This is a genomic window from Pseudomonas sp. P105 (genome assembly GCF_032614175.1).
GTDB classification, from domain to species: domain Bacteria; phylum Pseudomonadota; class Gammaproteobacteria; order Pseudomonadales; family Pseudomonadaceae; genus Aquipseudomonas; species Aquipseudomonas rhizophila.
In genome coordinates, this window is record NZ_CP126693.1 from 2940126 (window position 1) to 2997066 (window position 56941).

Annotated in this window: 50 protein-coding genes (2 of these 50 only partly in view); 26 read left to right on the forward strand and 24 right to left on the reverse strand. The window is 61.3% G+C overall.

Annotation, left to right across the window (positions count from 1 at the left end):
• Together zapE and QOM08_RS13300 are read left to right on the forward strand one after the other, a co-directional pair.
• A protein-coding gene (zapE, locus tag QOM08_RS13295; RefSeq protein WP_310662542.1) for a cell division protein ZapE crosses the window boundary here: on the forward strand, positions 1-1055 show its 3' portion. 67 nt of this gene lie to the left of the window's left edge; 1055 of the gene's 1122 nt are visible here — the last part of the coding sequence; its start codon lies beyond the left edge, outside the window; its stop codon occupies positions 1053-1055.
• Positions 1056-1112: 57 nt separating this feature from the next.
• Positions 1113-1607: a GNAT family N-acetyltransferase gene (locus QOM08_RS13300; protein WP_310662543.1), complete on the forward strand. Its 495-nt coding sequence runs from the start codon at positions 1113-1115 to the stop codon at positions 1605-1607.
• A 34-nt stretch (positions 1608-1641) separates the two neighbouring features.
• On the opposite strand, the gene QOM08_RS13305 is transcribed toward QOM08_RS13300, so the two are convergent.
• Both QOM08_RS13305 and QOM08_RS13310 read right to left on the reverse strand, forming a co-directional pair.
• Positions 1642-3381, reverse strand: coding sequence for a phosphoethanolamine transferase CptA (locus QOM08_RS13305; protein ID WP_310662544.1), 1740 nt, complete (start codon positions 3379-3381; stop codon positions 1642-1644).
• A 348-nt stretch (positions 3382-3729) separates the two neighbouring features.
• Positions 3730-3903, reverse strand: coding sequence for a DUF6026 family protein (locus tag QOM08_RS13310; RefSeq protein WP_171061379.1), 174 nt, complete (start codon positions 3901-3903; stop codon positions 3730-3732).
• A 250-nt stretch (positions 3904-4153) separates the two neighbouring features.
• Between QOM08_RS13310 and gnd the strand changes: the two genes are divergently transcribed.
• From gnd to QOM08_RS13325, 3 genes are read left to right on the forward strand one after another with little or no spacing between them, the layout of a single operon-like run.
• The gene (gene gnd / locus QOM08_RS13315; RefSeq protein ID WP_260990091.1) at positions 4154-5158 is read left to right on the forward strand and encodes a phosphogluconate dehydrogenase (NAD(+)-dependent, decarboxylating); all 1005 of its coding nucleotides are present in this window, start codon (positions 4154-4156) and stop codon (positions 5156-5158) included.
• Positions 5155-6678, forward strand: a complete 1524-nt coding sequence (zwf, locus tag QOM08_RS13320) for a glucose-6-phosphate dehydrogenase (RefSeq protein ID WP_107322511.1) — start codon at positions 5155-5157, stop codon at positions 6676-6678. Before gnd ends, zwf begins: the two co-directional genes overlap by 4 nt.
• Positions 6671-7492: an HAD family hydrolase gene (locus tag QOM08_RS13325; protein WP_274090401.1), complete on the forward strand. Its 822-nt coding sequence runs from the start codon at positions 6671-6673 to the stop codon at positions 7490-7492. The genes zwf and QOM08_RS13325 overlap by 8 nt, the downstream gene beginning before the upstream one ends.
• A gap of 13 nt (positions 7493-7505) precedes the next feature.
• On the opposite strand, the gene QOM08_RS13330 is transcribed toward QOM08_RS13325, so the two are convergent.
• Together QOM08_RS13330 and QOM08_RS13335 are read right to left on the reverse strand one after the other, a co-directional pair.
• Entirely contained in the window at positions 7506-8795 is a 1290-nt protein-coding gene (locus QOM08_RS13330; RefSeq protein WP_316913157.1) for a hypothetical protein, read from the reverse strand.
• A 187-nt stretch (positions 8796-8982) separates the two neighbouring features.
• Positions 8983-9249: a hypothetical protein gene (locus tag QOM08_RS13335; RefSeq protein WP_047226544.1), complete on the reverse strand. Its 267-nt coding sequence runs from the start codon at positions 9247-9249 to the stop codon at positions 8983-8985.
• Positions 9250-9589: 340 nt separating this feature from the next.
• Between QOM08_RS13335 and QOM08_RS13340 the strand changes: the two genes are divergently transcribed.
• A complete protein-coding gene (locus tag QOM08_RS13340; protein WP_047226543.1) occupies positions 9590-10915 on the forward strand; it encodes a sigma-54 dependent transcriptional regulator in 1326 nt (441 codons plus the stop codon).
• 119 nt (positions 10916-11034) lie between these two features.
• Here QOM08_RS13340 and QOM08_RS13345 read toward each other — a convergent pair whose 3' ends face one another.
• The 9 genes from QOM08_RS13345 to QOM08_RS13385 all read right to left on the reverse strand — a co-directional run bounded on the left by QOM08_RS13345 (position 11035) and on the right by QOM08_RS13385 (position 17925).
• Positions 11035-12312 carry a transporter gene (locus QOM08_RS13345; protein WP_316913158.1) on the reverse strand — a complete coding sequence of 426 codons (1278 nt, stop codon included), beginning with the start codon at positions 12310-12312 and terminating at the stop codon, positions 11035-11037.
• A gap of 46 nt (positions 12313-12358) precedes the next feature.
• Complete coding sequence (locus QOM08_RS13350; protein ID WP_188251692.1) at positions 12359-13105, reverse strand: hypothetical protein; 747 nt, start codon at positions 13103-13105, stop codon at positions 12359-12361.
• A 58-nt stretch (positions 13106-13163) separates the two neighbouring features.
• Complete coding sequence (locus QOM08_RS13355) at positions 13164-13844, reverse strand: C39 family peptidase (protein WP_139050353.1); 681 nt, start codon at positions 13842-13844, stop codon at positions 13164-13166.
• Between the two features lie 65 nt (positions 13845-13909).
• Positions 13910-14881: a hypothetical protein gene (locus QOM08_RS13360; RefSeq protein ID WP_047226539.1), complete on the reverse strand. Its 972-nt coding sequence runs from the start codon at positions 14879-14881 to the stop codon at positions 13910-13912.
• Positions 14882-14944: 63 nt separating this feature from the next.
• Positions 14945-15523 (reverse strand): adhesin, encoded by a 579-nt coding sequence (locus tag QOM08_RS13365; RefSeq protein ID WP_139050352.1) that lies wholly within the window; start codon positions 15521-15523, stop codon positions 14945-14947.
• 1 nt (position 15524) lies between these two features.
• Entirely contained in the window at positions 15525-15974 is a 450-nt protein-coding gene (locus tag QOM08_RS13370; RefSeq protein WP_047226537.1) for a hypothetical protein, read from the reverse strand.
• A 320-nt stretch (positions 15975-16294) separates the two neighbouring features.
• Positions 16295-16819: an AAA family ATPase gene (locus QOM08_RS13375; protein ID WP_047226536.1), complete on the reverse strand. Its 525-nt coding sequence runs from the start codon at positions 16817-16819 to the stop codon at positions 16295-16297.
• Entirely contained in the window at positions 16816-17379 is a 564-nt protein-coding gene (gene pnuC, locus QOM08_RS13380) for a nicotinamide riboside transporter PnuC (protein ID WP_047226535.1), read from the reverse strand. The genes QOM08_RS13375 and pnuC overlap by 4 nt, the downstream gene beginning before the upstream one ends.
• A gap of 57 nt (positions 17380-17436) precedes the next feature.
• Positions 17437-17925 carry a MarR family winged helix-turn-helix transcriptional regulator gene (locus tag QOM08_RS13385; protein ID WP_047226534.1) on the reverse strand — a complete coding sequence of 163 codons (489 nt, stop codon included), beginning with the start codon at positions 17923-17925 and terminating at the stop codon, positions 17437-17439.
• Between the two features lie 216 nt (positions 17926-18141).
• On the opposite strand from QOM08_RS13385, the gene QOM08_RS13390 reads away from it, so the two are divergent.
• The 4 genes from QOM08_RS13390 (at position 18142) to QOM08_RS13405 (ending at position 23512) form a co-directional block, all read left to right on the forward strand.
• On the forward strand, positions 18142-18972 hold the full coding sequence (locus QOM08_RS13390; protein ID WP_003202420.1) for a p-hydroxycinnamoyl CoA hydratase/lyase: 831 nt from the start codon (positions 18142-18144) through the stop codon (positions 18970-18972).
• Positions 18973-19081: 109 nt separating this feature from the next.
• Complete coding sequence (locus QOM08_RS13395; protein ID WP_316913159.1) at positions 19082-20530, forward strand: aldehyde dehydrogenase; 1449 nt, start codon at positions 19082-19084, stop codon at positions 20528-20530.
• Between the two features lie 143 nt (positions 20531-20673).
• A complete protein-coding gene (locus QOM08_RS13400; protein WP_047226637.1) occupies positions 20674-22542 on the forward strand; it encodes a feruloyl-CoA synthase in 1869 nt (622 codons plus the stop codon).
• A 256-nt stretch (positions 22543-22798) separates the two neighbouring features.
• Complete coding sequence (locus tag QOM08_RS13405) at positions 22799-23512, forward strand: GntR family transcriptional regulator (protein WP_316913160.1); 714 nt, start codon at positions 22799-22801, stop codon at positions 23510-23512.
• A gap of 129 nt (positions 23513-23641) precedes the next feature.
• On the opposite strand, the gene QOM08_RS13410 is transcribed toward QOM08_RS13405, so the two are convergent.
• Together QOM08_RS13410 and QOM08_RS13415 are read right to left on the reverse strand one after the other, a co-directional pair.
• The gene (locus QOM08_RS13410) at positions 23642-24592 is read right to left on the reverse strand and encodes a PDR/VanB family oxidoreductase (protein ID WP_316913161.1); all 951 of its coding nucleotides are present in this window, start codon (positions 24590-24592) and stop codon (positions 23642-23644) included.
• On the reverse strand, positions 24589-25665 hold the full coding sequence (locus QOM08_RS13415) for an aromatic ring-hydroxylating oxygenase subunit alpha (protein WP_047226530.1): 1077 nt from the start codon (positions 25663-25665) through the stop codon (positions 24589-24591). The genes QOM08_RS13410 and QOM08_RS13415 overlap by 4 nt, the downstream gene beginning before the upstream one ends.
• Before the next feature lie 216 nt (positions 25666-25881).
• Here QOM08_RS13415 and QOM08_RS13420 point away from each other — a divergent pair, with 216 nt between their 5' ends.
• The 3 genes from QOM08_RS13420 to QOM08_RS13430 all read left to right on the forward strand — a co-directional run bounded on the left by QOM08_RS13420 (position 25882) and on the right by QOM08_RS13430 (position 32657).
• Positions 25882-26718, forward strand: a complete 837-nt coding sequence (locus tag QOM08_RS13420; protein ID WP_316913162.1) for an AraC family transcriptional regulator — start codon at positions 25882-25884, stop codon at positions 26716-26718.
• A 53-nt stretch (positions 26719-26771) separates the two neighbouring features.
• Positions 26772-27374, forward strand: coding sequence for a LysE family translocator (locus QOM08_RS13425; RefSeq protein WP_316913163.1), 603 nt, complete (start codon positions 26772-26774; stop codon positions 27372-27374).
• 180 nt (positions 27375-27554) lie between these two features.
• A complete protein-coding gene (locus QOM08_RS13430; RefSeq protein ID WP_316913164.1) occupies positions 27555-32657 on the forward strand; it encodes a dermonecrotic toxin domain-containing protein in 5103 nt (1700 codons plus the stop codon).
• A gap of 88 nt (positions 32658-32745) precedes the next feature.
• Here QOM08_RS13430 and QOM08_RS13435 read toward each other — a convergent pair whose 3' ends face one another.
• Positions 32746-33699 carry a class I SAM-dependent methyltransferase gene (locus tag QOM08_RS13435; protein WP_139050345.1) on the reverse strand — a complete coding sequence of 318 codons (954 nt, stop codon included), beginning with the start codon at positions 33697-33699 and terminating at the stop codon, positions 32746-32748.
• Positions 33700-33911: 212 nt separating this feature from the next.
• Positions 33912-34574 carry a murein L,D-transpeptidase catalytic domain family protein gene (locus tag QOM08_RS13440; protein WP_047226636.1) on the reverse strand — a complete coding sequence of 221 codons (663 nt, stop codon included), beginning with the start codon at positions 34572-34574 and terminating at the stop codon, positions 33912-33914.
• A gap of 180 nt (positions 34575-34754) precedes the next feature.
• Between QOM08_RS13440 and QOM08_RS13445 the strand changes: the two genes are divergently transcribed.
• Entirely contained in the window at positions 34755-36317 is a 1563-nt protein-coding gene (locus QOM08_RS13445; protein WP_316913165.1) for a murein L,D-transpeptidase, read from the forward strand.
• A 6-nt stretch (positions 36318-36323) separates the two neighbouring features.
• Here QOM08_RS13445 and QOM08_RS13450 read toward each other — a convergent pair whose 3' ends face one another.
• Positions 36324-36956, reverse strand: a complete 633-nt coding sequence (locus tag QOM08_RS13450; protein WP_316913166.1) for an NAD(P)H-dependent oxidoreductase — start codon at positions 36954-36956, stop codon at positions 36324-36326.
• Between the two features lie 86 nt (positions 36957-37042).
• On the opposite strand from QOM08_RS13450, the gene QOM08_RS13455 reads away from it, so the two are divergent.
• The 4 genes from QOM08_RS13455 to QOM08_RS13470 all read left to right on the forward strand — a co-directional run bounded on the left by QOM08_RS13455 (position 37043) and on the right by QOM08_RS13470 (position 41637).
• A complete protein-coding gene (locus QOM08_RS13455) occupies positions 37043-37672 on the forward strand; it encodes a TetR/AcrR family transcriptional regulator (protein ID WP_316913167.1) in 630 nt (209 codons plus the stop codon).
• 495 nt (positions 37673-38167) lie between these two features.
• Positions 38168-40729 carry a nitrite reductase large subunit NirB gene (gene nirB / locus QOM08_RS13460; RefSeq protein ID WP_316913168.1) on the forward strand — a complete coding sequence of 854 codons (2562 nt, stop codon included), beginning with the start codon at positions 38168-38170 and terminating at the stop codon, positions 40727-40729.
• Entirely contained in the window at positions 40729-41115 is a 387-nt protein-coding gene (gene nirD, locus QOM08_RS13465; RefSeq protein ID WP_316913169.1) for a nitrite reductase small subunit NirD, read from the forward strand. Before nirB ends, nirD begins: the two co-directional genes overlap by 1 nt.
• Before the next feature lie 81 nt (positions 41116-41196).
• Entirely contained in the window at positions 41197-41637 is a 441-nt protein-coding gene (locus QOM08_RS13470; protein WP_274090412.1) for a CBS domain-containing protein, read from the forward strand.
• Positions 41638-41706: 69 nt separating this feature from the next.
• Here the strand turns inward: QOM08_RS13470 and QOM08_RS13475 are convergent, their stop codons facing one another.
• The gene (locus QOM08_RS13475; RefSeq protein ID WP_047226519.1) at positions 41707-42744 is read right to left on the reverse strand and encodes an AraC family transcriptional regulator; all 1038 of its coding nucleotides are present in this window, start codon (positions 42742-42744) and stop codon (positions 41707-41709) included.
• Positions 42745-42753: 9 nt separating this feature from the next.
• Positions 42754-43665: a GGDEF domain-containing protein gene (locus QOM08_RS13480; protein WP_160892667.1), complete on the reverse strand. Its 912-nt coding sequence runs from the start codon at positions 43663-43665 to the stop codon at positions 42754-42756.
• A gap of 476 nt (positions 43666-44141) precedes the next feature.
• Here QOM08_RS13480 and QOM08_RS13485 point away from each other — a divergent pair, with 476 nt between their 5' ends.
• The 5 genes from QOM08_RS13485 to QOM08_RS13505 all read left to right on the forward strand — a co-directional run bounded on the left by QOM08_RS13485 (position 44142) and on the right by QOM08_RS13505 (position 50746).
• The gene (locus QOM08_RS13485) at positions 44142-46664 is read left to right on the forward strand and encodes a TonB-dependent receptor (RefSeq protein WP_047226516.1); all 2523 of its coding nucleotides are present in this window, start codon (positions 44142-44144) and stop codon (positions 46662-46664) included.
• Positions 46665-46746: 82 nt separating this feature from the next.
• Complete coding sequence (locus tag QOM08_RS13490; RefSeq protein ID WP_316913170.1) at positions 46747-48684, forward strand: phytase; 1938 nt, start codon at positions 46747-46749, stop codon at positions 48682-48684.
• A gap of 64 nt (positions 48685-48748) precedes the next feature.
• Positions 48749-49456, forward strand: coding sequence for a protein TolQ (tolQ, locus tag QOM08_RS13495; protein WP_076384930.1), 708 nt, complete (start codon positions 48749-48751; stop codon positions 49454-49456).
• 13 nt (positions 49457-49469) lie between these two features.
• Positions 49470-49916, forward strand: coding sequence for a protein TolR (tolR, locus tag QOM08_RS13500; RefSeq protein WP_316913171.1), 447 nt, complete (start codon positions 49470-49472; stop codon positions 49914-49916).
• Entirely contained in the window at positions 49913-50746 is an 834-nt protein-coding gene (locus QOM08_RS13505; RefSeq protein WP_316913172.1) for a TonB family protein, read from the forward strand. Before tolR ends, QOM08_RS13505 begins: the two co-directional genes overlap by 4 nt.
• Positions 50747-50779: 33 nt before the next feature.
• On the opposite strand, the gene QOM08_RS13510 is transcribed toward QOM08_RS13505, so the two are convergent.
• The 4 genes from QOM08_RS13510 to QOM08_RS13525 are packed head-to-tail and all read right to left on the reverse strand — an operon-like array spanning position 50780 to position 55402.
• Positions 50780-51247, reverse strand: a complete 468-nt coding sequence (locus QOM08_RS13510) for a response regulator (RefSeq protein WP_047226511.1) — start codon at positions 51245-51247, stop codon at positions 50780-50782.
• Positions 51244-53556, reverse strand: a complete 2313-nt coding sequence (locus QOM08_RS13515; RefSeq protein ID WP_076384926.1) for an ATP-binding protein — start codon at positions 53554-53556, stop codon at positions 51244-51246. Before QOM08_RS13515 ends, QOM08_RS13510 begins: the two co-directional genes overlap by 4 nt.
• Positions 53553-54221, reverse strand: coding sequence for a response regulator (locus tag QOM08_RS13520; RefSeq protein WP_047226509.1), 669 nt, complete (start codon positions 54219-54221; stop codon positions 53553-53555). The genes QOM08_RS13515 and QOM08_RS13520 overlap by 4 nt, the downstream gene beginning before the upstream one ends.
• Positions 54218-55402 (reverse strand): sensor histidine kinase, encoded by a 1185-nt coding sequence (locus tag QOM08_RS13525; RefSeq protein ID WP_047226508.1) that lies wholly within the window; start codon positions 55400-55402, stop codon positions 54218-54220. Before QOM08_RS13525 ends, QOM08_RS13520 begins: the two co-directional genes overlap by 4 nt.
• Positions 55403-55569: 167 nt before the next feature.
• Between QOM08_RS13525 and QOM08_RS13530 the strand changes: the two genes are divergently transcribed.
• The 3 genes from QOM08_RS13530 to QOM08_RS13540 form a co-directional block, all read left to right on the forward strand.
• A complete protein-coding gene (locus QOM08_RS13530; protein ID WP_047226507.1) occupies positions 55570-56091 on the forward strand; it encodes an SgcJ/EcaC family oxidoreductase in 522 nt (173 codons plus the stop codon).
• Positions 56092-56276: 185 nt separating this feature from the next.
• A complete protein-coding gene (locus QOM08_RS13535) occupies positions 56277-56786 on the forward strand; it encodes a sigma-70 family RNA polymerase sigma factor (RefSeq protein WP_047226506.1) in 510 nt (169 codons plus the stop codon).
• Positions 56786-56941, forward strand: the beginning of a protein-coding gene (locus tag QOM08_RS13540; protein ID WP_316913173.1) for a FecR family protein. Its footprint extends 789 nt past the window's final position; only the first 156 of its 945 coding nucleotides appear in the window; it begins with the start codon at positions 56786-56788; its stop codon lies beyond the right edge, outside the window. Before QOM08_RS13535 ends, QOM08_RS13540 begins: the two co-directional genes overlap by 1 nt.

Here is a 56941-nt window from a genome sequence, read left to right on the forward strand (position 1 = left end):
AAGCCCAGGAACTGGCCATCATGGCTCTGCAAGAGTGCCACCAGGCACTGCACGAGGGGCGCAAGTCGATCCAGGGGGTTTATCTCTGGGGACCGGTCGGCCGCGGCAAGACCTGGCTGATGGACCGTTTCTACGAAAGCCTGAGGGTGCCGGCCCGTCGTCAGCATTTCCATCATTTCATGGCCTGGGTGCATCAGCGCTCGTTCCAGCTTACGGGCACGCCGGACCCTTTGCAGGCATTGGCTGCAGAACTGAGCCAAGAGGTCAGGGTGTTGTGTTTCGACGAGTTGTTCGTCACCGACATTGGCGATGCCATCATTCTGAGTCGTCTGTTTCAGGTCATGTTCGAGCGGGGCATGGTGGTGGTCAGCACCTCCAACCTGCCGCCCGAGGAGCTTTATGCCAACGGCCACAACCGCGAGCGATTCCTGCCCACCATCACGGCGATCAAGCAGCACATGCAGGTTGTGCCGGTGAACGGATGGCAAGATCATCGCCAGCATCCGGGAGCATTGCAGCAGCGCTACTGGCTACGCGACGACGGACAACCCGATCCGTTGGAGGCTGTTTTTGCCCAGTTGACCGCAGGACAGGCGTCCAACAGTTTGCCGATTGAAGTTGGCCATCGTCTGCTTCAGCCCGTGCGGGCCAGCGATACGGTGCTCTGGAGTCGTTACGCGGATATGTGCGAACAGCCGTTCTCAGCCATGGATTTCATGGCACTGTGCGACCGTTTCAAGGCCATCCTGATCAGCGACGTACCGAGTCTGAGCGCCGAGCAGCGCGAGGGACGCATTGCCCGTGGAACCGAAGACGGGGTTGAAAGGGTAGAGGCTGGTGATCGTGAGTTGCCGCAGTTGTCCATCCATGATGACGGTGTGCGGCGTTTCATCGCCCTGGTCGATGAATGCTACGACCGCAAGGTGCCGTTGTACCTTTCAGCACAGGTGCCGATGGACCGGTTGTACACCGAGGGCTATCTGCAATTCCCGTTTCGTCGTACGCTCAGTCGCCTGCAGGAAATGCAAATGCAGCGTTTTGGTCAGTCCGCCTGACCGTATCCCGCCGACGGCACCGGAGCCGCCGGTACTACCGAAGTGAGATGGAACGCCGTGGAAGAAACCAGGGACATTCTTGTATTGCAAGCCAGCTATACCAATGCAGTCCACGCCGAAGCAATCTGTTATGTGCTCAACGGCTATGCCGAAGATCCAATGGGCGGTGGCCAGTCGCTGCCGCCGGAAGTGCTGCTGCATCTACCCGAGGAACTGGCCAAGCGCCCCCATGCTTTCAGCGTACTGGCTTTCGTCAACGGCGAACCAGCGGGCCTGGTCAATTGCTTCGAAGGTTTTTCGACCTTCGCCTGCAGACCTCTGGTCAATGTCCACGATGTTGTGGTGATGAAGCCGTTCCGCGGGTTGGGGGTGAGCCAGAAGATGCTGCAGAAGGTCGAGGATATCGCCCGCCAGCGTGGTTGCTGCAAAATCACCCTGGAAGTGCTTGAAGGCAATGCCATCGCCCAGGCCAGCTATACCAGGTTTGGCTTTGCCCCAGGCATGTTCGACCCGGCCCATGGCCGTATGCTGTTCTGGACAAAGCCCCTGTAGAGGCCGCCCCTGTGGTAGCGGGCGAGGGCGGTGGTTATTTTTGCACGACCCGCACCGCAGGCGCCTTGGGCTGCATCAGGCTGAAGTCGATCAAGGCCTTGCGCTGGTGTTCATAAGGGTTGCCGATCAACAGCGGGCGGGCCTTGAAGTCATCGCTCACCAGGCTTTTGCTGCGGTCCAGCTCATCAAAACTCAAACCGGCCAGGTCTGCCCAGGTGTGGATCAAGTGAGCGCTGCTGTAGGGGCGTGACAGGTCACCGCTGAAGTTCCAGTCATGAGTTTCACGCCACTTGGGCGAGGCCCAGGCGATGAACGGAATGGTGTACATCGGCGCGGTCGGCTTGCCTTCGTTGCGGCCAAGCGTGCTATGGCCCGGCGAATCGAACACGTCTTCACCATGGTCCGACAGGTACAGCAAAAAGCCGTTGGGGTCGGTTTTGGCGTAGTCCTTGATCAGGCTGGACACTACGAAGTCGTTGTACAGCACCGCGTTGTCGTAACTGTTGTAGGTCGGGACCTGGTCGTCACGCACCCCCGCCGGTACGCCCTGGCGGTCGGTAAACTTCTTGAAGGTGGGCGGATACCGGTACTGATAGCTCATGTGGGTGCCGAGCAGGTGCACCACGATCAGTTTGCGCGCAGCGCTGTCTGCCAGGGCCTGGTTGAACGGGGCGATCACATCGCCGTCGTATTGCGCCGCGTTCTGGTTGCGGTTGTTGTTCAGGTATACCTGCGCATCGGCCTGTTGAGAGAAGGTCGTGAGCATGGTGTTGCGCTTGGTCATGGTCTGCTGGTTAGTGATCCAGAAGGTCTTGTAACCGGCCTGCTTCATCATGCTCACCAGGGACGGTGTGCTCAGGTAAAGGTCTGGGTTCTGTTCATCGGCGAACGTCAGCACCTGCTGCAGCGCTTCGATGGTGTAGGGGCGCGGGGTGATGACATTGTCGAAAACCGAGAGCTGGTCCTTGAGCTTGTCCAGTTCCGGGGTGGTTTTCCTTGGGTAACCGTACAGGCTCATGCGCTGGCGGTTGGTGGACTCGCCGATGACCAGCACCAGAGTAGCGGGCTGGTCGGCCATGGCGTCCTTCAGGTGGCCCAGGGGGGCGATCTTGCTGGCGCTGTGAAGCATGCCCTGCATGTTTTCCAGTTGTTCGCCATAGCGCCGGTAAGCAACCAGCATCTGCCACGGCACGGCCGGCTCGATGCGACTTTCGAATTTCTCCAGGCCACCGGCAAGCGTGCCGGCACGCAGGGTGTGCTTGACTAGCGGATAGCCGACCACCGCCACCACAATCGCAGTCGCCGCGACCATGGCTTGGCCGCGGGGCAGGTACACCGGGCGCAGACGTGTCCAGAGCCAATATCCGAAGGCGGTATGGGCCAGGAAGGCCGCCAGCATCCACCAGGCAAAATACTGCGTCATGTACTCGCCGGCTTCGGACACGTTCGATTCGAACATGATGAAGATGACGCTCTGGGAAAACTCCTGCTGATAGATGAAGAAATAGCCCAGGCTGGCCATGGAGCAAGCCCACAGGACCACGCCGATCAGCGCAGCAAGTAAACGGGTCCGGGCAGGAAAGAGCAGCATGGGCGCAAGCCACAGCGCGCTCATCACGAATGCCTGGCGAAACCCGGTGAACCCAGAGGTGTCGGTCACCAGTATGAGCAGTTGGGTAATGCCCGAGAAATACCAGAAAAACAGAAATAACCAGCCAAACCCGGCCCAGTCGAAACTTTTCGCAGTCGTTGTGCTGCGTTTGAACAAACTCATCAAGCGCTCCAGCCTTCCTGTCGACGAAGCCGCTGGCACCCATTGGATGCCCATAGGCATGCGCCGAACTATCCTAAAAGGCCGGGAGTATCGCGATGGAGGTGTGAAAAATTTGTGAGATATTTGGTTACAAGACGAATGTCGGGGGCTGTGGCGAAGGCGTTTCTTGTGGCGAGGAAATTTATTTCGGTGGTCGCGTTGCCACCTCACGCACTGAAACCCGCGCACTCAGGGGCGGGACCGCTACGCGCTGCGGCAGGGACACATGCCCTTGGCACGGATGGGTATGCATGGAAATGACACCGGTTTGTCCAGTGCCACTTCCGGCGCCGCGCCTCTGCTCGGGGGTTACCGAGCCAGGGCCTGGCTCTGATGGGACAGCTGGGAGTGTTGCAACTGCATGCGCAATTGCGTCACCTCATCAAGCAGCAGATCACGCTCTTCTTTGAGCAGGCGTAATTCGTCGCGACGAATGGTCACGTAAAGGGTTTGGGGAGGACGTGCGGTAACTACGGAGTCCATTGCTCACCTCGCAAATGGCGTACATCAACTATAGAGATGTCGCCAGTATTTGGTCGACACCTCTACTATCGGCGCCGATTCTGATTTCTTTTGCTTGTGATTGGAACTTTTTTATTTTTCATGGTCGCTGTGTCTTTGGCCGGATCTGGAGCGTTATCCCTTGTGATCGCTCGAATTACCCGGAAACTATGCAGCAATGCTCTGGACTAACCTCCACTCGTCGATTGAGCTAAACCTTTGACACACCTTTATTTGTAGTAGGGAGCATCAGCACATGCAACTCGGGATCATTGGACTGGGCCGCATGGGCGGCAATATTGCGCGGCGCCTGATGCTCAATGGGCATACCACCGTCGTCTACGATCGCAATGCCGCCTTTGTTGAAAACCTGAGCCAGGAGGGCGCAACGGGCGTCGCGGATCTGCCGCAACTGGTGGCCGGTCTGGAAAAACCACGGGCTGTCTGGGTCATGTTGCCTGCCGGCGCACCCACCGAAGACACGATTAACGCTCTCAGCGAGTTGCTGGAGCCGGGCGACGTCATCATTGATGGCGGTAACACGTACTACAAGGATGACATCCGTCGCGCGCAGGCGTTGTCGGTCAAGGGCCTGAATTATATCGACGTCGGCACTTCCGGCGGCGTCTGGGGCCTGGAACGCGGTTATTGCATGATGATTGGGGGTGACGCCGAAGTGGTGAAGCGCCTGGACCCCTTGTTTGACAGCCTGGCACCAGGGATGGGCGATATCCCGCGCACCCGGGACCGCAAGTCCGACGATGATCGCGCTGAACGCGGCTACATCCACGCGGGCCCGGCCGGTTCGGGGCATTTCGTGAAGATGATCCACAACGGCATTGAATACGGAATGATGCAGGCCTTCGCCGAGGGCTTTGACATCCTCAAGACCAAATCCAGCGAAAGCCTGCCACCTGAGCAGCGATTTGACTTGAACGTGGCCGATATCGCCGAAGTCTGGCGTCGCGGCAGTGTGGTGTCGTCCTGGCTGCTGGATTTGACCGCCGACGCCTTGGCCAGCGATCCGAAGCTGGACGGCTTCTCCGGTGAGGTTGCCGACAGTGGTGAAGGGCGCTGGACCATCGAAGCGGCCATTGAGCAAGCGGTGCCGGTGCCGGTGCTCTCCAGTTCATTGTTCGCCCGTTTCCGCTCGCGCCAGCAGAGCACCTACGGTGACAAGATGCTCTCGGCCATGCGCTTTGGCTTCGGTGGTCACGTGGAGACGCCGAAAAAATGACCTCGATCGGCAGGAAATCCAAGGCAGAACCCGCGCCGCCGACCACGCTGTTTCTGTTCGGCGCCCATGGTGATCTGGTCAAGCGTCTGCTGATGCCGGCGCTGTACCACCTCAGTCGCGACGGGCTGCTGGGGGATGGCCTGCAGATCATTGGCGTTGACCATAATGCTATCAGTGATGTGGACTTCGCCCGGAAACTCGAGGATTTCATCCGTCACCAGGCGGCGAGCAAGGGCGGTGATGCCGACCGGGCGCTCGACCCGGTGCTGTGGGCCAGCCTGGCTCGGGGCATCAGTTATGTTCAGGGTGACTTCCTCGACGACAGCACCTACCAAGCACTGACGGCGAAAATCGCCGCCAGTGGCACCGGCAACGCGGTTTTCTATCTGGCGACCGCGCCGCGCTTTTTCAGTGAAGTGGTCCGCCGCCTTGGCGCGGCTGGGCTGCTTCAGGAACAGGATGATGCCTTCCGGCGTGTGGTGATCGAGAAACCGTTCGGTTCCGACCTGCAAACCGCCGAAGCGCTCAATGCCTGCCTGCTCAAAGTCATGAGCGAAAAACAGATCTACCGGATCGACCATTACCTAGGCAAGGAAACGGTGCAGAACATTCTGGTCAGCCGTTTTTCCAACAGCCTGTTCGAGGCCTTCTGGAACAATCACTACATCGACCACGTACAAATCACCGCCGCAGAAACCGTTGGCGTGGAAACCCGTGGCAGTTTCTATGAACACACCGGCGCCCTGCGGGACATGGTGCCCAACCACTTGTTCCAGTTGCTGGCGATGGTGGCCATGGAACCGCCGGCCGCCTTTGGCGCCGATGCGGTGCGTGGTGAGAAGGCCAAGGTGGTCGGGGCCATTCGCCCCTGGTCGGTGGAGCAGGCCCGCGCCAACTCGGTGCGTGGCCAGTACACCGCAGGCCACGTCGGCGACAGACCGGTCAATGGTTACCGCGAGGAAGCCAATGTCGCGCCCGACAGCAATACCGAAACCTACGTCGCCCTCAAGGTGATGATCGATAACTGGCGTTGGGTCGGGGTGCCGTTTTACCTGCGCACAGGCAAACGCATGAGTGTGCGGGACACGGAAATTGTCATCTGCTTCAAACCGGCGCCTTACGCGCAGTTTCGCGATACCGAAGTCGATGAACTGCAACCTACGTACTTGAGAATCCAGATCCAGCCCAATGAAGGCATGTGGTTCGACCTGCTGGCCAAGCGGCCGGGGCCAACCCTCGACATGGCGAATATTGAGCTGGGATTTGCCTACAAGGACTTCTTCGAAATGCAACCGTCCACGGGCTACGAAACCTTGATCTATGACTGCCTGACCGGCGATCAGACCTTGTTCCAGCGTGCCGACAACATTGAAAACGGCTGGCGTGTGGTCCAGCCGTTCCTCGATGCCTGGCAACAGGACGCGACGGTCCAGTTCTACAAGGCCGGTGAAGATGGTCCGTCGGCCGCAGATGACCTGCTGACACGCGATGGCCGCGTTTGGCATGCGCTCGATGAGTGATCAGGTGAAACACCCCATCCGCTTTTTACTCAGTGACATGGACGGCACGCTGCTGCTGCCCGACCACAGTCTCAACCAGCGCACCATCGAGGCCGTTCGCTCGCTGCGCGAGGCGGGCGTGATGTTCAGCCTCGCCACCGGGCGGCCGCCCCGGGCGATGTTGCAGCAGATCGAAGCCTTGGGCGTGGACCTGCCTACCGCCGCGTTCAATGGCGGTACGCTGGTCCACCCGGACGGCAGTTTCCTCGCCGTGCACTACCTGCCACCTGAGGCGGCTTTGGCGACGCTGGCCTTGTACGCCGACCAGCCTGATATCGAGGTCTGGGTGTTTGCCGACGGTGACTGGCTGGTGCGCGACGCCAACGGTCCGATGGTGCCGGTGGAGACGCGTGGGCTTGGCTATCCGCCGGTGCAAGTCGAGAGTTTCGAGCCTTACCTGGAACGTATCGACAAGATCGTCGCCACCAGCGCCAATACGCAGCTACTGGTTGAGCTGGAGGCGCGCTTGCATCCGCTGCTCAAGGGCCAGGCTCAGGTCTCGCGTTCGCAACCGATCTATCTGGATGTGACGGCGATGCGGGCAAACAAGGGTGAAGCGCTGGCGACCCTGGCAGCGTTCTTGGGGGTGCCGTTGGAACAGACTGCCGCCATGGGCGACGGTGGCAACGATCCGGCGATGTTTCACCGTGCGGGGTTGTCGATTGCCATGGGGCAGGCGGAGGCGGCGATTCAGCGTCAGGCCGATGTCATCACCGCAGCCAACACCGAAGACGGTGCGGCGCTGGCAATCGAGCGATTCATTCTGGCTCGATGAACCACGCAAATCATCAGGGCCGGTACCGCACCACCACCGCCCGATACGTGCCATGCAGAGAGTAGCCGCCCACCAGGATCTTTCCGTCTGCCTGCAGCGCCAGGGATGTGGCGGTGTCGAGGCTGTAGCCCAGCCGAGTGCGGACCCAACCGCTGCCCTCACCGAAATCCGGGTCGAGGCTGGCGTCCGGCAAGTGCCGGGCCAGAACGAAGTCCGTTTCGATACCGCCGATGGTGGCCCCAGCGGTCACTAGCTTTGCGTCCGCTTGAAGCTGGGCCGCCGTCCACTGACTGGCGCTGTTGCCAAATTTCAGGAACTGACACTGTCCTTGATTGCAGCGAGGGTCCGGTTTGCCGTCCCTGCCCACTCTTAGCGACAGGCAATGCATCGGGTCGCGGCTGCTGCCCAGTGCTTGCAGATCACCGTCTGGAAGTTGGACGATCTGGCTGACCATCACGCTGTGCTGCTGGGTCGTGATGGACAGGAAACCGTCCTCGCCAAAGCTGTCATCCAGTGTGCCGCTGGGATCATAGCGGGCCATCAAACCTTGTTGGGGCAAGTCAATCACTCCGCCGACCACGATGCTGCCGTCGGCCTGAAGCGCCACACAACCCAGCCAAGTGTTTTTCAACAGATGCCGGACCATCACAAAGCCGCGGTTGTTGAACGAAGTGTCCAATGCGCCGTCCGGCAGGAGCCGGATCAGGATGCCGACATGGTCAGATAATTGGTAATGATGGTTGGCGAGGATGAGGATCCGGCCATCGGTCTGCACCCGCATGTCACAGGCTTCAAGACCTGGTACGCCGGGTGGGAGCCAGGTGTCGCGCAGACCTTGGGAGAGGTTGCCGCACAGCCGTATGACCTGCCGCCCGGCGCTGCCGAAGCTTTGAACGGCGCGGCCCTGCTGATCGAACAGCGCGATGGCGGGCAGGGTGCGGTCGCTGTTTTCGTAGTGCAGACCGGACAGCAGGATACGGCCGTCGGGTAATTCCATCACCTTGCCTGCCGTGGCTTCGAAGCCGCGCTCAAAAGAGCCGATCACATAGCCATGGTGTCCGAAGTTCGCGTCAGCCGAACCGTCGTGGTTGAGCCGTGCAAGCCCGAACCGGCTGCCTTCGGTCGTTTCGATCCGGGCTGCCACCAGGATCCTTCCGGCATGATCGACCGTCAGGCCCGTGGTCAGGCTCCCGAGGCTACCGGTGAAATGCAACCAGGCTTTACCGTTATCGGCAAAGCCTGGGTCGAGATGGCCGGCACAGGTCGCGGCCGTCGGCATTGCAAACGCGGATTGATCGAGCATGCATGCCTCTCCTTGCGTGTCGATAAGCCCGGAGGGGCGACGACTGCATGAGGGCAACATTCAATCCCTGAATGTGACAATGCACAACTATCAGACTCTGCAGAAACAGCAGCGAATCGTGCCAGAACACTGGCTTTTCGATCCAGTGCAAAGCCTGCAATCCATCATCAGGTTTACCGCTAAGGATTTACTCAGGCATGGACCAGGATTGCAGGGTGTAGCCTTCCTGGCTCAACTCGGCACGGGCCTGTTTCAAGCAGTCAGCCAGTTGGGCCGGGTCGGTGTAGGCACTGCTTGGAATCTGAGTGCGGCCAATATGAGTATTGGTGCGGTCAATGACGGTCAGGCTCAGTTCACCATTACCGTCTTGTGGAGCCCAGGCCACGCATTGAAAAGGACGAAAGGCGCGGTCGGCAATCAAAAGAGCTTCGTTGATACGGAGCGGGGCGTTCATGGCGTTATCTCTTAAGTATGCCCAATCAAATGATGTGCCGTCGGTTGGGCGTACCGGGCGGCTGGTTACTTGTACTGATGTCTTGTAAGGGGGGGCAGGTCACACATTCCTTAAATAAATTTCGATTTTCTTTCAGACCCGGCTTTTGGACTTTTGTTTGAAAGCTTGATGAAAGATTCCAGCGGGCGACAACTAACGAAACACGCGCTTATAACCACTTTAAAGCGAACTCGATAATCAATTGATACAAGCAGGTGTCAACTTCTTGCTACTGTTACATGCAGGTTCGCCAAACGACTGTTTTTCCTCATATTCCTTATTTTGGCGCCAAGGATCAGTCATGATCGAAGCCAGTACGTCGCGTCGTCTGCTCGTGGTTGATCCCTGCGATGATTGCCATCGCCTGTTGCCCGGATTACGCACCATTGGCTGGGACGTTGAGAGCTGTTCCCTGGAACATGCGGGCGATCGAACGTGCGATGTGGGCCTGTTGCGACTTCAACCTTTTCATCTGGAACGGCCGGAGGCGGTCAAGGAGTTGATCAGCCGCAGCGGCACCGAGTGGATCGCCGTCCTGAATCAGGAAGTGTTGCGTCTGAAGAATGTGGGGGACTTTGTCTGCGAGTGGTTTTTTGATTTTCATACCTTGCCATTCGACGTGTCCCGGGTTCAGGTGACTCTGGGCCGCGCCTTTGGCATGGCGCGTTTGCGCGGACAGGGCTCGATTCACATCAATGAGCCCGAACATGAATTACTGGGCGACAGCAAACCCATTCGGGAGCTGCGCAAATTGTTGAGCAAGCTGGCACCTGCCGAATCGCCAGTGTTGATTCGCGGTGAAAGCGGCACCGGCAAGGAGTTGGTGGCGCGCACGCTGCATCGCCAATCCCATCGGCGCAACAAACCGTTCATTGCCATCAATTGTGGCGCGATACCGGAGCACTTGATCCAGTCGGAATTGTTCGGGCACGAGAAAGGCGCTTTCACGGGTGCCCATCAGCGCAAGATCGGGCGGATCGAAGCGGCTCACGGCGGCACCCTGTTTCTGGATGAAATTGGCGACCTGCCGTTGGAGCTACAGGCCAATCTGTTGCGTTTCCTGCAGGAGAAACACATCGAGCGGGTCGGAGGCAGCCAGCCAATCGCCGTCGATGTGCGGATTTTGGCCGCCACCCATGTGGATCTGGAAGCCGCCATCGAGCACAAGCTGTTTCGTGAAGACCTGTATTATCGCTTGAACGTGCTGCAGGTGCTGATGGCGCCGTTGCGTGAACGCCATGGCGATTTGTCGATGCTGGCCAGCCACTTCTCGCATTTCTACAGTCAGGAAACCGGTCGCCGGCCTCGCAGTTTCAGTGAAGACGCGTTGGTGGCCATGGGCAAGCATGACTGGCCGGGCAATGTGCGTGAGCTGGCCAACCGGGTACGTCGCGGCCTGGTGTTGGCCGAGGGGCGGCAGATCGAAGCGATGGACCTTGGCCTGACAGGCCATCAAGGGCCGGTCGCGCCGATGGGCACCCTTGAAGACTACAAGACCCGTGCTGAGCGCCAGGCGCTGAGCGATGTGCTTAACCGGCACAGTGACAACCTGAGTGTTGCTGCCCGCGTGCTGGGCATATCCCGGCCGACGTTCTACCGGCTTCTGCACAAGCATCAAATCCGCTGAATCAAGCCTTGCACTATTCGATGTGGGGGCGAGCTTGCTCGCGGTAGCGGTGTGTCAGTCACCAACAGGTCACTGATCTACCACTATCGCGAGCAGGCTCGCTCCTACAGGGCACTGCGTTAGAAGTAATACGGGAATTTCAGGCTAAAGGTGAAGTCCGGTGCATCGTCGGTCAGACCGATGGACAGGTTGGGGACGATGGTCAGGTTGTCGCTGGCGGCTACGGTCATGCCGATGTTGAAGTAGCCGGCATTGGCGTCGCTGGAAACCACCGATTCCCAATCCCCGCCGTCCTGTTTGAGCTTGCTTTTCTTTTGTATGAGGTCGGAAACCGAGAACGACATACTCATCTTCTCGTTCAGCGCGAAGGCAATGCCCGCGCCGATCTGGAAGCTGTCGCCGATCCGCACCTTGCCCGGTATCCTCTGGTTGACGGTGGAGCTTATGTCGTCGAAGGACTCTTCGAAGTTATGGGTGTAGGAAAGGCTGCCGAACAGCACTGCCGGATCGAAGGTCTTGACCAGCGAGATCCCGGGTGTGATCGACCATACGCCGTTGCCGGTGGGCAGTTCTTCAGGCACGAACAGGTTGGTGTTGGCCTGGGATTGGCGCAGCTTGATGCCGAACGGCTCCTCGCCGGTTGGTGCCTTGACGCGCAGAGTGAGCACCGCGTCCGGGCTGTTGATCGATTCGTCCATGAACTTGTAGGCGATGCCGAAGTTGACGTCACCGATGGTGGGATCGCGGGTAACGGTTTCTTCGCTGGTCACCCCGGCTGCCCCTTGGTTGGCACCGCCGGACTGATAGGTGGATTCGCGGTAGACCACTGGTATGTTGAGGTCGAACTGCCAGCGATTGTCGAAGTTGTAACGGCCGGTGAGGTCCAGGGTCCAGGTGTCGGCCTTGATCCTGTCCAGGTTGATGTTGCCCAGGAAAATCGAGTCCAGGGCCAGGAAGCCGTTCAGAATCAATTGTCGTGTGTCGTAGCGCGAGTAGGTCACGCCGGTTTCGAAGCTGAACTTGCCACCGCCAAAAAAGCCGCTGGCCTCGTCATAGAGGTTGGAGACACTCTGGGCGGGCTGTGAATCATCGGCCAGAGACTGCCCGTAACCGCTGCCACCGGCCGCTGCGCCGCCAGCCGCAGTCTGGTTGCCTTTCATGTCGGCTGGGGATTTGGCCAGGCGCTTGGGCGGGGGAGCAGCGGGTTGATCCTCGACCTGGCGGACTCGCTGTTCGAGTACCGCCAGGGCTCTTTGCTGGACCTCGTATCGTTGTCTGAGCTCGAGAAGCTCCTGCTTCAGTGCTTGAATGTCGGCGTCAGGTGCTGCTTGCAGCAGGGGCGCCGGTAAAAGAGTGCTTACGCACATCACAGCGCGCAACGATACGGATCGATACATGAAATATGCCGTCCCTATTTGCCCAGTGGTCGCAAGGCAGCGTAGTTCAATATCCGAGATTGCGCAGTCCGCGCAGCTGGGTCAGGTTGCAGTCCAAAGCTCCGGCGCTGAGGCCGTTGTTGTTCAACACCACGTTGAGTTGCGTCATGTTGTTGACCAGGTTGCTGTTACCCAGCAAGCGAGTGTTTTGCAGCAAGCCGCCCTGGGCGACTTGTTGCAGAGAGCTACCCTGGTTGTGGTTGGCCTGGATCGCCATCTGCACGCCGCTGCCGGTGGCGGTGACCGCGACACTGCCGGCGGCGTTGCTGCCGCTGATGGTTTGGCCTTTGCTCAGCAGTTGGCCTTGAGCAGGCACCAATGCGGGTGCCTGGTTGCTTTCCCTGACGTTGATGCTGACGTTGTTGTAGGCGGAATTGCCATCGCCCGCGGCGCGCACGCTCTGGGTCACGCCCTGGCCACCGGCCAGGCCCGCGCCACCGACAATGTTGCCGCTGCCCTGTTGCGGGGCTTGGCCATTGCCGGTCTGCTTGATCGTTGAGACATAGAACTGGGGTTTGACGGTGGCCGCCTGGATTTGCATGGAACTGCTCGCACCAATCAGGTCGCCACTGGCGTTGCGCCAGGTGCTGCTCATGACGATGCCGAAGCTGATGACCCGTCCGGGCATGACATAGCGTCCACGCAGTTCGGCAAGCTCCTGATCCTTGACTTCGATGGGTTTGAATCCGGCGTGGGCATGGCCCGACACAGCCGCGGCAAGGCTGGCAAACACCAGCCAGCGTGAAGTTTTCATGTGCTGCTCCCGGAGCTTCCTGCTCCTTTTGTACTTATGGTTGGCGATTGGTCGGCGATTAGAAAAAGTCGCTCTGTATGAAACCAAAATCCATCAGCTCTGCATCTTTGACCGGATTGAACCCGTCCAGTTTGTTACGCGCCGTCAGCGGTTGCGGAGGGGTACGCAGTGCGTTGGTCTTGTCGTAACCCGGGCCGACGATGGCAAACACGATGCCGTTCCAGCCTTTGACGAAATCGTCATGGGCGTAGCGCTTGTGCCCCAGTACGGGGTCGGCGATATAGACCCATTGCCGGTCGGCTCGCTGCAATACCACGAAGTGCTTGTAGCCACGGATGTCCATCAGGACCACCACCGGAATTGTCACTGCCTCGAGCTTTTCTGGCGGTATCCGGTAGCCCCGGGCGCGCATGCCGATGCTTTCCACGTAGCGCTTCATATCGAGCATGGAAAATCCCTGGGTGCGGACCAGGTCATGGTCGGCTTTGACCAGCATGCCCTTGATGACGTGCTCTTCATCCACGTCAAGCCAATAGGCCTGGCGCAGTACCGTGGCCAGCGCGGCGGCGCCGCAACTGAAATCGGTTTTCTGTTCGACGATGTCACTGAACTTGCGCTCGCGCACACTCTGTACTGGCTTGTAGACCAACATGCCGCCGGGTAGGGCAGCGACCGGCATTTGCGCAGCTTCAGCCACGCCGGCCAGACAAAGGAGCAGAGAAAGGGCTGCCGCTCGCATGATCGATACGCCTTATGCACACCTGGGAAAGAAGCCCCGTTTCCGGGGCTTCGTTTCGATCGCGCTTACATGCAAGCCCTGCAACCGGCCGAAATGGACAGCGAGTTGCTTTGCTGGTTGCCCACGCCCGCCGACACGTTGGCGCCGCCGTTACCGGAGAAGCCGTTCATGGAGTTGGTCATGGTCGCGTTGTTGATGACAGGGTTTTTCCAGCCATCGCGGGTCAGCACTTGTTGAGTGTTGCTGCCGGCCAGTTCGAAAGTGCCCACGGCGGAGAACTTGAACTTGTCGTCATCGTGACCGCCGCCGTATCCGCCTCTGTTGCCCCAGCCACCATGGTCGTCGTCTTCGACGGTGCCGGTGCCTTTGGCCTTGAAGGTGCCGGAAGCGGCATAGGTGCTGGTGAGGGTGTCGGTCTTGTAGGTCCGTACGCCCTTGTTGTCGACCACAAGGCCGGTGGAAGACTGATCAGCCGAGGCTGCGGCCTCTGCGACACGTCCGCCCGATACAGCGATGGCCAGGTTGTTTTTCTGTTGGTTGAAGTTGCCGGCCGTCACGTTGATGCCGATGTTGCCGGAGCCATTGTTGCCCGCATTGGTGAGCGAGGCGTTGTTTCGGGTCGAGTTGTTTTTGACGTAGTTATTGTTATTGACCTGCATGGCGCTGGAGGTCGCGACCGCCGAGCCGAAGATGAATGCTTCGTCAGCGGTGGCAATGGCGGCGGCGTTGTCCTGCTGGTTGCCATCGCCGGCGGCGATGTTGGCGCCCATATTGCCGTTGCTGCCATTGAGCGAGTCAGCGGCTTCAGCCGTGTTGCGGGTGGCCTGGTTGGTCACCACGTTGCCGTCGCTGTTCTGCTCATCCATCACGGTCGCGCTAGCCCCGGCGGTGATCGAAAGCAGTTGTTCAAACGACGGACCTTGCGGACCGTGATTGCCATGCCCGTTGCCACGTCCGTTTCCATCAGCCTGTGCAGCCATTGCCATGACAGCGGCGAGAGCGAAAACCAATGGTTTAAGTGCCATTGTTGGTTTCATGGTGTTTCTCCTTGCGTGTCGTTGGTTAAGTGTCAGTACTTTCTTATGCCCACGTTTTTCGGGTCAGTCAGCGACCCGGATGCTCAGGGTGTTAGCCATGCGGTTCCCCACCCCGGCACTCTGGTTCACCTGGATAACCCCTCGGCTGCCGGTGAAGGCCTGGTCGCTGGTGACGACCTGGCGACTGCCGGTTGGGGTGCCAGTTGCTCCTGAGTTTGGTAACAGCGCCACGTTCTGTTGAGAAAGGGCGCTATCGTCGATGCTCTGCGGCCGGGCACTGATGCCCACCCGCATGACATTGGCCATCTGGTTGTTGGCGCCGGCGGACTGGTTCACGCCCAGTACTCCGTTGCCGTTGCTAAATGAGCTGCCGCCGATGCGGGCCGTTGCGTTCATCGACGGGTCGGCCGCGGTGTCCAGTCGTTGACGCACGACAGTGGTGGCCTGGGCGTGAGTGCCGATGGCGATGGCCCGGGTGTTGGTCTGCTGGGTCTGATCGCCAGCGGCCTGGTTGACGTTGAAGTTGCCGGTATAGCGGCTGCCGGAATCCTGCAGATTGGCATTGCTGATCACCGCCGCGCCCGGATCGGCGAACGCGGTGGACGAGCCGAGCAGGGCAAGCAGAAATAGGGTTGGCTTCATGTCACTGACCTCCGGCCAGCCGGCCCAGCGGGGCCAGCCCTGAACTCAGCGAGCGGTTGATCGTGCCGGAGATGGCACCACCGTTGCCGCCACCGTGACCGGCGCGCATGCCCGGCAAGCCGTTGGGGTTGGTCACGATGTTCAGACCTTGTACGCCGGTGTTGTTCGGGTTCACGGCGTTGCGGATCGACGAGCCGCTGGCGACGCTGGCGAATTCGCCGTCGCTCAGCTCAATGCTGGCGGTCGCTTGATTGACTCGATCAGATGGGTTGGCGTTGACGGTGCTCGGGTAGGGGTCTTTGCCACCGTTGCGACCGATATGAACGGGCTGTACGTCACGGGTGAGCACAATGACGCCGTTGCCCTCGGCCTGCACAGGGAGGCTGAACGTCGCGCCAGCGGCGCAGCCGATCAACAGCATGCAGGTCAAGCTTCTATTGAAAGTCCCCACGGCATCGATTCCTTCTTCGGTGGGCTGGCCTTGGTCCAGCGTTGCGAAGGAGGAAGAGCAGGTGTTGTGCCGGTTATAAAAAATCTATCAAATTCAATGGGTTGGTATATTTCAGAGGAATTTCGCCCAGCACCTGTTTCATCCGTGAGACAGGCCGATAGAAGGCTAATGGCCGGGCGCTATCGCTTGGCTCTGGTTCAAGGCTTCGCAGCAGGTGTTTCAAGAACCTGACAAAGGCACTGGAAAAACCATCGAAGTGCTCTGGAGCCGGGTTTGCCACGACTGGGGTGTTTCAAGAGTGGTACAAACAGAGGGGTAAATCAGGCTTGGAGCAGTCGAGTCACGGTTGCAAACACCCGTTCCCGACGTTGCGCCCAATCGCCTTCAATAACCTGGAAGGGTTGCTGATGCCGAACCAGCCATTGCTCGATAGCCTCGAAAAACCTCATTCGGTCTTCCAGCTCGGGTTGGCAGCGCAGGCCGTCGCCCGTCCATTCGACCTGTTGCGGGCTCAGCAGCAGGTGCAAGTCGTAATGGCGTGCCAGCAAGGCCGGCTCCAGCCAGCTTGGGCAGTCGCCGAACAGGGTTTGGCTCCAGAGGATGTTGCTCAACAGGTGGGTGTCGAGGATCAACAGCGGTGGTTTACCGGCGCGGGCTGCGTCTTCCCAGGCCAACTGTCCTGCGGCGATATCGGTGATGTCTGACAGGCGGGTCTCACGCGGATTCTGCTCCATGAAGTGGCGAACGTATTCGTCCACCCGCAAGCCGCCGAAGTGCTCCTGCAACTGCGCCGCCAGCCAGCTCTTGCCGCTGGACTCCGGGCCGGTGAGCACCATCACCTTCATGTGCGCAGGACCGGGTCGGCGCGCCATTCGCGCCAGCCTTGTACGGCCAACAGGGTGAACAAAGCGTAGAGCGCAGCGGTCAGGTACAGGTCCTTGTAGATGAACAAGCCCACGAAGATGATGTCCAGGGCGATCCACAACGGCCAGCATTGCACGCGTTTTTGCGCCATCCACCACTGCGCCACGAGACTGAAACCGGTGAGTGCAGCGTCGAGCCAGGGCTGGGCGGCGTCGGTCCAGTGCGCCATGGCAGCACCCAGCATCAGGCTGCCTGCCGCGCCGACCGCCAGGCCACGCAATACTGAAGGCGCGCCCAGACGGGTGATTTGTCGCCCCTCATGATGCTGCCCCGCACGAGTCCATTGGTACCAGCCATAGAGTTGCAGTACGGCGTAGACACACTGCAGCAACATGTCCGAGTACAGCTTCACTTCGAAGAAGATCCAGCTATAGAGCAGCACCATGACCAGGCCGATCGGCCAGCACCAGGGGTTCTGCTTGACGGTCAACCAGACAGCAATCACGCCGAGGGCTGCGGCAAACAGTTCAAGCCCGGACATGGCGATTCCTTGGGTAGTAGGAGAAGGCGGCGATTGTAAACGCTGGCGCCCGTTTTTCTATGCCTGGTAAACCTTCTTGAGCAGGCGCAGCAATTCTTCGCGCTCGGCACCGTCAAGCGTTGAGGTGGAGTCCAGGTCGCTCTGTGCGGCGATTTGCTTGAGTTCCTTGAGCAGGGTTTCGCCGGTTTTGCTCAGGAATATCCCGTAGGAGCGTTTGTCGGGCTTGCACCGCACCCGCACGGCCAGTGCCCGGCTTTCCAGCTTGTTCAACAGGGGCACGACTTGCGGCGGTTCGATCGACAGGGCCTTGGCCAGATCGGTCTGCATCAGGCCGGGGTTCTGGTCGATGATCGCCAGGGCCGAAAATTGGGCGGGCCGCAGATCGTGGATGGCGAGTCGACCGATCAGGTTCTGGAACAGTTTCAACTGGGCGCGACGCAGGGCGTAACCGATCAGATCATCCAGCGCGGAGTCCAGCGGGGCCTGTGCGTCGGTACCGCTGGCCTGGGGCTCGGCGGGTTCGGCAAGCTTGGAAGACTTGGCCATCGGAGGGAGCATCCTCAAGGTGAGTGATTAACAAGGCTATCCATTTTGCCGAGGTTGAAGCGCGATGGCTATGGTGGATATCGAAATCGTGATTTGTCGCTTTGTCCTGTCCGTTGGGAAAAATACAGATAAATGGATTAATAGTTAATTGACATAACTAGTTTTCGAGTTTAATTTTTGCTCATCTTCAGCCAAGAACAAGAGAGCACGCCCGCCATGAGCAATTACGAAGGTCGCTGGAAAACGGTCAAGGTCGATATCGAGGAAGGCATTGCCTGGGTCACCCTCAATCGTCCGGAAAAACGCAACGCCATGAGTCCGACGCTCAATCGCGAGATGATCGACGTGCTGGAAACCCTGGAGCAGGACCCGGCCGCCGGTGTACTGGTGCTGACCGGGGCCGGTGATGCCTGGACGGCCGGCATGGACCTCAAGGAGTATTTCCGCGAAGTGGATGCCGGGCCTGAAATCCTGCAAGAAAAAATCCGTCGCGAAGCCTCCCAGTGGCAATGGAAACTGCTGCGCATGTACGCCAAGCCGACCATTGCCATGGTCAATGGTTGGTGCTTCGGTGGCGGCTTCAGCCCGCTGGTGGCGTGTGACCTGGCGATCTGCGCTGACGAGGCGACCTTCGGCCTTTCGGAAATCAACTGGGGCATCCCGCCCGGTAATCTGGTCAGCAAGGCCATGGCTGATACCGTGGGCCATCGCCAGTCGCTGTACTACATCATGACCGGCAAGACCTTTGGCGGGCAGAAAGCCGCCGAGATGGGACTGGTCAACGAAAGCGTGCCCCTGGCGCAACTGCGCGAAGTCACCGTTGAGCTGGCGCGTAACCTGCTGGAGAAAAACCCGGTGGTGTTGCGAGCAGCCAAGCACGGGTTCAAACGCTGCCGCGAACTGACCTGGGAGCAGAATGAGGATTACCTGTACGCCAAGCTCGATCAGTCGCGCCTGCTCGACACCGAGGGTGGTCGCGAGCAGGGGATGAAGCAGTTCCTCGACGACAAGAGCATCAAGCCGGGGTTGCAGACCTACAAGCGCTGAGACGACGGCGCGGCGGGTGCCTATCCTGCGCCCGCAGGCTGTTGTTCAAAAGCCCTTGGCGCTACTGTGAATGTGTTCCCTATAAAGACAATAAAGAGGAATCACCATCATGCTGGACGTGCCCCTGTTGATCGGCGGCCAGTCGTGCCCCGCCCGTGACGGTCGGACTTTCGAGCGTTGCAATCCGGTAACCGGTGAAGTGGTCTCCCGTGTGGCGGCTGCCACGCTGGAGGATGCCGACGCCGCCGTGGCCGCCGCGCAAGCTGCGTTTCCCGTCTGGGCAGCGCTGGCGCCCAATGAGCGCCGCACGCGTCTGCTGCGTGCCGCCGAGCAATTGCAGGCGCGCACTGGCGAGTTCATCGCCGCTGCCGGCGAGACGGGCGCCATGGCCAACTGGTACGGTTTCAACGTGCATCTGGCGGCGAATATGCTGCGCGAAGCCGCGTCCATGACCACCCAGATCAACGGCGAAATCATTCCTTCGGATTTGCCCGGCAGTTTTGCCATGGCCCTGCGTCAGCCTTGCGGCGTGGTGCTGGGTATCGCGCCGTGGAATGCCCCGGTGATTCTCGCCACCCGCGCCATCGCCATGCCGCTGGCCTGCGGCAACACCGTGGTGCTCAAGGCTTCTGAAATCAGCCCGGCGGTGCACCGCTTGATTGGCCAGGTATTGCAGGACGCCGGACTGGGCGATGGCGTGGTCAATGTCATCTGCAATGCCCCGGCAGATGCGCCGGCCATTGTCGCGCGGCTGATCGCCAACCCGGCGGTACGCCGGGTCAATTTCACCGGCTCGACCCATGTCGGGCGCATCGTTGGCGAACTATCGGCGCGCCACCTCAAGCCGGCATTACTGGAACTGGGCGGCAAGGCGCCGTTGCTGGTGCTGGATGACGCTGACTTGGATGCAGCGGTAGAAGCCGCCGCCTTCGGGGCGTACTTCAATCAGGGGCAGATTTGCATGTCCACCGAGCGGCTGATCGTCGATGCCAGCGTGGCCGATGCCTTTGTTTCCCGGCTGAGCGCCAAGATCGCCACCTTGCGTGCCGGTGATCCTGCGGCCGGTGATTCGGTATTGGGTTCGCTGGTAGACGTCAGTGCCGGCCAGCGTATCAAGGGGTTGATCGACGATGCCTTGGCTAAAGGCGCGACGCTGGTGGCGGGAGGGCAACTGGACGGCAGCATTCTGCAGCCGACCTTGCTCGACGGCGTCACTCCAGACATGCGCCTGTACCGCGAAGAATCTTTCGGTCCGGTGGCCGTGTTGCTGCGTGGTGAAGGCGACGAAGCCTTGTTGCGTCTGGCCAACGACTCCGAGTTCGGCCTTTCGGCAGCCATTTTCAGCCGCGATACCACTCGGGCGTTGGCTTTGGCCCAACGGGTCGAGTCGGGCATCTGCCACATCAATGGTCCGACCGTGCACGACGAGGCGCAGATGCCCTTCGGTGGGGTCAAGTCCAGCGGTTACGGCAGTTTTGGCGGCAAGGCGTCCATCGAGCATTTCACCCAGTTGCGCTGGGTGACGATGCAGAACGGCGCCCGGCATTACCCGATCTGATATCCGTCGCATTGCGGGCGGCGGCGCGTGGACATCGCCGGCCCGATGCAGGCCAGACATAACAATAACAAGGCCGCAGCCAGATGCTGCCACGCTCCGCTCGCTTCGCGCGGGTTCGGCGTGCCTTGATGGAGGAAATGTACGTGAGTGTTGAGTTCAGATCGTCCTCCCGAGCCGGCCCCGGGCGCTATCGCCAGGTGTCGATTGGTCATCCAGCCGTTGAAGTCAGAGAAGAGCAGGGCATCCTGCACATGCGCTCCCTGGAGCCGTTGGCTGCGTTGCCGACGCGCTTGCTTGATCGCCTGGTGCATTGGGCCGAGGTGCGCCCGCAACAGACCTTTATTGCAGCCCGCCAGGCGGGCGGGGACTGGCGTCGAGTCAGCTATGCTCAGATGCTCGACAGCGTGCGGGCCATCGCTCAAGGTTTGTTGAGCTATGGCCTGTCAGCCGAAAAGCCCCTGGCGCTGCTATCGGGTAATGACATCGAGCACCTGCAAATGGCCCTTGGCGCGATGTACGCCGGGATCCCTTATTGCCCGGTGTCGCCGGCCTATTCGTTGCTGTCCCAGGATTTCGCCAAGCTGCGGCACGTTTGCGATTTGTTGCAGCCGGGGCTGGTGTTTGTCAGCGAGGCCGCGCCGTTTGAGCGGGCGATCAATGCGGTGTTGCCGGCGGACATTCCCTTGATCACGGTACGTGGGGAAATGGCCGCAAGGTCCAGGGCAAGCTTTGCCAGCCTGCTGGCGCAACCCGGTGGTATTGAGGCCGAGCGGGCCTTTGCCGCCACCGGACCGGACAGCATTGCCAAGTTTCTCTTCACCTCGGGCTCCACCAAGCTGCCCAAGGCTGTGATCACTACCCAACGCATGCTCTGCGCCAATCAGCAAATGCTGTTGCAGACCTTTCCGGTGTTCGGTGAAGCGCCGCCGGTATTGGTGGATTGGTTGCCGTGGAACCACACATTCGGTGGCAGTCACAACGTCGGCATCGTGTTGTACAACGGCGGCACGTTTTACCTGGACGACGGCAAGCCCACCGCCCAGGGCTTCGCCGAAACCTTGCGCAACCTCAAGGAGATTTCTCCCACTGCGTACCTGACCGTGCCCAAAGGTTGGGAAGAGTTGGTCAGTGCCCTGGAGCAAGACGGCGAGTTGCGCGAGCGGTTCTTCGAGCGCATCAGTCTGTTCTTTTTTGCCGCAGCGGGTCTGTCCCAAAGTACTTGGGACCGGCTCGACAAGGTCGCCGAACAGCATTGCGGCGAACGCATTCGCATGATGGCCGGGCTGGGCATGACGGAGGCGTCGCCGTCCTGCACTTTTACCACCGGGCCGTTGTCCATGGCCGGTTACATCGGCTTGCCGGCACCCGGCTGCGAGGTGCGGCTGGTGCCGGTGGACGGCAAGTTCGAAGGGCGCTTCCGCGGACCGCACATCATGCCCGGCTACTGGCGCTCGCCGCAGCAGACCGCTGAGGTGTTCGACGAAGACGGTTTTTACTGTTCGGGCGATGCGATCAAGTTGGCCGATCCCCATGACCCGCAATTGGGCCTGATGTTTGACGGACGGATAGCCGAGGACTTCAAGCTGTCCTCCGGGGTGTTCGTCAGTGTCGGGCCGCTGCGCAACCGAGCGGTGCTGGAGGGGACCCCGTACGTCCAGGACCTGGTGGTGACCGCGCCGGATCGCGAGTGCCTGGGCGCGCTGGTGTTCCCACGGCTGGCTGAATGCCGGCGCTTGTCAGGCCTGTCCCCGAGCGCCAGCGATGCCGAGGTCTTGGCCAGCCCACCGGTACGCCAGTGGTTTGCCGATTGGCTGCAACGTCTTAACCGCGAGGCAAGCGGCAACGCCAGCCGCGTAGAGTGGATTGCCTTGCTCGATGAGCCACCCTCCATCGACCGTGGTGAAATCACCGACAAGGGCTCGATCAACCAACGGGCGGTGTTGCAATGGCGCGCGGCGAAAGTCGAGGCGCTGTATTGCGGCGAAGATCTGTCGATCCTGCGGGCGAACTAGTCGGTCCAGACCCAAAATCCGTGACAGCAAGGCTTGCCATCAATGTTGTCTGGTCTGCCGCCATCGCGAGCAGGCTCGCTCCCACAATGGGTCTGCCATAGATCCTTGTGGGGGCGAGCCTGCTCGCGATGGCGGTCTGCCTGCCCCGCTGATTTTCCTGCGCTCGATTGCTCTTGCGTTCGCTCCATACCCCCGCCGTGACACACCGTCCCAAGCCTTCTACTATGGCGACTCTGTTTTCTCTGGAAGAACCTGGATGAGTAAGCCCGGCCAAACGGTGCTGGTCGCATTGCGCAGGATGATCGCCTCAGGCGAGCTGGCGGGCGGTGAGCGCTTGATGGAAATTCCCACGGCTGAGTTGTTCGGTGTTTCGCGAATGCCGGTGCGCATGGCGTTTCGTACCCTGGAGCAGGAAGGGCTGCTGGTGCGCTTCGGTGGTCGCGGATTCCAGGTGCGCTCGGTCAGTGCCGAGGAAATCGCCGGGGCCGTGGAGGTGCGTGGTGTGCTCGAAGGCCTGGCCGCGCGGCAAACGGCCGAGCGTGGCTTATCCGAAGAGGGGCGAGCGGCACTTGAACAATGCCTGGTGCAGGGCGACGAACTGTTTGCCAAGGGCTATGTGACCGAGGATGACCTTGAGGTCTATCACGACTTGAACATGCGCTTTCATCAGGTGATCGTCGAGGGCAGCCATAACCCGGCGATTGCCGATGCCCTGGCTCGCAACGATCACCTGCCATTTGCCTCAGTCACCGCCCTGGCGGTGGATCGTCAGAACATGACCGGCGAATTTCGCCGCTTCAACTACGCCCACATGCAGCACCACTCGGTGTTCGATGCGCTGATCCATCGCCAGGGAGCCCGCGCCGAGGCAATCATGCGCGAACATGCCAATGCGACTTTGCGTTATGCCGAGGTGTTCGGCTCGACGTTGGCTGATGAGCGGATGAAGGTGATTGTTCGGTCGCAGTGAGCGCGCATACGGCTGTGGGAGCTAAGCTTGCTTGCGATAGCCGTCTGTCAGCCGATAGCAATGCTGACTGAGTCGCCGCCATCGCGAGCAAGCTTTGCTCCCACAAAGCTCTTCCCACAGGGTATTGGGTCAGATATCCAACACCAAAAGTGGCGTCTTCGAGCGGGAGCAGCACGGCGTGAACTGGTCGTTGCAAGCCTGTTCAGCCTCGGTCAAAAACATGTCCCGGTGCTCCGGCACACCTTCCAGCACACGCGTCAGGCAGGTGCCGCACACGCCCTGTTCGCAGGAGATCGGAATCTCGATGCCATGGCTTTCCAGCACCTGGACCACGCTTCGGTCGGCGGGTACTTCGAAGATCTGGCCGCTGCTGGCGACTTTCACCGAGAAGCTGCCGTCCGAGCGGGTGTCGGTGGGCGCAGCGGCAAAGTACTCGCGGTGCACACAGCTTTCCCGCCAGCCCTGAACCTTGGCGGTGTCGAGGACATGCTGCATGAAGCCACCGGGACCGCACACATAGAGGTGCAGATCCTCACTGGGGGCGGCAAGGACCCTGGCAGCGTCCAGCATGGTTGCAGGCTCTTCATCGAAATGCAGAAACACCCGGTCGGCATAAGGCGACTGCCGCAAGCGTTCGATAAAGGCTGCACGCTCCCTGGACCTGGCGCAGTAATGCAGCTCGAACGCCGCACCGCTCTGGGCCAGGTGTTCGACCATGCACAGGATCGGCGTAATACCGATACCGCCGGCAAACAGCAGGCTACGTCGAGCCTCGGGGGCAAGGGGGAACAGGTTGCGCGGTTCGCTGATCAGCAAGCGCGCGCCTGGCAGAATCTGTTCATGCAAATTGCGCGAACCGCCTCGGGACGCGGCATCCTTGAGCACCCCGATGAGGTAGCGATGCCGTTCCTCGGGATGATTGCACAGCGAATACTGACGAATCATGCCGTTGGGCAGGTGTACGTCGATATGGGCACCGGCGGTGAACGCCGGTAAAGGCTGGCCGTCGACACTCGTCAGCTCGTAGCTGCAAATGTCCTGGGCTTCGTTGTGTCGCGCCGTGACCTGGACTTCAATCATGCTCGCTGCTCCCCCTGATGGGTGCTGGCAATCAATCCCGCTTGTGGCTCGCGCTCACGGGCAATCCAACGATCCAGCACTCGACGCGACTGCACGCCGCCGGCATCGATATTGAGCTTGAGCAGGCTGCGTTGCGGGTGATCCAGCAGGTTGCGCTGCTGGCGTTCGAGCATCTCCAGGTCTTCGCTGAAAATCTTGCCCTGGCCTTCGCGAATGCTGGCGGTCAGTGCTTCGTCCTGGGGCTGGAAGTGCCGGGCCATGCCCCAGAAGTACCAGATGGATGTCTCGGTTTCCGGGGTGATGAAGTCCACCACGATGCTGGACGCCTTGAACTGCGGCGCGGCGTGATACCCGCCGTTGCCGGCATGGGCCACGCCGACTTCGATCAGGACGTGGCTGGGCGGGGTGAAACGGCAGATCTGCCAGCGGTCCACCGGCACGTCGTCGGCCAGGTTGTTGCCGCGCAAGGCCATGCGCCAGAAGGGCGGGGCCATGATGTTTTCCATGTGCCGGGCGGTGACCACTTCGTCACCTTCGACCGTGGTCACCGGCGGCGCCTCGTCGATTTCCTTCTGGCCGATGCTGGAGGCGTGCACGTAGGTTTCGTGGGTCAGGTCCATCAGGTTGTCGATCATCAGGCGGTAATCGCACTGGATATGGAACAGACCGCCGCCGTAAGCCCACTCGTCACTTTCGGCCCATTCAAGATGATGAATCAGCGTCGGGTCAGCCAAGGCCTGGTCACCGGGCCAGACCCAGATAAACCCATGACGCTCCTGCACCGCAAACGTCTTGTTGCAAGGGAACCCTCGCACCCGTTGCCCGGGCATTTCGACGGTCTTGCCATCGCACCCCATCACCAGCCCGTGATAGCCGCACACCAGGTTACCGTTTTCGACATAACCCAAAGAGAGCGGGGCGCCGCGATGAGGGCAGAAGTCCTCGACGGCCGCGACCTTGCCTTCATGCCCACGGTAGAAAACCATCTTCTCGCCGCAGATCTGGCGGCCCAGAGGTTTGTCAGCGATTTCATCGGGGGTGCAGGCAACGTACCAGGTGTTCTTGGGATACATGACGGATCTCCGGGCGGATGTTGTTGTGCTTATGGATCCATTAACTCTCTTAACTATTTCGGTTGTCAATATTTTTGGTGTCCTGGTAGACGGTTGGCAGTCTTTAATGGATCCATTTGCTTCGTTTTCGACGAAAACAAAACTGCACAAATCTTCCAGACACCCTCGCCGCCAGCGGTTAACCTGCTCGTGCTGATACACAAAACGAGACTGCCCATGACAACGCGCAACTGGATCGATCTCAAGCAGGACGCCACGTCCGGCATCGAGACCGTGCGCGCGCATTTCGAGGGGCATGCCTACGATCCCCATTGGCACGACGCCTATCTGGTGGGCGTGACCGAACAGGGCGTGCAGCAGTTCCATTGTCGCCGCCAGCAGCACAACAGCACGCCGGGCAAGGTGTTTCTGCTCGAGCCTGGCGAGTTGCATGACGGCAACGCGCCCCACGCCAGCGGTTTCACCTATCGCACGTTGTACCTTGAGCCACAGTGGCTGGAGCGCGAACTGCGGTCGTTGTTCGACGTGGCTCCGGATAATGCACAGCTGGGATTTGCCGCCACCCTGGCCGACGATGCGCGGCTGGCGAGCGCCACGGCCATGGCGTTCCAGAGTTTGCATCAGCAGGAGATGCGCATCGTGCGCCAGACGGCCCTCGACACCTTGCTGGCCAACCTGACCCAGCACCTGCACTGGCGTGCGCGGATCAATCCCGATCCGCGCCTGCCATTGGTGGCGCAGCAGGCCCGTGATTATCTGCACAGTCATCTGAGTGAAGACATCGGGCTGGATGACCTGGCACGGGTCACCGGGGTGGACCGTTTTCGCCTGACCCGGGCGTTCAAGGCCGCGTTCGGTCTCGCCCCCCATGCCTATCTGATCCAGTTGCGCCTGGCCGGGGCCCGGCGCTTGCTGGCCCGTGGCGAAAGCGCGGTGGCGGTGGCGGCGAAACTCGGGTTTGCCGACCAGAGTCATTTGGGTCGCTGGTTCCAGCGCGCCTATCGCCTGAGCCCGGCGGACTACCGCAAGCGTTGCTCAAACGTTCCAGACTGAGCGCGGTTGGGTGGGGATGATCAGGCTACGATCATTCACCGAGATGTTGCTCCATGGACCAGTTGCTGCCGTTCGCCTTGTTCGCCTTTGTTGCCTCCATCACCCCGGGCCCGACCAATATCCTGGTGCTGAGCCACAGCTCGCGCTTTGGCCTGGCGACCACCTTGCCAATCATCCTCGGCGCCTGCGCCGCCGCAGCCTTGTTGGTGTTGTTGGTGGGCACCGGATTGGGCGATGTGCTGGCCCGTCATGCAACGCTCCAGACTTTGCTGTCATGGGCCGGAATTGCCTGGTTGAGCTGGATGGCCTGGCAAATATTCAGCACGCCAGTCCAGTCCATCGACCCTGAGCGACCCATTGAGGGTCCGCGTCTTGGCTTGGCGGGGGCGGCCGGTTTGCAGTTGGTCAATCCCAAGACCTGGATGATGGCATTGGCGGTGGTCAGCGTCTTCGCCGGCACCGAGGCCGACCGCACCGTGCGGGTGCTCTGGCTGTCCCTGGCGTTCTTCGCGATTTCGATCCCATGCATGACCGCCTGGGCGTATCTGGGCCTCGGCGCCGCCAGATTCTGCCGATCCACCGTGGCCATGGGGCGGTTCAATCGGATCATGGCGGTGTTGTTGCTGATGTCGGCGTGGTTGACGTTGGTGGTGTGATCCTGATCAGGCGCAAGCATTTGATGCAGACCTGTCAGCGACTGGCCATGGAACCTGCAACCCCTTGCAACGGTTGGGCGGTTTAAAAACAAGCTCATTTTGGAGAGGATCGCCCACGCCCCGGCTTAGCGTATTTCAAAATTTCAGATGCTTAATCGACCCCAAGGAAGGAGGTCCATCATGTCCACTGTCGATTCCCATATCGATTTCATCCAGGCCAGGCTACCGGCCTGGTTGAAACAAGCTTCGCGCCACCGCCAAGAGCGTTTCAAGGTCCTTGCCCAGCAATTGCAGCGCGACAGCGATGCGCTGAACGCACGGCTTATCGACCTGCCAGCACCGGAACCCTTCACACTCGATTTGCTACAGGCTCAGCCGCCCATGCAGGCCTGGCGCCCGATCAATGGCCGCGGCAGTGTTTGCGACGCAGTACGGCGGGCAAGGGTCAGGCGCGAGCACTTCGGCCCCTCTCTGTCGGTGGTGGAGGCCGCCATGCGCAACTTTCCTCCTGCTGATGCGGCCACCGGCAGTTCTTTCGATAAAACCGGCGAGCTTTTCATCAAGGGCAAGCCTGGAGAGTTTTACCGTTGGGGCGCGCCGTCAGACACCACAGCATTGCCCACGACCCCTGCCAGTTTTGCCCGAGTCTGTCGGCAGGTGGATGTGGGCGGTGCCTACCAGCGTCTGCTCAAGCAACGCCTGCCGCCTATCGGCGACGAGGTTCCTGTCGTGGCTGACGCCTATATGGCCTACGCGCGCAGTCTGCTCGCCTATGACGCGTACGAGGCGAAGCTGGATGGACGCCTGGACGAGACCGGCGAGCGATTGTTGGCCTATGTCGGGGTGCGGCTCGAAGATCGTCCGGTGGCTTCCCTGGCGTGTGAGGTCAAGGGCCTGGAGGTGCTGTCTGCGCCGTTGTTCGGCGCACGGGTGTATTGGGGGCTGAAAGGGGACGCAAAAGGCGTTCGCCCTGTCGTCTTGCACATGCCCTATGACGTGGTGGCCCCGATCAGGCAATTTCCCAGCCTGCAGGCCATGGCCGCAAAGCTGACCGAACTGGTGCGCAAACGCAGTTACCGCCAGAGCCTGATGCGTTACCTGCCGGTACGCTTGCAGGCCCGCTTAGGTGAGGCCCTGCATGACCAAGTGGAGTGGGAGATAAAAGACAACCTCAACCTTTTCCAGGAAATCCACGCGCGTATTGTGGGTTGGCGCGAAGGTGAGCTTGGCGAGGAGGGTAATCCCCGGCGCATTCGGGTGCCTGTTCCCCATGTCCCCTGGACCCTTAGCGATGTTCGCGAGGATCACTGGAATGATCGCTATCACGAATGGCGCACCCATACCCTGAGCAATGCCTCGGCGCTGATGATCTCGACCCGGGACCAGGACTGGCAGGCATTGCTGGCACGCCTGGAGTATTGGGAAGGCCTTGCCGAGCGTTCACTGATGCTGGCTGTCAGCTTCATTCCGTTCTGCGCTCCCATGGGGATGGCTGCGGCGGCGGTGGGCGGGGTGCGCCTGGTGTATGAGTTCTTTGAAGGTATCCAGGCGCTCAACGAAGGCCACGCGCAAGAAGGCATCAATCACATCTTCAACGTGCTGTTCGGGGTCGCCCAAGGTGCCTATCTGGGTTTCATCGGCGGGGCTGTTGAACCCATGCCCGTGCATGACGGCACGACGCGGCTGTGGAATGGCGATGTCACGCCCTTCCAGGCGCGGCGCATGCCGCCCGTGGAGGCCGAACAGGACGCCTGGGGTGTCTGGCGTACGCCAGACGAGGCGTGGGTGCGGATCGATGGTCGTTATTTCGAGGTGCAAGGCACCGGCGAGGCCCTGGGGCTGCGCCTGCCTGCCGGTCACCGAGGCGTGACCCCGCCTCTGGAGTGGAGTCGCGCGCGTGGCTGGCAATGGGCGCACCGCAATCCCTTGCAGCGAAGCAATCTGGAGTTGCTGCGCAACTTTGTCGAGACGCCCGCCGAGCTGGACGACGCTATGCTCCTGGCCGTACAGCAGCAGGTCGGTATCAGCGAGGCGCATCTGCGCTACCTGCAAGTAGGCGGGCAGCCAATGCCGGCCATATTCGCCGACGCCCTCGCTGAGGCACGCAACTGGCAATGGGTGCAGCAGACCGTTGGACGCTTGCGCGCGGGTGAAGCACCCGGGAGCGCGCACATTCAAGTCACCCAAACCCTTGTGGATTTGCCCGGTTGGCCTGCGGACATGACGCTGCGCTTGCACGATGGCGAGCAGGTTCACTCCGTGGGCGACAGGGCCACCACGCGTTTTCTCGATCTGGACAAAGCGGACCTGGAGCATCATGCCTGGGCGGAGCGTATCCTGGCCGGTCTTCGCGCGGACGAACAGCGCGTGCTGCTGGGGCAGAGTTCTATAGGCCTGCGCCCGGTCGAAAGCAGTCGGTTGTTGGCCAGCCGCTGGGCCGATTATCTTGAGCGCAATGCTACGCAGGTGACGGCTGGCATGGCCTCGTCCACCCGGCTCGATCCGTTGGCCGCGCCGATAGTTCGGGCTTTTTCCGGGCTGCCTGAATCCATCGCCAACGAGCTTGCCCGGCAGTCTCAGGGCCAGGACCGGGTGCGGCTGCAAGCAGGCCGGGTGACGGGACGCCTGGGTAAACAATGCGTAGAAGCTCTGACTGAGCTGCGCCTGACTCGAGCCTTGCGCAACCTTGAGCGGGGTGAAAGCAGCGTGGACCGGGACCGCATTGTCATGGGCCTGCTTGGCAATACGCCGCAACTGCACGGCCGGTTGCACCTGCGGCTGTTGTCGGACAAGTTGTTGGCTCCGCTCGAGGTGGGAGAGAACGGCCCCTTGAAAGTCATCCGCCAGGACGGCGGGAAATACCATCCCTTCGACGAAAGGGGAAATGAGCTGGCTGGGGATTCGAGCCTCGAAGAGGCGCTGCTCAGAGCCATGCCGGATGAGGCCCGCAACGCGCTCGGCTTGAACATCTGGGCGTCGACCAACCTTCGCAAGGTGCTGCTGGAGCAAGCCCTTGGCGATCGCCAGAGGCTGCGTACGTACCTGTCGCTCAAACGCACGGGTAACGACGCAGCTGCCCTGCAATGGCAGAACGGACGCCTGGGTTATCCGCTCAGTGGGCGCGGGAAACTTCCTTTGCAGGGCTGGCGCCACCGTGTGGAAGGGCGTCTTGAACGCCTGTTTCCCTACTATGCCGGGGAATCGCTGGCCAGGCTTCAGCGTAGCCTGGCCGATCAGGCCAGGCGCGAAGGCATCAGCCTGGACACCCTGGTGACCCGGTTGAGCAACGATTGGGCAACGCTGGACGAAGGCCTGCGTCAGTGGGAGGTCCATGAGGGGGTTCATCACCCCGTCGAGAGCGAATATACCCGTGCAGATACCATCGCCATGCGCAGGGAGGTGGCGCAGGAGATCCGTCGCGCCTGGCGCCGTGAGCCGGATCCGCTCAGGGAGGATAGCGAGCTGACTCTACGTCTGTCGGGGTTGAACATCGGCCGGCTTCCTCCCATCAGCGCACGTTTCGAGCATATTGAAGAGCTGACGTTGGCTCATCTGGGGCTGAGCGAAGACCCTTCGAATTTCCTGAGGTTGTTTCCCAATATCGATACGCTGCGCCTGCATGGCAATGAGCTCACCGCCGTGCCGGTAGCGGCGGGTGAGTTTCGCTCTCTGGAGGAGCTGTCATTGGGCAGAAATCCGCTCAATATGAATGCGGACACCTTTGCCCCCTTGATCGGCGCCGACCGTGCTACTGGTTTGCGAGAGCTGCAGCTGTCCGAGGTGAGCAGTGGCTCGGACCCCGTGGCCAGTGCCAATATGGTCGCGGCCATCGGCCGCCTGGCTGAGTTGCCGTCCCTGCGTGAACTCGTCTGGTCCGACAACTTGCATTTCACCCCCCAGGAGCTGGAGGCCATCACCGCTTTACCAGGATTGCAAGCGCTGGACCTGGTTCGTTGTGGCCTTCGTCTGGATGAACAGGGCAGTGCATTCTTGCGTACCGCCACGGCCCTGGAGGATCTGCGCTTGAGCGGTAACAACTGCCGGGAATTACCCGATCTGCCGGAGCTTGCGCACCTCAAGGAGCTGGAACTGGCCAACGCGGGGCTCGATCGGGTACCGGCATTGGCCCTGGCGCTGTTGGCCAGGCCTTCATCCGATCCGATCTTCCTCGACCTCAAGGGCAATCGCATCAGCAACATCCAGGATGATCTGATTCCTGCCCTTGGCAACATGCCGAAGACGAACACCCTTGGGCTCTGGCTCGAAGATAATCCACTGCCCAGCGCCCAGATCCGCGCCCTTCGCGCATTGGACCCCGAGGCCTTTCGCTACACCGTCGATGACTGGCTCCGTGACTTCCCCGACCTCAAGAGTGCATTGGAAGTGGCTCGCGACGATGCCGGAGGGCGACGCTTCATCGATTGGTTCTGCGGCGCCATCCGTGACGCAGACGCCGATCAACCAGGCGGCCTGGCCCTGGGAGATCGTCAGAGGGCTGCCGGTATCCTGCAGTACTACACTGGCTACCCCGACCTTTATACCGAGCTGTCGGGGCGTATCGCAGATTTCGACCAGCAATTGGCCCAACTGCGTACCCGCTTGCAAGCGCGGGTTCTGGATAGGCAAACACCAGACGTTGCCGAGTTGGAGCTGCATTTCCTCATGTTCGGTTCGGTTCAGCGTGCCCGCCTCGAACCCCAGGGCATACACTTTGCGAGGTTCCTGACCAACCATTATGACTATTGGGGCCAGGTGTTAAGTGGCCGATATCCCGAGCTTGTGCAACGCCGGGCCGCGATGACCCGTGAGGGTTTCATCAACTGGCTCAGTGACGCGCAGGACACATTCAACAGCAATGATCAAACGCCCCGCGTAGGGGAACTGGCCTGGCGCCCGTATCTGGGGTTGATGTCTCGCGATTGGCTCGACGGCCTGGCCATCTGGGACACGGTGGAGGAAAACCTGGTGGATGCCTTCAGCGAGCCGGTGGATCCCTCCCATTGGCCGCAGGTATTGCTGGATAACCTGGCGCAACCGGACGCCGACCTGCCCAGCGCCCTGGAGTCAATCACGCAGCCCACCGGGACGATGTGGTATCGGGTGAGGCTCGAGGCCGTAGCGGATGTGAACTGGGCCGCAGGCGAGCCGGTGACGCTCACCGAAGACCAGTTGCGGCGCACCATGGCGATCTACCGTTCGGTCAAGGGCCGGGAAGTCGAGGCCATGGTGCATCGGATAACCACTGGCCTGGTCACCCCTTGGTGGTCGCTGCGACCGCAATAACCTGTGCCGGCACACCTGCCGCGAAGCTGTGGCGAGGGCGTAAATCCCCTCGCCACAGCGCCCTTGCAAAGGGGCGCATCAGGCATCGTTACACGGCGCAGCCATCGTCGCGGGTGAACACCAATGCCTTCAAGCCGCACTCCATATCCGCGTCGGGAAACTCCGGGGGATTGGCCAGGCGTTCCACGAACTTCAGGCCAGGCGCTTCGCGGGTGACGCCGTCGATGAGGAAGTCCGGGCCGGTGGCCGGGTCGTTGCTGCAGGCCAGGACCGTGCCAGTGGCGCACAACAGTTCCGGCAAGCGCCGCAGGACTCGCTGATAGTCCTTGGTCAGCAGGAAGCTGCCTTTCTGAAAGGTGGGGGGATCGATGATGACCAGGTCATAAGGGCCGCTGTTGATCACCTTGCCCCATGACTTGAACAAGTCGTGGCCAAGAAAACTCACCTGGCTCAGGTCATGGCCGTTCAGGCGATGGTTGTCGCGGCCACGACTCAAGGCCGCGCGCGACATGTCCAGGTTGACCACATGCTGTGCACCGCCGGCGATGGCTGCCACGGAAAAACCGCAGGTGTAGGCGAACAGATTCAACACTCGCTTGCCGCTGGCGTTGGCGCGAACCCAGTCGCGGCCGTAGCGCATGTCGAGGAAAAGACCGTTGTTCTGTTTCTTGCCCAGGTCGATCCGATAGCGCAAGCCGCCTTCGACCAAGGTCCATTCGTCCAGAGCCTCACCCACCAGCCACTGGGTAAGGCTGTCGGGAAGGTAACGGTGTTGCACGGCCAGCGTATGGGCCTTGCTCTGTTGCCAGGCCGGGGTAACGGTGAGGGCGAGCAGCATGGACATCAGATCGTCCAACTGCGTCGGCTCAGGCTGCTTGAACAACGAAACCAGCATCACCCCTTGTAGCCAGTCGACGGTGATCTGCTCCAACCCCGGCCAGCAGCGACCGCGGCCATGGAACAGGCGCCGGGTTTCTTCCGGCACCGAGGTCAGGGCCGTCAGTAAATGGGTCTGCAGGGTTTGAAGGGCTTCAGGGTTCATCGGACAAGGCCAGCAATGCGAAAGGCCGGCATTTTAACCAGCCTTTCAGCAGGTGCAATCTGTGGCGAGGGATTTATCCCCGCTGGCTGCAAAGCAGCCCTGCCTGCCAACTCGGTGTGCCAGGAAGATGGAGTCTGCTGCATTGGGGCTGCTTCGCAGCCCAGCGGGGCGGTGCGACGTTTCGCTAAATCCCCTCGCCACAAAGGTGCTACCTAACTGCCGCTAGTAGCCAAAATGCTCGCAACCTGTTGCGGCTGGCAGTTGAGGTAGGCCGAACGCTTGAGCCAGCTCGGGTCCGGGTACCAGGAAAACATGAATTGCCCGTCCTTAAGTTTGTCGATCACCTTGCGCGCCACCTGCGGGCGGACGGCAGGGCAGCCCAGGCTGCGGCCGATGCGCCCCTGACGCACGCTCCACAGCGGGTTCACATAATCGGCGGCGTGGATCACGATCGCGCGGTCGCGGGCCAGGTCATTGAAGCCCGGCTCCAGACCGTCCATGCGCAACGAGTATCCATGGGCGCCCTGATAACTTTCCTGAGTGCGAAACAGCCCCAGGCTCGACTGGAAACTGCCCAGGCGATTGGAGAACTGCGTGGCGAAGTTTTCCCCGGATTTTTGCCCGTGGGCCACCAGGTCGCGCAATACCAGCTTCTTCTGGCGCAGGTCGAAGATCCACAGGCGACGGGCCGTGGAAGGTTGCGAGTAGTCGATGACCGCCAGGTGGCGGGCTGGGCGAGCGCCGTTGGCGACAGCGCATTGCATGGCGCTCAAGGCACTTTTGAGCGCTTGGGGATTGAGTTCCGGCGCCGCGTGGGTGAGGCTGTTGTAAAGCGGCTGAGAATTTCCTTTGTCGGCCAGCGCCGGGCTGCACATCACGCCAAGGCCGGTGATGACCAGGCAGAGTCGGCGCAAGAGGCTTGCTGAAGATGGAAAATTCCCACGGTGGTGTTTGTTTGCGGCATCCCGTCCGATTTGGTTTGTTTGCATGATGGCGGGTCGTACCTGTCGCAAAGTTGACCGTCAACGGGACGGCCATGGATTGGAGTAAAGCAGTTGTTCAAAAAGTCCGCATGTTACCTGAGCCTTTTATTGCTCACTGCGCCATTGGTCGCAACAGCCGAGCAAAGCGACCCGGCACGGGTGCAAACCACCTTGGCCCAGCTGTCGGTCAACTGTCCCGAGCTGGCCGCAGGCGTCGACTTTCCGACGATGATGAGTTTGCAGGCGTTCTACGAGCAAAACGCAGGCCAGGACGTCTGGTCGGACGATGAGCGGCGGATGGCGTTGCAGGCACAGTTGCAGCAACTGGCCGACGACGGACTGGACCCGGCACGCTACAGCTTGCCCGCAGAAGGAACTGCCCAAACCCCCCATTGTGTAGACATCGCCATCAGTCAGCGCTACTTGCAAGCGCTGTATGAGCTGCGTTTCGGCTACCTGCCTCAGGACCGCCTGGAGCCGGTGTGGAAGGCCGACCCGCTGCCGCAGGATCGTCAGGCCGAGGTGTTGGCCATTGCCGGGTCGGGCCTGCAGGACTTGGACGAGGCCTTTGAGCAAGCCCGACCGCGCCTGGCGCTGTATCGCAACTTGCGTGAGCTTTACGCCCGGCAACGGCAACAGCCCTTGCCCGAATGGCAACCGGTGCCCGGCGGCCCGTTGTTGCACCCGGACAAGCGGGACGCCCGCGTACCGGCCCTGGCCCAGCGATTGTTCAGCGAAGGCTATTTCAGCGCACCCCCCGTGATCATCGACGATCACTACAACCCCGACCTGGTGGCAGCGATGAAAAGCTTCCAGCTTCACCATTCGCTGCAAGCCGATGGGGTAGTGGGGCCATGGACGGTGACGGAGCTGAACATCAGCCCGTTCATGCGGCGCGAGCAGTTGCGCGTCAATCTGGAGCGCATGCGCTGGCTGGCCCGGGACCTGGAGCCGGACAGCGTACTGGTCAATGTGGCGGCGGCCCGGTTGACGGTCTACCAGGACGGCGCAGCGGTCTGGCAAACCCGCACCCAAGTGGGCCGCGCGGACCGGGAAACACCATTGCTCAAGTCCCGAGTGACACGACTGACACTTAACCCGACCTGGACCATCCCCCCGACTATCATGCGCGAAGACAAACTGCCTGAGATTCGTCGCGACCCAGAGTTCTTGAGTCGACACAACCTGAGGGTGATCGATCGCGATGGCTTGCCGTTACTGGCCCAGGACATCGATTGGGAGCATCCCGGCGGCCTCATGCTGCGCCAGGACCCCGGTCCGCAAAATCCACTGGGTAAAATGGCGATCCGCTTCCCCAACCCGTTTTCCGTGTACCTGCATGACACGCCCAGCCAGTCACTGTTCAGCAAGGAACCACGGGCGTTCAGTTCGGGGTGTGTGCGAGTCGAACAGGCCATGCAGTTGCGCGACTGGTTGGTGAGCCCGGCTGAACGTCTGCGCACCGACACGCTGCTGGCCAGCGGGCTGACTCATGAGTTCAGGCTGGCCAGACCGGTGCCGATTCTGTTGGGCTACTGGACAGTGCAAGCCGACAGCCAGGGGCAGGCGGTGTACATCCCGGATATCTACAAGCGTGATCAGGTCCTCGCTGCCGCCAAGGGCAGCGTGCTCTGATGGCGGTCAGGCGCACTCGCTGCTGGCTTGAACCTGTGCCGTCTCCTCGCACAGCGGGAACAACCGCCGGCCAAGGTCATAGGCAGCGGCCAGGTGAAGCGCCGGTTCGAGGGTTTCCGAGTCGAGCAAACGTTGGGAACTGACCACCCGGGCGCCGCAGTAATCAAAGATGCCGTGGTCGATTTGCGCGGTCATCGCCTGGCCATAACCGTGGCGCAGGAACGTACCCTCATCAGCCCCGCCCAGGGCCACCAGGTGCACCTGCAGACGCTGCAGTTTTTTGATAAAGGGTTTATCGAGGCTGAAATCGAACGCCCAGCCGTTGGAAAACACTCGGTCGATCCACCCTTTGAGCAATGCTGGCATCGACCACCAGTAAATGGGATACACCAGCACCAGCGCATCTGCGCGGTCGATTCTGGCTTGTTCGGCCAAAACGTCCATGGGCGGTGAGGCCTCGCGGTGGTGTACCGCATGATCGGCGAAACTGAACCGCGGATCGAAGCCTTCGGCGGCCAGGTCGGCGATCTCGAACGTATCGGCGGGATTGGCTTGGCTCAAGCCTTGGGCGATTTTTTTGGCGAGGCCGTGGGTAAGGGAGTGAGAATCGTGATGAGCGACAACGATGAGTGCGTGCATGGCAAAACTCCTCATGGCAATGACCGGTATCAAGCAGGTATGCTTGGTTAAGTTACCTTTAGTAAGTTACGGTTGGTAAAGTTAGCATGTCAAGCCTTGATGAAAATTCGCGATCTTCTGCTGCTCCCCGCCGACGCTTGTCTCGCGAGGATCGGCAACGGCAGCTGTTGGATGTCGCCTGGCGGCTGGTGCGAGAGGAGGGCAGCGAAGCGCTGACCCTGGCCCGGCTCGCCGAACAGGCGGGGGTAACCAAACCCATCGTGTATGACCACTTCACCACTCGGTCCGGGCTGCTCGCGGCGCTCTATCAGGATTTCGATGCCCGTCAGACAGCGCTCATGGACGCCGCCCTGGAAGCGAGCGAGTCGACACTGCAAAGCCGCGCCGAGGTGATTGCTTCTTCGTTTGTCGAATGCGTCCTGCTGCAAGGCCGGGAGATCCCGGGGGTCATTGCAGCGCTGACCAGTTCGCCAGAACTGGAGCGCATCAAGCGCGAATATGAGGCGATTTTCCTGGCCAAGTGCCGAGCCGTCCTGGAACCGTTCGCCGGTACACGGGCCATCACCCAGGCGAGTCTGCGGGCGATGCTGGGCGCGGCAGAAGCCCTGTCCAATGCCGCTGCCACCGGGGAAGTCAGCGCCGCCGAGGCCAAGCAAGAGCTCTTTGTGACCATCGTGGCGATGGTGGATAGAGCCGCCCGCACCGGCGCAACCTGAACCTTCCCCATCGCAAATGGCCCGAGCCCCCCTGTGAGAGCGAGCCTGCTCGCGATAGCGTCAGCCCAGTCACTGCACTTTTATGAAGCCGCAGGCGATGGATCGCACCATGGCAAGGCAATCGTCCGCGCATGGAAGCGTCAGGCGAGCGCCTGTAAGCATGAGGTGACTGGACGGCCTTTTTCACGGGCAAGCCCGCTCCCACAGGGATTTTAGAGGGTTGCAAGCAGCGCTGGGTCTGTGACTTCAGGGCGGCAGACAAAGGCTTGGCACGCTCGCTGCAAGAGGCTGTTCAGGCCCACTGTAAACACATTCAAGTGGGCAACCCCGTCGGTCAACGATGATCGAGAGCCAGCAGGCCGGGGATAACGGTAGATCGGGGCGCAGTCGCCGGATCGATACCGCACAGAACAGGCAAAGACGCCTGGAACCGCAAGGTTTCAGGCGTCTTTTTTTTGCTTTCAAAACCGTGATGGGCTTTTGTCGGGTGCTTTTATGAATTCCAACGTTGCTTCCCTGAACAAGCTGCAAACACTGATCGTGATCGGCAATGGCATGGTCGGCCATCACTGCGTCGAGCAACTGATCGAGCGCGGTGCCCTCAATCATTACCACCTGCATGTGTTCAGCGAAGAACCGATGCGCGCTTATGATCGCGTGCATCTGTCGGAGTATTTCTCTGGCCGTGACGCCGAGTCCCTGGCGCTTGGGCAAGCCTCGTTGTACCAGACCCCCGGCGTCACGCTGCACCTGGGCGTGCCGGTGCTGGAAATTGATCGCGAGGCGCGCCAGGTGGTCACCGCCCAGGCTCGCATCAGCTACGACAAACTGGTGCTCGCTACCGGCTCTTACCCGTTCGTGCCACCGATCCAGGGCGCCGAAGGCGATTCCTGCCTGGTCTATCGCACCCTGCAAGACCTGGACGCCATTCGTGCCGCCGCAAGCAACGCCCGTCGGGGTGTGGTGGTCGGTGGTGGTCTGCTGGGCCTGGAAGCGGCCAATGCCCTCAAGACCCTCGGCCTGGAAGCCCATGTGGTGGAATTCGCCCCGCGATTGATGCCGGTACAACTGGATGAGCAGGGCGGTCTGGCCCTCAAGGCGCGCATCGAGAAGCTGGGCGTCGGCGTGCATCTGTCCAAGGGCACTCAGTCCATCAGCGCCGGTGAGCAGTACCGTTATCGGATGAATTTCGGCGATGACGATTTCCTGGAAACCGACCTGATCGTGTTTTCTGCCGGCATCCGCGCCCAGGATGCCCTCGCTCGCCAGTGCGATCTGCAGATCGGCCCGCGCGGTGGCGTGGTGATCGATGACCATTGCCTGAGCAGTGACCCCGACATCTACGCCATCGGCGAATGCGCAGCCTGGAACGGCAGCATCTTCGGCCTGGTCGCACCGGGCTACCAGATGGCCCGCAACGTCGCGGCTCGCTTGTGCGGTGACAGCGCCGAGCCGTTCACTGGCGCGGACATGTCCACCAAGCTCAAGTTGCTGGGCGTGGACGTAGGTTCCATCGGCGACGCCCACGGCAATACACCGGGGTCGCGCAGCTTCCAGTTCATCGATCAAACCAGCGCCAGCTACCGGAGACTGGTCGTGGACGCCGATGGCAAACGAGTGATCGGCGCGGTCCTGGTGGGCGACAACAGCTACTACGACACCCTGCTGCAATACATGCAGAACGGCATCGCGTTGCCCAAGGAGGCTGCCGGCCTGATCCTGCCGAGTTCCGAAGGTGCACCCATGTTGGGCCCGGCAGCGCTGCCCGCGGCGGCGACCATCTGCTCGTGTCACAACGTCACCAAAGGCTCGATCTGTGCGGCCATCGACAGCGGCTGCACCGACCTTGGGCAACTGAAATGCGATACCAAGGCCGGCACCGGTTGCGGGGGTTGCGCCGCCCTGGTCAAGCAGGTGTTCGAGCACGAACTGATTGCTCGCGGCGTCAGTGTCGACAAGAGCCTGTGCGAACACTTCGCCTATACCCGCCAGGAGCTTTATGCCTTGGTGCGGGTTGAAGGCATCATCAGCTTCGACGAGCTACTGGCCAAGCACGGCCGCGGGCACACCGGTTGCGACTTGTGCAAACCGGCGGTGGGCTCGATCCTGGCGTCGTGCTGGAACCAGCCGATCATGGACCCGTCCCTGGTGCCGTTGCAGGACACCAACGACACCTTCATGGCCAACATGCAGAAAAACGGCACCTATTCGGTGGTGCCACGCATCGCCGGGGGCGAAATCACTGCCGACAAGCTGATTGCCATCGGCGTGGTCGCCAAGAAATACGACCTCTACACCAAGATCACCGGCGGCCAGCGCATCGACCTGTTCGGCGCCCAGTTGCACCAGTTGCCGGATATCTGGGCCGAACTGATCGAAGCGGGTTTCGAAACCGGGCACGCCTACGGCAAGTCGACCCGCACGGTGAAGTCCTGCGTGGGCAGCACCTGGTGCCGCTACGGCGTGCAGGACAGTGTGCAAATGGCCCTGACCATTGAGGATCGCTACAAGGGTTTGCGTTCGCCCCATAAGCTCAAGTTCGCGGTGTCCGGTTGCACCCGCGAGTGCGCCGAGGCCCAGAGCAAGGACGTCGGCGTGATCGCCACCGAGAAGGGCTGGAACCTCTACGTGGCCGGTAACGGCGGCATGCGCCCGCGTCACGCCGAGCTGTTCGCCACCGACCTGGATGACGCGACCCTGATCCGCTACATCGACCGCTTCCTGATGTTCTACATCCGCACCGCCGACAAGTTGCAGCGTACATCGGTCTGGCGCGAAAGCCTGGAAGGCGGCCTGGACTACCTCAAGGACGTCATCATCGAAGACAGCCTGGGCCTGGGGGCCGAACTCGAAGCCCAGATGCAACTGGTGGTCGATCGTTATGAATGCGAGTGGGCCAACGCCCTCAAAGACCCGGACAAGCTCAAGCGCTTCCGCACCTTCGTCAACGACGGTCGCGGTGATCCGGATGTTCATTTCGTCAGGGAACGCGGCCAGCGCCGGCCGGTTCACGCCCACGAGCTTCACCTGATTCCCGGTACCGAGGAGGTGCTCTGATGAGCAAGTCAAACGTCGTTCGTATCCCCACCCGCAACGCGGCCCAAAGTCCCGTGCAATGGCGTGCCCTGTGCAGCCGCGAGGATCTGGTGCCCAACTCCGGCGTGGTCGCCTGGCACGACGGCAGCCAGGTGGCGCTGTTGTACCTGCCCGAACAGCAGGACAAACCGCTGTACGCCATCGACAACCGCGACCCCAAGTCCGGGGCGAACGTGATCGGTCGGGGGCTGTTGGGCAGCATCAAGGGTGAACTGGTGATCGCATCGCCCCTCTACAAACAGCATTTCCGCCTGGAAGACGGCCATTGCCTGGAATACCCGGAGCAGCGTCTGCGGGTGTGGCCGGTGCGCCTGAATGGTGATGTGGTGGAGATTGGCGAAGACTGATCCGCCTCTGACCCCGGCGCCACAACGAATCAGGCAATTTAAGTGCATTGGCTTGCCTTTAACTGAAGTTGGGAATCAACAATGAAAACAGCCGCTCAACTGGTAAGACTCAAGACTGTGCAGAACCAGCAGGTTCACAGCATCGCGCCGGAGCAGACCGTGCTCGAAGCGCTGCAGATCATGGCCGAGAAAAACGTCGGCGCGTTGCCGGTGATCGAACACGGTCAGGTGGTTGGCGTGTTCAGCGAGCGTGACTATGCGCGCAAGCTGGTGTTGCAGGGACGCTCCTCGGTGGGCACTTCGGTACGCACCGTCATGAGTGCTCCCGTGGTCACCGCCGATAGCCAGCAGAGCATCGACCGCTGCATGGAAGTCATGACCGACAGCCACCTGCGACACTTGCCGGTGCTGGATAACGGCCAGTTGATGGGGTTGTTGTCCATTGGCGATCTGGTGAAAGAGGCGATTGTCGAGCAGGCGGATTTGATCCGGCAGCTGGAGCATTACATTCGTGGGCACTGAACCCACAGGGAATTTATCTGTGGGAGCAAGCCTTGCTCCCACAATGGTGCGAAGTTTCGCTAAATTTCCTCACCCCAACATCAGCAACTGCCGGATCAGATTCGGCGTACTGCCGGTCCAGCGCTTGAACGAGCGGCGAAAATTCGCTGTGTCGTTGAAGTTCAGGTACTGCGCCACTTCCTCGTTGCTGAACCCCTTGACCTGGTACAAGTACAACGCCACATGGGTGTGCACCCGGTCCACCTGTTGCTGGAACCCGGTATGGTGCTTGTGCAGCTTGCGCTTGAGCGTCGCCGGGCTCATGGCGAAAGCCTGGGCGATCTGTTCCAGGCTGGGCGTCTGCTGCACATGGCTGTGCAGGTAGTCGTAGACGCAGTCCAGAAAGCTTGCCGCGAAACCCAGTTGATCGAGTTGGTCTCGGGCTTCGATCCGCGCCACCTGGCCGGCGGTGGCCGACACGTTGGGCCAGGGCTGGGCCAGACAGTGGCGAGGCAGGCGCATCAGGTCCAGCGGCCGATTGAATTGCGTCTGTTCACCCAGGTGCACCCAGTACTGTTCGACGTAACGCGGCTCCTCATGGCGAAAGCTGCATTGCCAGGGCAGGCGTTCGCCGCTCAGCCATGCACTCATGGCAACCATCGAAGTCATGCTGGCTTCCAGTATGAAGCGCCATTGTTCATCCGCACCGCAACTGTCCAGCCAATGGATGTAGGCATAGTGCTCGTCCAACAACAGGCGCGGCGCGGCCAGGGGGCTGAGCAGTGCTTGCTGGTCAATCAGGGTTTCCAGGGCCTGATGCAGATTCTGCGCGTGGCGTAGCGCATGGCTGGCTGGCCCGTAATGCCCCGGCAGCAGCCGCTGGCCAAACAGGAAACTGCTGTCACTGGCATCGAGCAGGCGTCGGCTGTTGTCGATCAGGCCAAGAAACTGTTGCGGGCTGATGCGGCTCTGGCCAGCGAGGATATCGTCGTGGAACAGCCCTGTGCCACGCAGCAGGCGGTGGCTGTCGATGTCACGCGACAGTGCCAGATCGATCAGCGCGGCAGGCTGATAGTGCCCCGGAATGAAGCGGCTGTCGGTTTCATACCAGCAGGTCTTGAGGGTCATGGGCCGGCCTCAGGCGCTTTTCAACGTGGAACGGGATCGGGCCAGCGTCAGGTTGAGGCGTTTGAGCAAGGCCTCCGGCGACTCGTCAAATGCCATCACCACGGCGGTGCTGGCGGCCAGTTGCAAGCGCTCGCCGTGTTGCCGAGTCTTGTGGGCCAGGCTGCCAACCGCGTGGGCCAGTTCTGCGGCCAGATACCGGGCCTGGCTCTCGCCGGTGTCGGGCAGCAGGACCACAAAGCGATCACCGGCCAGGCGACAAAGCAGATCCTGACGGCGCAGGTTCAGCACCAGCAACTGGCTGACGGCTTGCAGCACCGCATCCCCCTCGCCGTGACCGAAGCGCTGATTGATGGCGGTGAAGTTGTCCAGGTCCAGGGCCAGCAATGACAAGGGCTGCTGGCGGCGTCGGCTGTCCTCCAGGCTGCTCGTCAGTTCATGTCTGAAAAAGTCCGCGCCTCCCAGCGGCGTGAGTTTGTCGAACAGGCGGTGCTCGCGGAACAACCGTTCACGCTTTTCCATTTGTCCGTTGATCGCCAGTTGTTCCCGGTGCCAGTGATAGATGCCGAGGGTCAGCAGAATCATGCCCACCGGCATCGGCCCGGACTCCAGCCAGTGGTCCCAGGTGATGCTGTCGGGCAAACGGATGAACTCGTCGAGGCTGTCGATCCACCAGGAAAAAAAGATGCAACCCAGGCCCCATACGAGGTAGTTGGTCACCCGACCGGCCGGGCGACTCTTGAGCACCAGGCCGAGCCAGACCAGCGCCAGCAAGGCCGAGCCGCCTTCGCCAAGGATATCCAGCCAGACCCACTCACTCAGCGGTTTGAGCTCACCGTTGGCCAGGTGGAGCATCAGCCCGAGGTTGGCCGCCAGCAGAAGCAGGGTGAGTTTGAGGCGGTGCGGGCGCAGCACGGAGAACATGGCCGGAATCCTTTGCCAGAAGCGGAATGCGGCTCAGCACAGCAGATGGATGTGACAGTGCGGTGACGGTGGGTGAATGGGTGGGGGAGGTCGAATCAGCTCATTGGTTGTCCGGATTTTTATGCATGAGATCGCCCTTATCTCATTGTGGCGAGGGGATTTTGTGGGAGCAAAGCTTGCTCGCGACGAAGACGACTCGGTTTTTCAGGGGATCGAGGCGCCTGCATCGCGAGCAAGCTTTGCTCCCACAGCGGTGTGCAGCGACGTTTCGCTAAAAGTGATCGGCTGCTGAAGGCCTGTGCGACTCGGAAACAGGTCATTTCAGCTCATTCTGGTCCGCCAACCCCCTCACATCAGTGTGTTTTAGGCCCTGCGGGCAAACGCTGTCACAGAACCGTCACCCCCCACCCCTAGCGTGCCCTCCCAGTTGCCGGGCCGTTGCCTGGCGGATTTTCGGATTCCTGGGGGAGATCACCATGCATCACCGCACAAGCACTGCCGGGCTCGTCGGTTTTACGTTCACCGCGTTGGCGATGGCCATTGCCAGTGAACGGCTGAGCGCTGCCGAGCAGACGACCACTGAACACGTCCAAGTGGTCGGTCAGGCGGCCAGCATCGATCAGGCCCTGAAGGAGCAGCGCAGCGCCGATAGCATCAAGAGCGTGGTGCATGCCGACGGCGTGGCGCAGTTGCCGGATGAAAACGTCGCCGAAGCCGTGCAGCGCCTGCCGGGCATCAGCGTCGAACGTGACCAGGGCGAAGGTCGTTTTGTCAGCGTGCGGGGCCTGGGGCCAGACCTCAACAGCGTGACCATAAACGGCACGCTGGTACCGGCACCGGAAAGCGAGCGCCGGGCCGTTGCCCTGGACGTGCTGCCCGCGGAGCTGGTGCAGTCGCTGTCGGTGATCAAGACCCTGACGCCGGACATGGACGCCAACTCCCTGGGCGGCACGGTCGACGTGAAAAGCCTCTCGGCGTTCGACCACAAGGGCTTGTTCTACACCGGCAGCAGCGAAGCCAGCTACGACAAGAATACCGGCCAGACGAGTCCGAAATTCTCTGGTGCTATCAGCGACCGTTTCAGCCTGGGCGACGGCATCGATAACTTCGGCGTTGCAGCAGCGCTGAGCTGGCAGAAGCGCGATTTTGGCTCGGACAACGTTGAAACCGGCGGCGCCTGGGATTTCGAGCAAGGCTCACGACTGGAAGAGTTCGAACAACGCGACTATGACATCCGTCGGGAGCGCGCCGGCGGCGGGCTGAACTTCGACTACAAGCCTGATGATCTGAGCAGCTACTACCTGCGCACGCTTTACAGTCGTTACAAAGACAGCGAAACCCGCAATGCCGCCAGCCTGGCTTTCGAAGATCCGCAAGCGGCCGGTGAGCTGGGTGCCGCAGAAGGCGAGCGCAAGATCAAGCAGCGCGAAGAAACCCAGGAGATCCAGTCCTATGTACTGGGCGGGGAGCGCATGTTCGGTCTCTGGACTCTCAGCGGCCAGGGCGGCTACAGCAAGTCCAGCGAGGACAGCCCCGGTCATATCGCCGGTGCCACATTCGAAGGCATCGACAGTTTCGAGGGGGGCTTCTACGGCAACGACAAGCCGCGGCCGATCATTGGTTCGGGGTTCTATGATCCGGCCAACTTCAGCCTGGACAAGGTGGACTGGGAACAGCAGAACACCACCGACACCGAGAAAAACCTGCGCCTGGACCTGGCCAGAGACTATGACGTCAGTGGCTACGCCTCCCAGGTCAAATTCGGCGGCAAAGTCAGCCGCCGCGACAAGGACAACGATCTCGACGCCTGGGTCTATGAGGATTTCGACGATCTGGGGTTCACCGACGAGCAGTTGAACCTCGGACAATTCCAGAAGGGCAACGTGGATTACAGTCTCGGCCGTTACGGTCCAGGCATCAGTGCCGGAGCCATTGAACAATTGTTGGGTGGTCTGGACCGCGACGCCTTCTTTGATGCGCAAGAGTCGCGGGTCAATGACTTCCAGATGAGCGAAGACATCAACGCCGCTTACCTGATGAACACCGTGGACATCGACGATTGGCGCTTGATCGCCGGCATGCGTTATGAAGGCACGGAGTTCGAAGCCAAAGGCAGCGGCGTTACCGACGGCGTGTTCACCGACACACAAACCCGGCGCAAATATCACCACTGGCTGCCGGGCCTGCACGCGCGTTATCAGCTGGACAAGAACACCCAGGTGCGTGCGGCCTGGACCAAGTCCGTGGTGCGTCCGACCTTCGGGCAACTGGCCCCGGGTTTTGTCATTGACGATGACGAGGCGACCTTCGGCAACCCGGACCTCAAACCCCTGGAGTCGAGCAACCTGGACCTGGGCATTGAACATTTCATGGGCCGGGCCGGCACTGTGTCGGCTTTCGTGTTCTACAAAGACATCAAGAACTTCGTCTACAACACCGACCTGGCGGGCACGGGCGCCTGGGCCGACTTCTCCGAAGCCCATAGCTTTGCCAATGGTGACAGCGCCAAGCTCTATGGCCTGGAACTGGCCTACTCACAAAAATTCGACTGGCTGCCAGCCCCCTGGAATGGATTGCTTCTGGGGGCCAACACCACCTTCAGTCGCTCGGACGCCGAGATCGAAGGGTTCGATCAGGCCAGCGGAACACAACGCAAGCGCAGCATCGACCTGCCGAACCAGTCGGACACCGTGGGTAACCTGATGCTGGGTTGGGAAAACGACAAGCTGAGCCTGCGTCTGTCGGCCAATTACAAGTCGGCCTACCTGTATGAGCTGGCGTCCATCAGCGACCGCGACCATGACCTGCACGTTGACGCCCAGACCTTTGTCGACTTCAGCGCCCGCTACTCCCTGACCAAAAACCTGCAAGTGAGCCTGGAAGCCCAGAACCTCACCGACGAGTCGTATTTCGTCTACACCGGCCACCGCGCCTACAACGGTCAATACGAAGAATACGGCCCGACCTACAAGCTGGGGCTGACCTTCACCCATTTCTAGATCGCGACGCCGATCCGTCAGGGCGAGGGGAAAAATCCCCTCGCCCTGCAGGTGGACAAAAGACCCGTTTGAACCCGGCTCAATGACAAGGATTTTTCCGTTGAACACAGCTTTGTTTTTACCCAAGCAGTACCTGTTGGCAATGCTCATCAGCCTGGCAAGTGTTCCAGCGTTGGCGGCTTCCCCAACCCTGAAGCTGCAACCCTGGCCTCAGGCACAGGAACGCTCGATCAATGCCCTGGGATTCGTGCCCGGCCATTGGACCAGCGAACGACTGGCCAGCGCCCGTGAAGGCTTGCTGTTGCTGGATGCCCAAGGCCGCGAACTGTCACGCCTGGAGGGCTCCTTCGAAGGTCTCGACAGCCGTGCCCTCGGGGCGAACGTTCTGGTGGCCAGCCTCGACAGCACTCGTCAGCAAGCACTGTTGGTCAGCCTCGATCCGGATAAACGTCAGTGGGGGACGCCGCTGTACCTTCCTGCGCGAGATTTCCCGGTGAACGGGCTGTGCCTGTACCGCGATGAAGCGAGCAACCTGTTTGTGTTTCTGGTGGGTGAAGAAGGCAAGGGGGAGCAATGGCTGGTGGGCAACGGCGAGCACCTGAGCGCCAGTGCACAGCGCGTACGCGGCTTGCCACTGCCGCCCGATGCCCAGACCTGTCAGGTGCAAGACAGCGCCAATCAACTGTTCGTCAACGAGGAACAAGTCGGCTGGTGGGCCTACCCGGCATCCTCCGAGGCCGATGCCGTGCGTGTACCCGTGGCGATGCGCACACCGTTCGGTGACATCCAGCAGGCCGCTGGAGACCTGGCGGCGTTACCAGGCGGGTTGCTGGGCCTGGACCCACAAGCGCGACAGCTGCATCTGTATCAGCAAGACGGCCAGGGCTGGACCTCGACAGCCCGTCTGGCGCTGCCCGGCCTGAACGAGCCGGAAAATCTGGCGGTACGGGCGACGAAAAACGGCCTTGAACTGTTGTTGCGCGACGATGACAGCGCACACCTGTATCAGGGCCAAATCAATTGGAAACCCACCCCTGTGTCCCTGCCGCCGGTGCTGCCTACAGTGGTTGCCATTGGCCAGAGCGAGCCGGTGGCGCGCCAGGGCGACGCGGCGGATGATCCGGCGATCTGGGTTCATCCCACCACACCTGCCTTGAGCCGGGTGCTGGGCACCAACAAGAAGCAAGGCCTGCTGACGTATGACCTGCACGGCAAGCTGCTGCAGGAGCTGGCGGTGGGCCGGCTCAACAACGTCGATGTGCGCGGCAACTTCAAGCTGGGTACGCAAACCGTCGATCTGGCAGTCGCCAGCAATCGCGACCGCAACAGTCTCAGCCTGTTCAGCATCGACCGGGTCAGCGGCGAACTGCGCGAGGCCGGCGAGATCCCTACGCCACTCAAGGAAATCTACGGCATCTGCCTGTTCCAGCCGGTTGAGGGCGAACTGTATGCCTTCGCCAATGGCAAGGACGGGCGATATTTGCAGTACCGCCTCAGCGCCCCGGACGGCGTGGTGAAAGGGCAGTTGGTGCGCCAGTTCAGCGTCGACAGCCAGCCTGAAGGGTGCGTCGCCGATGACCGGCGCCAGCGGCTGTTTCTCGGTGAAGAAGACGTCGGAGTCTGGGCGGTGGATGCCCGGGCCGACCGGCCGGCGACATTGGACAACGTGATCAAGGTCGGACCTCAGTTGCATGCCGACGTCGAGGGCATCGCCCTGTACCAAGGCGCCGGCCACGATTACCTGGTGATCTCAAGCCAGGGCAACGACAGCTATGTGCTACTTGATGCCGAACCGCCTTATGCCGTGCGCGGTGCGTTCCGTGTCGGCTTGAACGGCGCCGCGGGCATCGACGGCGCCTCGGAAACCGATGGCCTGGAAGTCACTTCGGCCAACCTTGGCGGTCCCTGGAGCGACGGCATGCTGGTGGTCCAGGACGGCCGCAAACGGATGCCCGAGCAGACCCAGAACTTCAAGTTCGTGCCCTGGAACGAAGTCGCGAAAGCCTTGCGCCTGCCTTGAGCGGCGCTGTCATCAACCGGTCATGAACATTTCATCGAATAGCAGCCAGACAGGAGTTCTACCCATGCAAGCCACGCTGGAACATATGACAATCTGGGGCCTGATCAGCGATGCGAGTCTTCTGGTCAAGGCCGTCATGCTCACACTGCTGCTGGCCTCGCTGCTGAGCTGGTACCTGATCATCCAGCGCAGCACCGTGCTGCGCCGCACCGAGCGCCAGTTCAAGGGTTTCATGCAGCGTTTTCGCAGCACCAGCGATTTGCCAGCGCTGTTGCGCGAGACCGCCCAGGTGCGCGAGGAAGAGGGCGGCGTGGAGCCGATCTTTCACGCCGGCTTCCAGGCTTTCACCCAGCTCAACGTGCCCTCCGGCAGCCCACAGGTGGTGCTTGAAGGGGTGGAGCGTTCGCTGCAAGTGGCAATCAGCGAGCAGGAGGTGCAGTTGGAGAAAGGCTTGCAGTTTCTCGCCACGGTCGGTTCGGTCAGCCCTTACATCGGTTTGTTCGGCACGGTCTGGGGGATCATGAATGCCTTCCTGGGGTTGTCCCAGGTGCAACAGGCCAGTCTCTCCACCGTGGCGCCGGGCATCGCCGAGGCGTTGATCGCCACTGCCATCGGCCTGTTCGCGGCGATTCCTGCGGTGATCGCCTACAACCGCTTTTCCGCCCGCGGCCAGACCTTGCTGACACGCTACTACGCGTTCGGCAACGAGCTGCAGGCACGCCTGCATCGCAAGCTGCACGGCGCTCCGGTGAACCTGGCCGCGGCCGCTTGAGAGGAGAGGGCAGATGCTAATCAAGCCGCAACGCAAGCACGGGCCCAAGGCCGAAATGAACGTGGTGCCTTACATCGATGTGATGCTGGTGCTGCTGGTGATCTTCATGGTCACGGCACCCATGCTGACCCAAGGCGTGAAAATCGAGCTGCCCAAGGTCGCCAGCCAGGCATTGGCCAACGATAGCCGCCAACAGATCCTGACCCTGTCTGTTAAGGCCGAGGGCGGTTACTACTGGAACCTGGGTGCTGAACTGGACACCCAAAGCCAGACCGACAGCGCCGTGGACCTGGATCAGATGCGCGCCAAAGTGGCCCAGGTTGTCGCCGAGCGCAGCGATACCCAGGTGTATATCCGTGCCGACGACCACGCCGACTACGGTCGTGTCGTGGCCGCCATGGCCGCTTTGCAGCAGGGCGGGGTGAGCAACCTTGGGCTGGTGACCGAGGCACCCCGATGACGGCGATGATCATGCACAGTCCATCCTTGGGTTTACCCACGGTGTCCGGCAGTGGTTTCTGGAGGAACAGCCTGGCAGCAGGACTCGCCGTGGCCTTGCACGCGGTTGTCGCGGCATTGCTGGTGCTGGGCTGGACCGTAGAGAAACCGACCGTCGAAACGCCGCGGGTACTGCGCACGCAACTGGTGATGTTGCCACCGCTGCCTGTGCCTGAAGCGCCTGCGCCGACCGCCGTGGCAGAGGTCGCCCCAGAACCGGTCGAAGCCACGCCGGCTCCAGTGCAAGCGCCACGCCCGGCGCCGAGCAAACCTGCGGTTGATCCAAGGCTCCAGGCGCAGAAACTGGAGCAGGCAACCCTGGCGCGTAAACGGGTCGAGGAGCAAAAGCGCGAGCAGCAGGCCGAGCAACAGGCCCAGCAGCAGCGCGAGCGTCTGGAGAACCAGCGACGTCAGCAGGAAGCCGAGCAACAGGCCGCCGAACGACAGCGCCAAGCGGCTCAACAGGCCCAGGCGCTCGCCCGGCAACGCCAAGCCGAACAGGCGCGCCTGGCCGCCGCCGACAGTCGCCACTATCAACCCCTGAGCAAAGAGGCCCCGGATTATCCGCAACGGGCTTTGGACAAAGGGTTGGAAGGCGATTGCACGGTGGAGTACAGCGTCAAGCCGGACGGGCGAATCGACAACCCCAAGGTGCTGGATGGCTGCCATCCGTTGTTCATCCGACCCTCGCTGACTGCGGCCCAGACCTTCCGTTATCAGCCGCGGATCGTCGACGGCCAGGCCGTGACAGTGCCGGCGGTGCGCAATACCTTTCACTACCGCATCGAATAGAACCCGAGCCTGTTGCGGCCCGGCGTAATCGGACTAAACCGCGCCGGCGGCCGGCCGGTGCTGGCGCAACAGTTCGATCTGCTGCGATGGAACCAGCTCGCGCAACGCCTTATAGAGCGCCCGTGTTTCCAGCAGATTCCAGATGCGTAGCATGGTTTCCAGCGCATCCAGGGGTTTGCTGATGAAGTCCCGGGCGCCCAGCGCCAGGGCGCGCAGGCGGGTGTCGCGGGTGGCGTCGGCGGTCAGCACCAGGATCGGCAGGTAGTCGTTTGCCGGGATGCGCCGGTTGAGCTGCTCCAGCACGGCGAAGCCATCGAATGCCGGCATGTGCAGGTCCAGGATCACCAGGTCAGGCTCAAAACTGTTGAACAGGTCGAGGGTGCGCAAAGGCTCGGTGCTGCTCAATACGTTGTGCAGCCCTTCGCGAGCCAGCAACTGCTCCATCAGGTCCAGGTTGGGGCGCTGATCGTCAACGATCAGGATGCGCAAATCGCGATTCATGCGGGCTCCGGTAAATAACGTTCAAGGTGGCCGAGAAAGGCCTGGATATGAATGGGTTTGGTCAGGATCGCTGTGGCCCCGGCTTCGTGCAGGGCACGGTGGGTCAGGTCGCTGGCATCGGCGGTGATCATCAGTACCGGTGTGGACGCCGTAGCCGCCGATTGCCGCAAGCGGCGCAGCACCTCCAGGCCTGTCAGGTCCGGCAGGGTCACGTCCAGCAGGATCAACTGCGGGGCGTGCTGGCGAGCCAGGTCCAGGCCCAACTGGCCTTGCATGCTCGACAGCAGTTGAATACCCGGACGTCGCTGCATCAGGGTCTCGATCAGCGCCAGGCTCGACAGGTTGTCTTCGATGCACAGTATCTTGCCGTGATATTCGACTGACGGACGCGGTGCCTTCAGCGCGACGATGGGGGGCAAGCGGGCGTGTTCCACCCGGGCACCGGGCAATTGCAGGGTAAAACAACAACCTTGCCCCGGCTCGCTGTGGACCTGCAGGCTGCCTTGCATCATTTCCAGCAGGCTCTTGCTCAAGGACAGCCCAAGACCGGTGCCCTCGACCTGTGGATCGGCACCCAGGCGCTCGAACGGCTTGAACAACCGGTCAAGCTGCTCAGGGGCAATGCCATGCCCGGTGTCGCTGACGGCAATGCTGACTCGCGGCCCCTGGGCCGTCACTTCAATGCGCACTTCACCGCCGGGCCGGTTGTACTTGATGGCGTTGGACAACAGATTGAGCAGCACCTGCACCAGGCGTTGACGGTCGGCCAGCACACCGCTGCTGTCGGGTAGCGGCGCCAGCTCGGCTAACTGAATCCCGGCGTCGGCCGCCATGGGTGAAACCAGCGTCAGGGCTTCATGCAACACCGTCGTCAAGGCAATCGGCTCAATGTTCAGCGGCAGACGACCGGCCTCGATCCGGGCAATGTCCAGCACCTCGTTGATCAATGCCAGCAGATGCTGACCGGCGCGCAGGATGTGACTGACCTGTGGGCGCTGGCCGGCGCTGGAGTCCATGTCCAGCAGTTGCGCGAAGCCGAGTATGGCGTTCAGGGGGGTGCGCAGTTCGTGGCTCATGCGCGAAAGAAATTCGCTCTTGGCGCGGCTGGCGCTTTCGGCTTCTTCACGGGCGGTGCGCAGGGCGATCTCGGCGGCGCGGCGGTCAGTGATGTCGCGGGTGATCTTGGAAAACCCGCGCAGGGTGCCGGTACTGTCGTACTGGGCAGTGATGACCACACTGGCCCAGAAGCGGCTGCCGTCCTTGCGACAGCGCCAGCCTTCTTCCATGTAATGACCGTCACGGGCGGCTTCGTGCAGCGCCATGTCCGGGTGCGCCGGGCATTCTTCGCTCAGATAGAACAACGAAAAATGCCGGCCGAGGATTTCCTGTTCGGTGTAACCCTTGATCCGCTCGGCACCGGCGTTCCAGGTAATGACATGGCCTTGGGCGTCCAGCGCAAAGATGCCGTAGTCCTTCACCCCATCGATGATCAGTCGCAAGCGTTCTTCGTTATCCCGCAGAGCCCGCTCGCGTTCGGCAAGCAACTGCCCGGCCTCTACCAGACGAGTGCCCAACTGGCCGATTTCGTCCTGCTCCGGCGGTTGCGGCAGCAACGGTTGACCCAAGGCCAGGCGCTGAGCGTTGCCTTGCACCTGTTGCACGCGGGCGACAATGCCCTTGGACAGGAACAGCACCGCCACGATGGCGCCAAGCAGCCCGCACAGCGCCGCCAGTAGCGTGGCGAACAACAGGCGCATGCGCGTGGCCGAGGCGGCGGCACTGCGGTCGGCGAGCAGGGCGTCCTCACGTATACGCATCGCGTTGATCTGCTCGCGCAGCACGTCCAGGACGTGTTTGTTTTCGATCAGAATCGTCGTGATGGCCGCTGTGTCATCGGCCTTGCCGTTGCGCAAGGCATCCAGCCCATCGAGTTTTTCTGCGATCAGTGGGGTGATGGTCTTGAGGCGCTCGCGCATCCGGGCGTCGCGGATGTTGTGGTCCAACCGTTGCAACGCGGCCTTGATCAGCGGCGTGGCCTGTTCGTAGCTGGGCAGGAAGTCTTCGCGCCGGGTCAGCAGGTAACCGCGCACGCTGGCTGCGGCTTCGGCCAGCAGGGTATGCACCGTCTGGATATCGCCCTGGACCAGCAGCACCCGGCGCACGTCTTCTTCGGCCCGGGCGGTCTGGCGTTCGGTGATGTAGATCAGCACCAGCGACAGCAACAGCACCACCAGGGGCAGGGAAATGACCACCAATGCCTTGCCCCGCAATGGCAGGTTGGCCCAGCGGCGGGCGGCGAGGAATCTCATGGCCATTGCCCGCTGGGTTGTGCCACCAACCCCAGGGCAACACCGCGCACGGCGGCCTGGGTTCGATCGGCGGCTCCCAACTTGCCGATGACGCGCTCCACGTGGGCCTTGGCGGTGCCGGGGGCGATGCCGAGTTTTTCGCCGATTTCACGGTTGCTGAAGCCGCCGGCCACCAGCCCCAACACCTGGCGCTCGCGGGCTGTCAGGGCCTGGACCGGGGTAGCGCCACTGGCACCGCGCTCGGCCATGCGCCGCAGCAGGCGCGCACTGACCGAACTGTTCAGGGCCTCTTCGCCCTGGGCGACCCGTTTGAGGGCGTCCAGCACTTCATCGCGGCTGGCATCCTTGAGCAGATAACCGACCGCGCCCGCGCCGATGGCGGCTTCAAGGTGATCAGGGCTGTCGTCCATGGTGAAGATCACCACTTTGATCCCCGGCTGGCGCTGCTGCAGGATGCGCGCCGCCCCCAGACCATTGAGCACCGGCATGCGAATGTCGAGAATGGCGATGTCCGGTTGCAGCCGCTCGCACAGATCGAGGGCTTCCTGGCCGTCGCTGGCCTGGCCGACGACTTCGAACCCCGGGCTGCCGGCCAGCATGCTGATAAAACCGGTGCGGGTCACTTCGTGATCATCGGCCAAAAGCAGGCGTAAAGGGGACGTCATGAGTGTGTTCCGTGGGTGGGTAGGGGGACGCTGGCCAGCAAACGGGTGCCGCCATCGGGCTGGCTGAAACAGCTCAGGTGGCCGCCCAGCAGGCTGGCTCGTTCCTGCATGGCCGCCAGGCCCAGATGGCAGGTGCCATTGGTCTCGATGGGTTGTTCCAGAGCAAAACCACGGCCATTGTCTTCGACCCGCAGCGAGGCCCGGTCGTCGCTCACCATCAATCCCAGGCGTACATGGCTGGCCCGGGCGTGCTTGAGAATGTTGTTGATGCCTTCCTGGGCAATGCGGAACAAGGCGATTTCGGTGTTGCCCGGCAGGCGAGCGGCGCTGTGCTCGGCCCAGTCCACCGACAGGCCTGCATCCCGCAGGCGGTCGGCTTCCTTGTCGACGGCTTTGTACAGACCGAAGTCATCCAGCGCATGGGGACGCAGACCGCCGATCAACTGCCGGCCTTCGCCGACACAACCCCGGGCGAGATCGAGGATGGCCTGCAAGTCGTTCGCCAGGGCCGGCGGCAGAGGCGGGCAGCGACCGGCGAACCCCTGCAGGCGCTGATGCAGGCCGGCCAGGTTCTGTGCCAGACCATCATGCAGGTCGTAGGCCACACGCTTGCGTTCGTCTTCCTGGGCGCTGAACAGTCGATGGACCAGCTCGGACATGGTGCGTTCGCGGGCCTGCAACGCTTCGAGCAGACGACTGTTTTCCAGATGGGCAGCCAGCAGGGTCGCCAGCAATTGCAGTGACTCAATATCCTCGTTGTCCGGCGTGCCCAGGGCTACGCCGTTGCCCAGCAATAAAGCCCCGAACACCACACCGTCGGAGCCACGCAACGGAACGCGCAAGACCTGGGGCAGGGCGCTGCCAGGGTACTCCAGCCATTGTGGCTCGGCTGACGGCGGCTGAGCCAGGTTGGCAAGCAGATCGAGCCGTTCTTGGCTGCCATGGCTGGCGATGGTGCGAAACGTGGTGTCCGCCGCCCACTCCAGCAGCAGGCCATGATCCATGGCCATGAATGCGCACGCTCGTTGCACTGCGCGCTGGCGCATCGCCGACAGGGGCAGTTGCGTCAGTTCATGGCCGGTGCCCAACAGCAGGCGCAGGCGTGCGGCACGACTTTGCGACTGGCGATATTGGGTTCGGATGGCCAGGGCACTGCCGGGGTCATGGGGTGGGCTTTGCATGATAGGGCTCCAGCGTGGATGGGACCGGTCGGCGTGGCGGTATTAGAGCGTGTCATCAGCACCGGGCCTATCTGCCGAACGGCATAGGCAATCGGCACCGGTTGGCCGATGGCGAAGGCCGCCAGGCCCGGCAAAGTCGGCTCATTGAAACCCACAGGAACGTTACGATGAAACTGAAAACCTTCGCCGCTGCCGCTTTTTTCATGCTGACCACACCCTTGGCCCTGGCACTTGAAACAACGCCATACGTTTATCGCACCGTAGCCGAGCAGCCACAGAATCAGAATGACCGTGAAATCGCCGCATTGTTCGACCGTTGGAACGCGGCCCTCAAAACCGGCAACGCTGCTGCAGTAACCAGCCTGTATGCGCCGGATGCGATATTGCAGCCCACCGTATCCAACCAGGTGCGCAACACGGCGGCACTGATTCAGGATTACTTTGAACACTTCCTGGCCGGCAAGCCGGTGGGGCAGATCAACTATCGGGAAATCCGTCACCTGGGACCTGACGCGGCGATGGACAGTGGTGTCTATACCTTTGCCCTGACCAACGCCGACGGCTCCAAGCGCGAGGTTCAGGCGCGCTACACCTTTATCTATGAACGCATTGACGGTCAATGGAAGATCCTTAACCACCACTCCTCGGCCATGCCGCAAGTCCAGAAGCAACTGCATGCCAGCCACTGAGGCCGTTTGAACAAATGAGTTCGTCCCTGGCTGCGTTGGGGGGCGAACCACCCGTTTGGCAGGCTGGCAAAAAACGATAGGCCAGTGTCATTAACAGAGCGGTTCGATAAAGAAGTTGGATTCGTGCGGGAACATTAATTAGAATCACTCTCATTTAATGTATTCCTTGCACAAGGCTTCTTGACATGTCTGATGCAGCTACGCCAACGGAGCGTTCCTTGCACGCGCTGTACCGAGACCACGGTGGCTGGCTGGAAGGCTGGTTGAGACGACGCATGGGCAATGCCTGGGATGCCGCGGACCTGCGCCAGGATACGTTCCTGCGGGTACTGTCCAGCGCTCAGCCATTGGCCGATCTGCACGAACCACGCGCTTATCTGCTGACAGTCGGCAAGCGTCTGTTGAGCAACTTTTACGCGCGCCGCAACCTGGAGCAGGCTTACCTCGACGCCTTGGCGAGCTTGCCCCCAGCGTGCGTACCGTCCCCGGAGCAGCGTTGGCTGCTGCTGGAAACGTTGCAAGCCCTGGATGAATTGCTTGATGGCCTGCCGGCTCTGGTGCGGCGGGCTTTTTTGTGGAGCCAGCTCGAAGGCCTGGGCTACCGTGAAATCGCCGAGCGCATGCAGGTGTCGGAGCGCACCATCAAGCGCTACATGGCCCAGGCTTATGAGCATTGCCTGTTGGTGGACTTTTGATGCGCCAGGCCCCTTCGCCTGAAGCTCGCGAAGTCGCCCGGGCGGCGGCTCGCTGGCTGGCCATGATGGAGTCTGGCGGGGATGACTTCGATTGCGCCGCGCTGAAACGTTGGCGCGACAGCAGCGCCCACCACGAGGCCGCCTGGCAAAAAGCC

Excerpts from the sequence above, each read along its gene's own strand:
- QOM08_RS13305 (WP_310662544.1), bottom strand. The coding sequence starts at position 3,381 with ATGAGTTTGTTCAAACGCAGCACAACGACTGCGAAAAGTTTCGACTGG.
- QOM08_RS13310 (WP_171061379.1), bottom strand. The coding sequence starts at position 3,903 with ATGGACTCCGTAGTTACCGCACGTCCTCCCCAAACCCTTTACGTGACC.
- zwf (WP_107322511.1), top strand. The coding sequence starts at position 5,155 with ATGACCTCGATCGGCAGGAAATCCAAGGCAGAACCCGCGCCGCCGACC.
- QOM08_RS13325 (WP_274090401.1), top strand. The coding sequence starts at position 6,671 with ATGAGTGATCAGGTGAAACACCCCATCCGCTTTTTACTCAGTGACATG.
- QOM08_RS13330 (WP_316913157.1), bottom strand. The coding sequence starts at position 8,795 with ATGCTCGATCAATCCGCGTTTGCAATGCCGACGGCCGCGACCTGTGCC.
- QOM08_RS13335 (WP_047226544.1), bottom strand. The coding sequence starts at position 9,249 with ATGAACGCCCCGCTCCGTATCAACGAAGCTCTTTTGATTGCCGACCGC.
- QOM08_RS13340 (WP_047226543.1), top strand. The coding sequence starts at position 9,590 with ATGATCGAAGCCAGTACGTCGCGTCGTCTGCTCGTGGTTGATCCCTGC.
- QOM08_RS13345 (WP_316913158.1), bottom strand. The coding sequence starts at position 12,312 with ATGTATCGATCCGTATCGTTGCGCGCTGTGATGTGCGTAAGCACTCTT.
- QOM08_RS13350 (WP_188251692.1), bottom strand. The coding sequence starts at position 13,105 with ATGAAAACTTCACGCTGGCTGGTGTTTGCCAGCCTTGCCGCGGCTGTG.
- QOM08_RS13355 (WP_139050353.1), bottom strand. The coding sequence starts at position 13,844 with ATGCGAGCGGCAGCCCTTTCTCTGCTCCTTTGTCTGGCCGGCGTGGCT.
- QOM08_RS13360 (WP_047226539.1), bottom strand. The coding sequence starts at position 14,881 with ATGAAACCAACAATGGCACTTAAACCATTGGTTTTCGCTCTCGCCGCT.
- QOM08_RS13365 (WP_139050352.1), bottom strand. The coding sequence starts at position 15,523 with ATGAAGCCAACCCTATTTCTGCTTGCCCTGCTCGGCTCGTCCACCGCG.
- QOM08_RS13375 (WP_047226536.1), bottom strand. The coding sequence starts at position 16,819 with ATGAAGGTGATGGTGCTCACCGGCCCGGAGTCCAGCGGCAAGAGCTGG.
- pnuC (WP_047226535.1), bottom strand. The coding sequence starts at position 17,379 with ATGTCCGGGCTTGAACTGTTTGCCGCAGCCCTCGGCGTGATTGCTGTC.
- QOM08_RS13385 (WP_047226534.1), bottom strand. The coding sequence starts at position 17,925 with ATGGCCAAGTCTTCCAAGCTTGCCGAACCCGCCGAGCCCCAGGCCAGC.
- QOM08_RS13390 (WP_003202420.1), top strand. The coding sequence starts at position 18,142 with ATGAGCAATTACGAAGGTCGCTGGAAAACGGTCAAGGTCGATATCGAG.
- QOM08_RS13395 (WP_316913159.1), top strand. The coding sequence starts at position 19,082 with ATGCTGGACGTGCCCCTGTTGATCGGCGGCCAGTCGTGCCCCGCCCGT.
- QOM08_RS13405 (WP_316913160.1), top strand. The coding sequence starts at position 22,799 with ATGAGTAAGCCCGGCCAAACGGTGCTGGTCGCATTGCGCAGGATGATC.
- QOM08_RS13410 (WP_316913161.1), bottom strand. The coding sequence starts at position 24,592 with ATGATTGAAGTCCAGGTCACGGCGCGACACAACGAAGCCCAGGACATT.
- QOM08_RS13415 (WP_047226530.1), bottom strand. The coding sequence starts at position 25,665 with ATGTATCCCAAGAACACCTGGTACGTTGCCTGCACCCCCGATGAAATC.
- QOM08_RS13420 (WP_316913162.1), top strand. The coding sequence starts at position 25,882 with ATGACAACGCGCAACTGGATCGATCTCAAGCAGGACGCCACGTCCGGC.
- QOM08_RS13425 (WP_316913163.1), top strand. The coding sequence starts at position 26,772 with ATGGACCAGTTGCTGCCGTTCGCCTTGTTCGCCTTTGTTGCCTCCATC.
- QOM08_RS13430 (WP_316913164.1), top strand. The coding sequence starts at position 27,555 with ATGTCCACTGTCGATTCCCATATCGATTTCATCCAGGCCAGGCTACCG.
- QOM08_RS13435 (WP_139050345.1), bottom strand. The coding sequence starts at position 33,699 with ATGAACCCTGAAGCCCTTCAAACCCTGCAGACCCATTTACTGACGGCC.
- QOM08_RS13440 (WP_047226636.1), bottom strand. The coding sequence starts at position 34,574 with ATGTGCAGCCCGGCGCTGGCCGACAAAGGAAATTCTCAGCCGCTTTAC.
- QOM08_RS13450 (WP_316913166.1), bottom strand. The coding sequence starts at position 36,956 with ATGCACGCACTCATCGTTGTCGCTCATCACGATTCTCACTCCCTTACC.
- QOM08_RS13455 (WP_316913167.1), top strand. The coding sequence starts at position 37,043 with ATGTCAAGCCTTGATGAAAATTCGCGATCTTCTGCTGCTCCCCGCCGA.
- nirB (WP_316913168.1), top strand. The coding sequence starts at position 38,168 with ATGAATTCCAACGTTGCTTCCCTGAACAAGCTGCAAACACTGATCGTG.
- nirD (WP_316913169.1), top strand. The coding sequence starts at position 40,729 with ATGAGCAAGTCAAACGTCGTTCGTATCCCCACCCGCAACGCGGCCCAA.
- QOM08_RS13470 (WP_274090412.1), top strand. The coding sequence starts at position 41,197 with ATGAAAACAGCCGCTCAACTGGTAAGACTCAAGACTGTGCAGAACCAG.
- QOM08_RS13475 (WP_047226519.1), bottom strand. The coding sequence starts at position 42,744 with ATGACCCTCAAGACCTGCTGGTATGAAACCGACAGCCGCTTCATTCCG.
- QOM08_RS13480 (WP_160892667.1), bottom strand. The coding sequence starts at position 43,665 with ATGTTCTCCGTGCTGCGCCCGCACCGCCTCAAACTCACCCTGCTTCTG.
- QOM08_RS13485 (WP_047226516.1), top strand. The coding sequence starts at position 44,142 with ATGCATCACCGCACAAGCACTGCCGGGCTCGTCGGTTTTACGTTCACC.
- QOM08_RS13490 (WP_316913170.1), top strand. The coding sequence starts at position 46,747 with ATGACAAGGATTTTTCCGTTGAACACAGCTTTGTTTTTACCCAAGCAG.
- tolQ (WP_076384930.1), top strand. The coding sequence starts at position 48,749 with ATGCAAGCCACGCTGGAACATATGACAATCTGGGGCCTGATCAGCGAT.
- tolR (WP_316913171.1), top strand. The coding sequence starts at position 49,470 with ATGCTAATCAAGCCGCAACGCAAGCACGGGCCCAAGGCCGAAATGAAC.
- QOM08_RS13505 (WP_316913172.1), top strand. The coding sequence starts at position 49,913 with ATGACGGCGATGATCATGCACAGTCCATCCTTGGGTTTACCCACGGTG.
- QOM08_RS13510 (WP_047226511.1), bottom strand. The coding sequence starts at position 51,247 with ATGAATCGCGATTTGCGCATCCTGATCGTTGACGATCAGCGCCCCAAC.
- QOM08_RS13515 (WP_076384926.1), bottom strand. The coding sequence starts at position 53,556 with ATGAGATTCCTCGCCGCCCGCCGCTGGGCCAACCTGCCATTGCGGGGC.
- QOM08_RS13520 (WP_047226509.1), bottom strand. The coding sequence starts at position 54,221 with ATGACGTCCCCTTTACGCCTGCTTTTGGCCGATGATCACGAAGTGACC.
- QOM08_RS13525 (WP_047226508.1), bottom strand. The coding sequence starts at position 55,402 with ATGCAAAGCCCACCCCATGACCCCGGCAGTGCCCTGGCCATCCGAACC.
- QOM08_RS13530 (WP_047226507.1), top strand. The coding sequence starts at position 55,570 with ATGAAACTGAAAACCTTCGCCGCTGCCGCTTTTTTCATGCTGACCACA.
- QOM08_RS13535 (WP_047226506.1), top strand. The coding sequence starts at position 56,277 with ATGTCTGATGCAGCTACGCCAACGGAGCGTTCCTTGCACGCGCTGTAC.